This is a genomic window from Mycobacterium sp. (assembly GCF_004298145.1).
Classification (GTDB): Bacteria; Actinomycetota; Actinomycetes; order Mycobacteriales; family Mycobacteriaceae; genus Mycobacterium.
Window position 1 is genome coordinate 56,828 of sequence record NZ_SCRH01000013.1, and the last position, 56,497, is coordinate 113,324.

Annotated in this window: 55 protein-coding genes, 1 tRNA gene and 2 pseudogenes (2 of these 58 cut by a window edge); 23 read left to right on the forward strand and 35 right to left on the reverse strand. The window is 66.9% G+C overall.

Features of this window, described 5'->3' with window-relative positions; translation table 11 throughout:
- Window positions 1-537, reverse strand: the 5' portion of a protein-coding gene (gene ligD / locus EPN51_RS04755) for a non-homologous end-joining DNA ligase (RefSeq protein WP_293037860.1). It extends 486 nt beyond the left edge of the window; 537 of the gene's 1,023 nt are visible here — the first part of the coding sequence; its start codon is at window positions 535-537; its stop codon lies beyond the left edge, outside the window.
- 26 nt (window positions 538-563) lie between these two features.
- Here ligD and EPN51_RS04760 point away from each other — a divergent pair, with 26 nt between their 5' ends.
- A complete protein-coding gene (locus EPN51_RS04760; protein ID WP_293037863.1) occupies window positions 564-1,649 on the forward strand; it encodes an ATP-dependent DNA ligase in 1,086 nt (361 codons plus the stop codon).
- Here the strand turns inward: EPN51_RS04760 and EPN51_RS28945 are convergent.
- The 7 genes and pseudogenes from EPN51_RS28945 to EPN51_RS04790 form a co-directional block, all read right to left on the reverse strand.
- Window positions 1,646-2,629 (reverse strand): DUF222 domain-containing protein, encoded by a 984-nt coding sequence (locus EPN51_RS28945; protein WP_366509380.1) that lies wholly within the window; start codon window positions 2,627-2,629, stop codon window positions 1,646-1,648. The genes EPN51_RS04760 and EPN51_RS28945 overlap by 4 nt on opposite strands.
- Window positions 2,565-3,181: pseudogene (locus EPN51_RS28950) on the reverse strand (DUF222 domain-containing protein); the annotation flags it as partial. The pseudogene EPN51_RS28950 and the gene EPN51_RS28945, both read right to left, overlap by 65 nt.
- A gap of 157 nt (window positions 3,182-3,338) precedes the next feature.
- Window positions 3,339-4,607: a cytochrome P450 gene (locus tag EPN51_RS04770; RefSeq protein ID WP_293037866.1), complete on the reverse strand. Its 1,269-nt coding sequence runs from the start codon at window positions 4,605-4,607 to the stop codon at window positions 3,339-3,341.
- Window positions 4,608-4,643: 36 nt separating this feature from the next.
- Window positions 4,644-5,549, reverse strand: coding sequence for a haloalkane dehalogenase (locus EPN51_RS04775; protein WP_293037869.1), 906 nt, complete (start codon window positions 5,547-5,549; stop codon window positions 4,644-4,646).
- A gap of 1 nt (window position 5,550) precedes the next feature.
- Window positions 5,551-6,036, reverse strand: coding sequence for an NUDIX domain-containing protein (locus tag EPN51_RS04780; protein WP_293037872.1), 486 nt, complete (start codon window positions 6,034-6,036; stop codon window positions 5,551-5,553).
- A 6-nt stretch (window positions 6,037-6,042) separates the two neighbouring features.
- The gene (locus EPN51_RS04785; protein WP_293037875.1) at window positions 6,043-7,398 is read right to left on the reverse strand and encodes a wax ester/triacylglycerol synthase family O-acyltransferase; all 1,356 of its coding nucleotides are present in this window, start codon (window positions 7,396-7,398) and stop codon (window positions 6,043-6,045) included.
- 179 nt (window positions 7,399-7,577) lie between these two features.
- The gene (locus tag EPN51_RS04790) at window positions 7,578-8,435 is read right to left on the reverse strand and encodes an SDR family oxidoreductase (protein ID WP_293037878.1); all 858 of its coding nucleotides are present in this window, start codon (window positions 8,433-8,435) and stop codon (window positions 7,578-7,580) included.
- Between the two features lie 115 nt (window positions 8,436-8,550).
- Here EPN51_RS04790 and EPN51_RS04795 point away from each other — a divergent pair, with 115 nt between their 5' ends.
- From EPN51_RS04795 to EPN51_RS04805, 3 genes are read left to right on the forward strand one after another with little or no spacing between them, the layout of a single operon-like run.
- Window positions 8,551-9,636, forward strand: a complete 1,086-nt coding sequence (locus tag EPN51_RS04795; protein ID WP_293037881.1) for a dihydrodipicolinate reductase — start codon at window positions 8,551-8,553, stop codon at window positions 9,634-9,636.
- A gap of 46 nt (window positions 9,637-9,682) precedes the next feature.
- Entirely contained in the window at window positions 9,683-10,456 is a 774-nt protein-coding gene (locus EPN51_RS04800; protein ID WP_293037883.1) for an SDR family oxidoreductase, read from the forward strand.
- A complete protein-coding gene (locus tag EPN51_RS04805; RefSeq protein WP_293037886.1) occupies window positions 10,453-11,061 on the forward strand; it encodes a TetR/AcrR family transcriptional regulator in 609 nt (202 codons plus the stop codon). Before EPN51_RS04800 ends, EPN51_RS04805 begins: the two co-directional genes overlap by 4 nt.
- Before the next feature lie 4 nt (window positions 11,062-11,065).
- On the opposite strand, the gene EPN51_RS04810 is transcribed toward EPN51_RS04805, so the two are convergent.
- Both EPN51_RS04810 and EPN51_RS04815 read right to left on the reverse strand, forming a co-directional pair.
- A complete protein-coding gene (locus tag EPN51_RS04810; protein WP_293037888.1) occupies window positions 11,066-12,055 on the reverse strand; it encodes a D-2-hydroxyacid dehydrogenase family protein in 990 nt (329 codons plus the stop codon).
- Window positions 12,056-12,068: 13 nt separating this feature from the next.
- Window positions 12,069-13,502 carry a short-chain fatty acyl-CoA regulator family protein gene (locus tag EPN51_RS04815; RefSeq protein ID WP_293037891.1) on the reverse strand — a complete coding sequence of 478 codons (1,434 nt, stop codon included), beginning with the start codon at window positions 13,500-13,502 and terminating at the stop codon, window positions 12,069-12,071.
- A 110-nt stretch (window positions 13,503-13,612) separates the two neighbouring features.
- Between EPN51_RS04815 and prpD the strand changes: the two genes are divergently transcribed.
- Genes prpD through EPN51_RS04835 form a run of 4 tightly spaced genes read left to right on the forward strand, consistent with a single transcriptional unit; the run spans window position 13,613 to window position 20,566 of the window.
- Entirely contained in the window at window positions 13,613-15,118 is a 1,506-nt protein-coding gene (gene prpD, locus EPN51_RS04820) for a 2-methylcitrate dehydratase PrpD (RefSeq protein ID WP_293037894.1), read from the forward strand.
- Window positions 15,118-16,053, forward strand: a complete 936-nt coding sequence (gene prpB / locus EPN51_RS04825) for a methylisocitrate lyase (protein ID WP_293037896.1) — start codon at window positions 15,118-15,120, stop codon at window positions 16,051-16,053. The genes prpD and prpB overlap by 1 nt, the downstream gene beginning before the upstream one ends.
- On the forward strand, window positions 16,050-17,177 hold the full coding sequence (locus EPN51_RS04830; RefSeq protein ID WP_293037899.1) for a bifunctional 2-methylcitrate synthase/citrate synthase: 1,128 nt from the start codon (window positions 16,050-16,052) through the stop codon (window positions 17,175-17,177). Before prpB ends, EPN51_RS04830 begins: the two co-directional genes overlap by 4 nt.
- 5 nt (window positions 17,178-17,182) lie before the next feature.
- Window positions 17,183-20,566, forward strand: a complete 3,384-nt coding sequence (locus EPN51_RS04835) for a pyruvate carboxylase (protein WP_293037902.1) — start codon at window positions 17,183-17,185, stop codon at window positions 20,564-20,566.
- A gap of 106 nt (window positions 20,567-20,672) precedes the next feature.
- Here the strand turns inward: EPN51_RS04835 and EPN51_RS04840 are convergent, their stop codons facing one another.
- The 3 genes from EPN51_RS04840 to EPN51_RS04850 are packed head-to-tail and all read right to left on the reverse strand — an operon-like array spanning window position 20,673 to window position 24,158.
- On the reverse strand, window positions 20,673-21,599 hold the full coding sequence (locus tag EPN51_RS04840; RefSeq protein WP_293037905.1) for a CoA ester lyase: 927 nt from the start codon (window positions 21,597-21,599) through the stop codon (window positions 20,673-20,675).
- 17 nt (window positions 21,600-21,616) lie between these two features.
- Entirely contained in the window at window positions 21,617-22,801 is a 1,185-nt protein-coding gene (locus EPN51_RS04845; protein WP_293038138.1) for a CoA transferase, read from the reverse strand.
- Window positions 22,794-24,158 carry an LLM class flavin-dependent oxidoreductase gene (locus tag EPN51_RS04850; protein ID WP_293037908.1) on the reverse strand — a complete coding sequence of 455 codons (1,365 nt, stop codon included), beginning with the start codon at window positions 24,156-24,158 and terminating at the stop codon, window positions 22,794-22,796. The genes EPN51_RS04845 and EPN51_RS04850 overlap by 8 nt, the downstream gene beginning before the upstream one ends.
- 67 nt (window positions 24,159-24,225) lie before the next feature.
- Between EPN51_RS04850 and EPN51_RS04855 the strand changes: the two genes are divergently transcribed.
- Window positions 24,226-24,876 carry a GntR family transcriptional regulator gene (locus EPN51_RS04855; protein WP_293037911.1) on the forward strand — a complete coding sequence of 217 codons (651 nt, stop codon included), beginning with the start codon at window positions 24,226-24,228 and terminating at the stop codon, window positions 24,874-24,876.
- Between the two features lie 3 nt (window positions 24,877-24,879).
- On the opposite strand, the gene EPN51_RS04860 is transcribed toward EPN51_RS04855, so the two are convergent.
- The 5 genes from EPN51_RS04860 to EPN51_RS04880 all read right to left on the reverse strand — a co-directional run bounded on the left by EPN51_RS04860 (window position 24,880) and on the right by EPN51_RS04880 (window position 29,371).
- The gene (locus tag EPN51_RS04860; protein ID WP_293037914.1) at window positions 24,880-25,851 is read right to left on the reverse strand and encodes an LLM class flavin-dependent oxidoreductase; all 972 of its coding nucleotides are present in this window, start codon (window positions 25,849-25,851) and stop codon (window positions 24,880-24,882) included.
- Window positions 25,852-25,860: 9 nt separating this feature from the next.
- Window positions 25,861-26,352, reverse strand: a complete 492-nt coding sequence (locus EPN51_RS04865; RefSeq protein ID WP_293037917.1) for a VOC family protein — start codon at window positions 26,350-26,352, stop codon at window positions 25,861-25,863.
- Window positions 26,349-27,587 (reverse strand): MBL fold metallo-hydrolase, encoded by a 1,239-nt coding sequence (locus EPN51_RS04870; RefSeq protein ID WP_293037920.1) that lies wholly within the window; start codon window positions 27,585-27,587, stop codon window positions 26,349-26,351. Before EPN51_RS04870 ends, EPN51_RS04865 begins: the two co-directional genes overlap by 4 nt.
- 14 nt (window positions 27,588-27,601) lie before the next feature.
- On the reverse strand, window positions 27,602-28,873 hold the full coding sequence (locus tag EPN51_RS04875) for a sulfotransferase (protein ID WP_293037923.1): 1,272 nt from the start codon (window positions 28,871-28,873) through the stop codon (window positions 27,602-27,604).
- A gap of 111 nt (window positions 28,874-28,984) precedes the next feature.
- Window positions 28,985-29,371 (reverse strand): DUF2237 domain-containing protein, encoded by a 387-nt coding sequence (locus EPN51_RS04880; RefSeq protein ID WP_293037926.1) that lies wholly within the window; start codon window positions 29,369-29,371, stop codon window positions 28,985-28,987.
- A 129-nt stretch (window positions 29,372-29,500) separates the two neighbouring features.
- Between EPN51_RS04880 and EPN51_RS04885 the strand changes: the two are divergent.
- The 4 genes and pseudogenes from EPN51_RS04885 (at window position 29,501) to EPN51_RS04900 (ending at window position 33,884) form a co-directional block, all read left to right on the forward strand.
- A pseudogene (locus EPN51_RS04885) lies at window positions 29,501-29,834 on the forward strand (NINE protein).
- A 256-nt stretch (window positions 29,835-30,090) separates the two neighbouring features.
- The gene (locus EPN51_RS04890; RefSeq protein WP_293037932.1) at window positions 30,091-31,224 is read left to right on the forward strand and encodes a cellulase family glycosylhydrolase; all 1,134 of its coding nucleotides are present in this window, start codon (window positions 30,091-30,093) and stop codon (window positions 31,222-31,224) included.
- A gap of 151 nt (window positions 31,225-31,375) precedes the next feature.
- Entirely contained in the window at window positions 31,376-33,322 is a 1,947-nt protein-coding gene (locus tag EPN51_RS04895) for an alpha/beta hydrolase (RefSeq protein ID WP_293037935.1), read from the forward strand.
- The gene (locus EPN51_RS04900) at window positions 33,303-33,884 is read left to right on the forward strand and encodes a hypothetical protein (RefSeq protein WP_293037937.1); all 582 of its coding nucleotides are present in this window, start codon (window positions 33,303-33,305) and stop codon (window positions 33,882-33,884) included. The genes EPN51_RS04895 and EPN51_RS04900 overlap by 20 nt, the downstream gene beginning before the upstream one ends.
- A 316-nt stretch (window positions 33,885-34,200) precedes the next feature.
- On the opposite strand, the gene EPN51_RS04910 is transcribed toward EPN51_RS04900, so the two are convergent.
- Window positions 34,201-34,803 carry a TetR/AcrR family transcriptional regulator gene (locus EPN51_RS04910; protein WP_293037939.1) on the reverse strand — a complete coding sequence of 201 codons (603 nt, stop codon included), beginning with the start codon at window positions 34,801-34,803 and terminating at the stop codon, window positions 34,201-34,203.
- A 53-nt stretch (window positions 34,804-34,856) separates the two neighbouring features.
- Here EPN51_RS04910 and EPN51_RS04915 point away from each other — a divergent pair, with 53 nt between their 5' ends.
- Entirely contained in the window at window positions 34,857-35,594 is a 738-nt protein-coding gene (locus EPN51_RS04915) for a hypothetical protein (protein ID WP_293037941.1), read from the forward strand.
- A gap of 122 nt (window positions 35,595-35,716) precedes the next feature.
- On the opposite strand, the gene EPN51_RS04920 is transcribed toward EPN51_RS04915, so the two are convergent.
- The 6 genes from EPN51_RS04920 to EPN51_RS04945 form a co-directional block, all read right to left on the reverse strand.
- Window positions 35,717-36,193: a CAP domain-containing protein gene (locus EPN51_RS04920; RefSeq protein WP_293038141.1), complete on the reverse strand. Its 477-nt coding sequence runs from the start codon at window positions 36,191-36,193 to the stop codon at window positions 35,717-35,719.
- Window positions 36,194-36,323: 130 nt separating this feature from the next.
- Window positions 36,324-37,328 (reverse strand): glycoside hydrolase family 6 protein, encoded by a 1,005-nt coding sequence (locus EPN51_RS04925; RefSeq protein ID WP_293037944.1) that lies wholly within the window; start codon window positions 37,326-37,328, stop codon window positions 36,324-36,326.
- A gap of 118 nt (window positions 37,329-37,446) precedes the next feature.
- Window positions 37,447-38,163, reverse strand: coding sequence for a cutinase family protein (locus tag EPN51_RS04930; RefSeq protein WP_293038143.1), 717 nt, complete (start codon window positions 38,161-38,163; stop codon window positions 37,447-37,449).
- 162 nt (window positions 38,164-38,325) lie between these two features.
- Window positions 38,326-38,415, reverse strand: a tRNA-Ser gene (locus EPN51_RS04935).
- Window positions 38,416-38,444: 29 nt separating this feature from the next.
- Entirely contained in the window at window positions 38,445-38,900 is a 456-nt protein-coding gene (locus EPN51_RS04940; protein ID WP_293037947.1) for a nucleoside deaminase, read from the reverse strand.
- Between the two features lie 11 nt (window positions 38,901-38,911).
- Window positions 38,912-39,433 carry a tRNA adenosine deaminase-associated protein gene (locus EPN51_RS04945; protein WP_293037950.1) on the reverse strand — a complete coding sequence of 174 codons (522 nt, stop codon included), beginning with the start codon at window positions 39,431-39,433 and terminating at the stop codon, window positions 38,912-38,914.
- An 84-nt stretch (window positions 39,434-39,517) separates the two neighbouring features.
- Here EPN51_RS04945 and EPN51_RS04950 point away from each other — a divergent pair, with 84 nt between their 5' ends.
- Window positions 39,518-40,507, forward strand: coding sequence for a prephenate dehydrogenase (locus EPN51_RS04950; protein WP_293037953.1), 990 nt, complete (start codon window positions 39,518-39,520; stop codon window positions 40,505-40,507).
- On the opposite strand, the gene EPN51_RS04955 is transcribed toward EPN51_RS04950, so the two are convergent.
- From EPN51_RS04955 to EPN51_RS04975, 5 genes are read right to left on the reverse strand one after another with little or no spacing between them, the layout of a single operon-like run.
- Window positions 40,470-41,069: a putative glycolipid-binding domain-containing protein gene (locus EPN51_RS04955; protein WP_293037956.1), complete on the reverse strand. Its 600-nt coding sequence runs from the start codon at window positions 41,067-41,069 to the stop codon at window positions 40,470-40,472. The genes EPN51_RS04950 and EPN51_RS04955 overlap by 38 nt on opposite strands.
- A complete protein-coding gene (locus EPN51_RS04960) occupies window positions 41,070-41,786 on the reverse strand; it encodes an ABC transporter permease (RefSeq protein ID WP_293037959.1) in 717 nt (238 codons plus the stop codon).
- Window positions 41,783-42,469: an ABC transporter permease gene (locus tag EPN51_RS04965; RefSeq protein WP_293037962.1), complete on the reverse strand. Its 687-nt coding sequence runs from the start codon at window positions 42,467-42,469 to the stop codon at window positions 41,783-41,785. Before EPN51_RS04965 ends, EPN51_RS04960 begins: the two co-directional genes overlap by 4 nt.
- Window positions 42,470-43,564 carry an ABC transporter ATP-binding protein gene (locus tag EPN51_RS04970; protein ID WP_293037964.1) on the reverse strand — a complete coding sequence of 365 codons (1,095 nt, stop codon included), beginning with the start codon at window positions 43,562-43,564 and terminating at the stop codon, window positions 42,470-42,472.
- A gap of 1 nt (window position 43,565) precedes the next feature.
- Window positions 43,566-44,513 (reverse strand): ABC transporter substrate-binding protein, encoded by a 948-nt coding sequence (locus EPN51_RS04975; RefSeq protein ID WP_293037966.1) that lies wholly within the window; start codon window positions 44,511-44,513, stop codon window positions 43,566-43,568.
- Between the two features lie 99 nt (window positions 44,514-44,612).
- Between EPN51_RS04975 and EPN51_RS04980 the strand changes: the two genes are divergently transcribed.
- Entirely contained in the window at window positions 44,613-44,963 is a 351-nt protein-coding gene (locus EPN51_RS04980; RefSeq protein WP_293037969.1) for a lipopolysaccharide assembly protein LapA domain-containing protein, read from the forward strand.
- Here the strand turns inward: EPN51_RS04980 and EPN51_RS04985 are convergent.
- Together EPN51_RS04985 and EPN51_RS04990 are read right to left on the reverse strand one after the other, a co-directional pair.
- Window positions 44,960-46,012, reverse strand: coding sequence for a phosphotransferase family protein (locus EPN51_RS04985; RefSeq protein ID WP_293037972.1), 1,053 nt, complete (start codon window positions 46,010-46,012; stop codon window positions 44,960-44,962). The genes EPN51_RS04980 and EPN51_RS04985 overlap by 4 nt on opposite strands.
- Before the next feature lie 63 nt (window positions 46,013-46,075).
- Window positions 46,076-46,714, reverse strand: coding sequence for a histidine phosphatase family protein (locus tag EPN51_RS04990; RefSeq protein ID WP_293037975.1), 639 nt, complete (start codon window positions 46,712-46,714; stop codon window positions 46,076-46,078).
- A 121-nt stretch (window positions 46,715-46,835) separates the two neighbouring features.
- Between EPN51_RS04990 and EPN51_RS04995 the strand changes: the two genes are divergently transcribed.
- The 6 genes from EPN51_RS04995 to EPN51_RS05020 all read left to right on the forward strand — a co-directional run bounded on the left by EPN51_RS04995 (window position 46,836) and on the right by EPN51_RS05020 (window position 52,279).
- A complete protein-coding gene (locus tag EPN51_RS04995; protein ID WP_293037978.1) occupies window positions 46,836-47,507 on the forward strand; it encodes a class I SAM-dependent methyltransferase in 672 nt (223 codons plus the stop codon).
- Window positions 47,508-47,575: 68 nt separating this feature from the next.
- Window positions 47,576-48,634, forward strand: coding sequence for a phosphotransferase family protein (locus EPN51_RS05000; RefSeq protein WP_293037981.1), 1,059 nt, complete (start codon window positions 47,576-47,578; stop codon window positions 48,632-48,634).
- An 11-nt stretch (window positions 48,635-48,645) separates the two neighbouring features.
- Complete coding sequence (locus tag EPN51_RS05005) at window positions 48,646-49,410, forward strand: SDR family oxidoreductase (RefSeq protein WP_293037984.1); 765 nt, start codon at window positions 48,646-48,648, stop codon at window positions 49,408-49,410.
- Between the two features lie 13 nt (window positions 49,411-49,423).
- Entirely contained in the window at window positions 49,424-50,707 is a 1,284-nt protein-coding gene (locus tag EPN51_RS05010) for an acyl-CoA dehydrogenase family protein (protein WP_293037987.1), read from the forward strand.
- Window positions 50,688-51,311 carry a TetR/AcrR family transcriptional regulator gene (locus EPN51_RS05015; protein ID WP_293037989.1) on the forward strand — a complete coding sequence of 208 codons (624 nt, stop codon included), beginning with the start codon at window positions 50,688-50,690 and terminating at the stop codon, window positions 51,309-51,311. Before EPN51_RS05010 ends, EPN51_RS05015 begins: the two co-directional genes overlap by 20 nt.
- Window positions 51,311-52,279: an NADPH:quinone oxidoreductase family protein gene (locus EPN51_RS05020; RefSeq protein ID WP_293037992.1), complete on the forward strand. Its 969-nt coding sequence runs from the start codon at window positions 51,311-51,313 to the stop codon at window positions 52,277-52,279. Before EPN51_RS05015 ends, EPN51_RS05020 begins: the two co-directional genes overlap by 1 nt.
- Window positions 52,280-52,292: 13 nt before the next feature.
- On the opposite strand, the gene EPN51_RS05025 is transcribed toward EPN51_RS05020, so the two are convergent.
- Window positions 52,293-54,170: an alkyl sulfatase dimerization domain-containing protein gene (locus EPN51_RS05025; protein ID WP_293037995.1), complete on the reverse strand. Its 1,878-nt coding sequence runs from the start codon at window positions 54,168-54,170 to the stop codon at window positions 52,293-52,295.
- Between the two features lie 178 nt (window positions 54,171-54,348).
- Here EPN51_RS05025 and EPN51_RS05030 point away from each other — a divergent pair, with 178 nt between their 5' ends.
- Entirely contained in the window at window positions 54,349-54,834 is a 486-nt protein-coding gene (locus EPN51_RS05030) for a lipoprotein LpqH (protein WP_293037998.1), read from the forward strand.
- Window positions 54,835-54,851: 17 nt separating this feature from the next.
- On the opposite strand, the gene EPN51_RS05035 is transcribed toward EPN51_RS05030, so the two are convergent.
- Together EPN51_RS05035 and EPN51_RS05040 are read right to left on the reverse strand one after the other, a co-directional pair.
- On the reverse strand, window positions 54,852-56,354 hold the full coding sequence (locus EPN51_RS05035; RefSeq protein WP_293038001.1) for a HAMP domain-containing sensor histidine kinase: 1,503 nt from the start codon (window positions 56,352-56,354) through the stop codon (window positions 54,852-54,854).
- Window positions 56,332-56,497: the final stretch of a response regulator transcription factor gene (locus EPN51_RS05040; protein ID WP_293038146.1), read on the reverse strand. Its footprint extends 539 nt past the window's final position; 166 of the gene's 705 nt are visible here — the last part of the coding sequence; its start codon lies off the right edge, out of view; it ends in the stop codon at window positions 56,332-56,334. Before EPN51_RS05040 ends, EPN51_RS05035 begins: the two co-directional genes overlap by 23 nt.

Genomic DNA, 56,497 nt, shown 5'->3' on the forward strand with positions numbered 1-56,497 from the left:
GATCCCACGGCCCCCGGATGTTTTCGGGTATCCCACCAGACCGAGCTCGTCGAGCAGCGGCCGCAACACATCGACCGCGACGGTGCGCGCCTGCTCGAAGGCGACACCGGGCTGCGGATCCAGATCGATGCGCAACTCGTCGGGGTGGTCGGTATCCGGGCAGCGCACCTGCCACGGGTGCAAGGTGATCGTGCCCATCTGTGCCGCCCACACGATCGCCGCGGGGTGGGTGACCTGCAGCGCGTCCGCCGTCCGCCCCGACGGGAAGGCCACCTGGCATGTCTTCAGGTAGTCGGGGTGGTGTTGCGGGATCCGCTTCTGGTAGATCTCCTCACCCTCGATGCCGTCCGGGAAACGCTGCAGGTGGGTTGGCCGGTTGCGCAGTGCGTCGAGCATCGGACCGCCCGCGACGGCGCGGTAGTACTCAACCAGGTGCCGCTTGGTGCCGTTGGACCCCAGCCTGGGGAAATACGGCTTGTCGGGATTGGTCAGGCGGACCGCAATACCGTCGACGTCAAGCTCTTCTGCAGCAGCCATACCATCGATTCCAGCACAATCAGGCTATGGACCTCCCTGTCATGCCGCCGGTGTCGCCGATGCTGGCCAAATCGGTTCGCTCGATTCCCCCCGGCGCGTCCTATGAGCCCAAGTGGGACGGATTCAGGTCGATCTGTTTCCGCGATGGCGATCATGTCGAGCTGGGCAGTCGCAATGAGCGGCCGATGACGCGCTACTTCCCCGAGTTGGTGGCCGCGGTCACGGCCGAGCTGCCGGAGCGCTGCGTGATCGACGGGGAGATCGTCATATCCACTATGCGAGCCACCGGCACCAGATTGGACTTCGAGGCGCTGCAACAACGCATCCACCCGGCGGACTCGCGGGTGCGGATGCTCGCCGAGGCGACGCCGGCCTCCTTCATCGCGTTCGACCTGCTCGCCCTCGGTGACGACGACTACACCCGGCGGCCGTTCAGCGAGCGGCGCGCGGCCCTCGTCGACGCCCTGGCTCCCTCAGCGCCGGGTTCCATCCATGTCACGCCCGCCACGACCGATCTGGCCACCGCCCAGCGCTGGTTCGACGAATTCGAGGGCGCCGGCCTCGATGGCGTGATCGCCAAGCCCCTGGACATCACCTACCAGCCGGACAAGCGGGTCATGTTCAAGATCAAGCACGAACGGACCGCAGACTGTGTGGTCGCCGGCTATCGGGTGCACAAGTCCGGTGCCGACGCGATCGGGTCGCTGTTGCTGGGGCTCTACCAGGATGACGGCCGACTCGCGTCGGTCGGCGTCATCGGCGCCTTCCCGATGGCCGAGCGACGGCGGCTATTCGCCGAACTCCAGCCGCTCGTCACCGACTTCACCGACCACCCATGGAACTGGGCCGCCCATGAAGCCGGCGAGCGCACGCCCCGCAAGTACGAATTCTCGCGCTGGAACGCCGGCAAGGATCTCTCCTTCGTGCCGCTGCGACCCGAGCGCGTGGTCGAGGTGCGCTACGACCACATGGAGGGCCGACGATTTCGTCATACCGCGCAGTTCAATCGGTGGCGTCCGGACCGCGACCCGCGCTCCTGCACCTACGAACAGCTGGAACAGCCGGTGACGTTCAGCCTCGGCGAGATCGTGCCGGGCCTCGGTTCGCGCTAAAACGGCGGCGCCTGGTTGCGTTCGGCGACGCCCGCGGTGTTCAGCGAGCGTTCGGCGTCGATGCGGCGGGCGCGGTCCTGTTGTCGGGTCCGGCGACGCCTGGGCATCATGACCCCGCGATCACCGAGGGATCGGTATTGCCTTGCAACACAGACAGATTCGCCCGCGGGCAGACACAGCAACGGAAACAACAGCCGACTGCCCGGCCGGGTGGTGTAGGTCTGCCCGCTCGGTGAGGTCCACACGACGGTGCCGTCTGGCCGTTGTTCGTCGCACCACCCTGCCCAGAACGTCTTGAGGAGGTGATGTTTTCTGCACAGGCACTTGAGGTTTGACGCATGGGTCGGCCCCAGCGGGAAAGGAACGGTGTGGTCGATGTCCGCGAACTCGGCGGGTCGATCGCAGCCGGGGAAGCGACAGGTCAAGTCCCGGCACCGGATGAACCGCTCCAACTCCGCCGACGGGCGATAACCCGGTTCGGGCGCGGCATTTTCGCGATAACGGACCGGCCGGACACTCGCGCCACCCTGGATCAGCTCCGCCACCAGCGCGGGCGAAATCAGGCCGCCGCCAGTGACCACGGCGGGCGGCCTACGTTGGGCCGGCGCGTCCGCTTCAGCGTCGGGTGCCGGCGCCGCCGCCACGGTTGCAGGCGCGATCGGCCGCGGTGCCCATTCGCCGGACATGTGCGGGTCCGGTTCGGCATCCAGTGCGGACGCGTCCGCAACAACGTGAATAACGACGCTGGTTGCCCGCTCGTCCTTGCCGGCGCCGCAGGGGCAGTCAGCGTTCCCACACCCGCACGCCAGCCGGAGGGCGCCGGCGGCCAGCGCACCCAAGGCGTCGGCGCGACGCTGGGGAAGGGGTGCGCGGGTCGTCGTGGCATACCCCGTGAGCCATCTGTAGCAGGCGCCGGTCCAGTACGGCAGCGTCTGTCGCATAGAGCCGGCCCGACAGGGCGGCGGTGCCCGACTCGTCATCAGCTTGGTCGATCACGACGTCGCGGCTGCGGGGGCGGCGCGGCTGCGCCGCACCGCCCCCGGGTCGTATTGGTCCACCACCGAACCGATCGCCTGCGCGGTCTTGTTCGCCGACATCGGTTCGAAGTGCGAAGCGTCCCGAGCCAGCATGGCATCGACCAATTGCAGTGTGTCGGAGTCCTTTACAAGGTCGGTGTGCCACACGATCGTCGCGGCGAGCCGGGCGCTGATCTTGCCCTCCGCGAAGAGCGACGCCACCTGGGGTAGCCGGTTGCGCAGCGACGCTGCCAGATACATCTGTCCCGAGGCCATGGCATGGCTGATGTTTTGCGCGGCGGCGACTTCGGCGGCCATCGCATCCCAGTTGTCACACGACCAGTGGGCACAGTCGGTGGGACCCTCGGCGTGACGGTGCACCAGCTCCGCGGTGGCCGCCAGCCGGTGCGCGGCGGCCGCCGCCTCCACCCTTGCGCACTCGGCGATCGCGGCCACCACTTGCGCGTCATCGGCGCGCACCAGCGCCTCGACGGTCGGCAGCTCATGGTCGAACATGCTTGTGACTGTAGCCGCGCCCACCGACGCCGAATTCAGCGCAAAAGCCAACCTGTGGAGGAACTTCCAACTGTGGATAACTCAAACGCGGGCGGTTAACCCCGGCCGGAGCCCCACTCACAAGAAGATGGGCGGATGCCCGCCGTGGGAGCGCCGATCAGACCGCGACCATGAGCCGCGACAGTCCGCGCAGCGTGACATTGGCCTTGTACAGCGGTTCGCTGTCCAACCGCGCGTTCGGGAAACGCGCGGCCACCGCCGACAGTGCCACGCTGGCCTCCAGCCGGGCCAGCGGCGCGCCCAGGCAGTAATGTGCTCCGCGCCCGAAGCCCAAGTGCCGCATACCTTCCCGATCAGGATCGAACACATCGGGCCGGTCATATTCGGCGGGATCGCGGTGGGCGGCGGCGGTCAGCAGCATCATGATGTCGCCCGCGGGCACGTCAATGCCCCCAATTGTCATGTCGTCGGCCGCAGTTCGCGTGAGCATCTGCACCGGCGGGTCGTAACGCAGGGTCTCCTCGATGACCGCCGCGGCGCGTCCCGCGTCGGCGCCCAGGGCGGCCCACTGAAACGGTTGACGCAGCATCGCCAGGACCGCGTTGCCGACCAGGTTCACCGTCGTCTCGTGACCGGCGACCAGCAGCAGGACGCAGGTGGAGACGATTTCCTCCGCCGTCAGCTGGTCGCCCGATTCCTCCACCGCGATCAGCCCGGACATCAGATCGTCGCCCGGCCGCGAACGCCGCCGTTCGATCAGGCCGTGCAGATATTCGCGTAACCACATCCCGGCGTCCATCCGCTCCTTCAGGTTGTCCGACGGCGTTCCGGTGAACGCGACGAACGGGTCGAGCGATTGCGCCAGCAGCGCGGACACCCGGCTGAACTGCGGCTCGTCCTCGAGGGGCACACCGAGGAGGCGACAGATGACCGCCACCGGCAGCGGATAGGCGAGGTCTTCCACGACTTCGAACCGGCCCTTTTCCTCGATCCGGTCGAGCAACCCGTTGATCAGCGCGGTGATATCGGGCTGCAGGGCGTTGACCACCTTCGGCACGAACGCCTTGCTGACCAGCTTGCGCAGCCGCGTGTGATCCGGTGGGTCGAGGAACAAAAAGCCCGGCGCGGTTTGCGGCGGCGCCTCGGCACCGGCCTCGATCAGCTGCTGGGTCTGCGCCTCGATCTGGGCTCGGGCGGCCGTCGACTTGAGCCGGTCATTGCTCGACGACGGGTGCCGCAGCGCCTCGTCGCACTCGCGGTAGGTGGAAAACACGGCGAGGTTGCCCTCGGGCAGATGGAACGATCCGGCGTCGCGAAACCGCGCAAAAAGCGGGTAGGGGTCGGCGCGGACGCCCGGGTCCAACAGCCGCACCAGCAGTTCGTCAGGTTTAACGGATTTGGTGGACTGCGTCGGCGCGGTCGTCATCCTGACATTGTGCCCGCAGCTCGATCCACGCCCCGCTCAGCGGCGCAGGAATGCCACGATGTGGCCGGCCAGTTCTGCTCCGGCGTCCTCTTGCACGAAGTGCCCGGCGCCGCGGATCACCGGGTGGTCGATCCCCTGCGCGCCGCGCATCTCGCGCGCGAAGATGGCGGCCATCGGCCCGGTGATGGGGTCGCTATCGCTGAAGGCGACCAACATGGGCGTCGGGCTCACCGAGAGCTCGGCCCACGCCGCCTTGTTGGCCGCCGCGGCCGGATCGTCCGGTGACGTGGGCACCAGCCCGGGCATGGCCCGCGGGCCGGCGCAGTACTCGTCGGCGGGAAATGGCGCGTCGTAGCCCGCGCGCTCCGCGTCGCTCATCTGCCGCCGACAACCGCCCTGCACAAACGCGCCGATGTCCAGCGCCGGCGTCGACGTGATGGCCTCCCGGAAGCGCCACCAGATGCCGGCCATCGGCTGCTCCCCGTTCGGCAGCCCGGTGTTGGCGACCACCACCCGGGCAAACCGTTCGGGATGCTCTGCGGCGAGCCGCAATCCGATCAGCCCGCCCCAGTCCTGACCAACCAGGGTGACGTCGTGAAGGTCCAGGACATCGAACGCCAGTGCGCGCATCCATTCGACGTGGCGTGCATAGCTGTGGTCTTCGAGCCGGGTCGGCTTGTCCGACCGGCCGAACCCGACCAGGTCCGGGCAGACGACACGGTGACCGGCCGCGACCAGTACCGGAATCATCTTGCGGTACAGATAGGACCACGACGGCTCGCCGTGCAGCATGAGAATCGGATCGGCGCTTTGGGGACCGTCTTCGATCCAGGCCACCCGCAGCACACCGCCGTCATCGTCCGGTAGTTCGCAATACCTTGGCGGGTAAGGGAAATCGGGAACCGCGTCGAACCGGTAGTCGGGGGTTCGCAACGTCTGCACGTCAACTCCTTTCGGATAGTCCGGCCAAGCCCGGCTGTGCCATCAAGCGATCGAGAAAACCGTGCTGGCCCTTCAACAACTTGGTGCGCGCGGTCGCCACCGCGAACCAGCCCACCCGATCGACCTCGGGGAACTCCCGCAGCGTGCCCGAGCCCTTCGGCCACTCCAACTGGAAAGTGTTGCTGCGCGCGTCGGTGATGTCGAGGTCGCTCTGCACGGCGAAGGCGGTCACCACCTTGCCGCCGGATTGTTTCAGCGCCCCGAGGTCGATACGCGGGCCGGCCGGCACCGGGAGCCCGAGCTCCTCGGCGAACTCGCGCGCAGCGGCCGCCCAGGGGTCCTCCCCGTCGCCGTACTCCCCTTTGGGGATCGACCACGCCCCGTCGTCTTTGCGGGCCCAGAACGGGCCACCCGGGTGCGCGATCAAGACCTCGACGGCGCCGTCGCAGGTCCGGTACAGCAACACACCCGCGCTGAGCTTGGCCATCGAGTCCTATTCTCCCACAGCTCGTTCCAGATCGGTGAGCGCGGACTCCAGATGCGCGAGCAGGCGTTGCAGGTGCGGCACACTGCGCCGGCACCCCACCAGACCGAAGTCGAGGTTTCCGGCGTTGCCGGCCAGGGTGATGTTCAGCGCTTGGCCGTCCAGCGCGATGGACAGCGGGTAGTTGCCGTCGAGCCGGGCCCCCCCGTAGTAGATCGGCTGCGTGGGTCCCGGCACATTCGAAATGATGATGTTGAACGGGGGCGACGTCGACCTCACCCAGCCCGGGACCGCCGCCAACGCCAATGCTGACGTATTGACGGCGGACAGCGCCAGCGCCTGCAACCGCGGCAACTGCGAGAACACCATCTTGTTGCTGCGCATCGATTCGCTGATCATCAGCAGACGCCGCGCGGGATCATCGGCGTCGGTCGCCAGGTTGCACAGGATGGCTCCGACCAGGTTGCCGCCGGCGTCCGCCTCGTCCTCGGTGCGCAGGCTCACCGGGACCATCGCGATCAGCGCCGTGTCCGGCAACGCGTTCTGTTCGAGTAGGTAATAGCGCAGGGCACCCGAGCACATCGCCAAGACGACGTCGTTGACCGTGACCCCCGCGGCGTTCTTGACGCTTTTGATCCGGTCCAGCGACCAGGACTGCGCGGCGCAGCGGCGGGCACCGCCGATCTTGACGTTCAACATGGTCTTCGGCGCCCCGAAAGGCAACGTCAGTTGCTGCTCGAACAGCGCCGCACGCACCAGCCCTACCGTCGAAGGAGCAAGTGCCGCAAGAGACCCCGCCGTACGAGCCAATGAACTCAACGCAGACGACGGGCTGGGTTTGCGCTGGGGTTTGCGCAGACTCCACGGCGCGCGGATCTCGGCGTCGTCGGGGTCGGTGGACAGCGCGCGCTGCATCAGCTTCTGCGCGGACACGCCGTCGATCAACGCGTGGTGAACCTTGGTGTAGATGGCGAACCGGCCATCCTTGAGACCCTCGACGACATGCGTCTCCCACAACGGGCGGTGACGATCCAGCAGGCTGCTGTGCCACCGCGACGTCAGCTCGAGCAATTCGCGGACCCGTTTCGGTGACGGCAGCGCCGAACGCCGGACGTGGTAGTCGATATCGACGTCGTCGTCGTACGACCAGCCCAGGTTTGCGATTCCACCGACAAAGCTCGCGGGATGCTTACGAAACGTGGGCTGGAAATCCCGCTGCGCGGCCAGACTCTTGTAGAGCTCACGAACGAAGCCGCGGCCGGCGCCCGGTGGGGGCTCGAACAACTGCAAGCCTCCGACGTGCATGGGATGTTCGCGAGATTCTCCCAGCAGGAAGATCGCGTCGGTGGGCATCATCAGTTCCATCCACCCATTACACCGCGACTGACGTCGACGCGCCGATCTCGTCTGCGCGGCCTAGGCCTGCGGCGTCAGGAATCGACATGCGCTGCTCATGTGAATCTCCTTGCGCTAGTGAGGTTGCGCGGCCGCGGCTGTGGCGAATCACGATGGGATCACAGCAGCGGCCAGGTTTCCTGTTCGTGCTACAGCAGATCGGTGATCGTCTTCAGGCCGGCGTCGTACAGCACCCCGGGCAGCATCCCGCCGTCGCATTCGATGGTGGTGCCGTTGACGAAGTCGGCCTGTCCGCCGGCGAGGAAAACGCAGACCCGCCCGACCTCCGCGGGCTCGCCGGCGCGGCGCAACGGAACGGCCGCGAAATACTTCTCTCCGGTCGGGTCGTCCTTGGGCAACACAAACGACCGGAAGTTTTCGGTCATCGTCGGGCCCAACGCCACGCAGTTGACGCGGACCTTCGGCCCCCACTCCTCGGCCAGTGACCGGGTCAGATGGTTGAGACCGCTTTTGGCCGCACCGTAGGAGACCAGCGTTGGCGATCCGGCCGGATGTCCCGCGCCGCTGGAGATGTTGATGATGCAGCCGGCGCCGTCCTGGGTCTGCATCTGCCGATAGGCGCGGATGGCGAACCACAGTGGGCTGATGAGGTTCATCTGCACCGCGAACGCATGGAACAGCGCCGTGCGCGCGTACTCGTCGTCGCTGGCGGGCGCGCCCTGAATGCGTTGCACCAGTTCGGGAATGCTCTCGACGTGCGGCGCCGGAACCGTGCCGCCGGCGTTGTTCACCAGGATGTCGATTCGGCCGTGGGTGGCCACGACGTCCGCGACGAACGCGTCGATCGAACGGTAATCACCCTGATCGCAGACCTTTTGAGAAGCGCGCGCCGCCCAGTCCGCTTCGACGCCGGGCATGGCGTCCAGCGGCGAACGCGAACAACCGATGACCGTCGCACCGGCCCGCAACAGTTCATGGGCGATGCCGACACCCACGCCTCGGCTGGTGCCGGTCACGATCGCGATCTTGCCCTCGAGGACGCTCATGCAACAGACCCTCTCCCGAACCATCGATCGTTGACAGTAACTGCCAGCGAGTCATAGCCTGCCATTTCGTTCGCCGATGTGTAAAGGCCGCGCACTGCCGTCCGGGAGGTCGATGATGAGTAACCCGTCCAAGCTTCGTGTCATCCAGTGGGCCACCGGCGGCGTGGGTAAGGCGGCGATCGAGTGCGTGCTCAATCACCCGCGGCTGGAACTCGTCGGGTGCTGGGTGCACAGCGCGGCCAAGGACGGGGTCGACGTCGGACGGATCATCGGCACGAAGGACCTCGGTGTCACCGCCACCACCAGCGTCGACGAGGTGCTGGCGCTCGACGCCGACTGCGTCATGTACAGCCCGCTGATACCCAACGACGACGAGGTCATCGCGATCCTGCGGTCCGGCAAGAACGTGGTCACACCGGTCGGCTGGGTCTACCCCGATCCGGGCAACCCACGCCATCAGGCCGTCGCCGCCGCCGCGGTGGAAAGTGGTGTGACACTGCATGGTTCGGGAATCCACCCCGGGGGAATCACGGAGCGATTCCCGCTCATGGTGTCCTCGCTGTCGTCGGCGATCACGCACGTGCGCGCCGAGGAGTTCTCCGACATCCGCACCTACAACGCACCGGACGTGGTGCGGCACATCATGGGTTTCGGCGGCTCCCCCGAGGAAGCCACCCAAGGACCGATGGCCGGCCTGCTCGACGCGGGCTTCAAACAGTCGGTGCGGATGATCGCCGATCACATGGGATTTCGCATCGATCCCAACATCAGAACCATCCAGGACGTCGCCGTGGCGACCGCCGACATCGACTACGACCCCTTCCCGATCACCACCGGCACCGTGGCCGCACGCCAGTTCCGCTGGCAGGCGCTCGTCGACGGCGAGCCGGTGATCACGGCGGCAGTCAACTGGCTGATGGGCGAGGAAAACCTGGACCCCGCCTGGAATTTCGGTGGGCGCGGCGAACGCTTCGAGGTCGAGATCACCGGCGACCCCGACGTGAGCCTGACGTTCAAGGGGCTGCAGCCGGAGACCATCGCCGAGGGGCTCGTCAAGAATCCGGGCGTCGTGGTCACCGCCAACCACTGCATCAACGCCGTCCCCGACGTCTGCGCCGCCGAGCCGGGCATCAAGACCTACCTCGATCTGCCGCTGTTCGCCGGGCGCCCGGCCCCGAATCTCGCGGCGGGCACCGCGTGATCCTCGAGATGCACCGGGGCATAAGGCCGCCGATGGGACCCGTCAGATGAGCTACAGCCACCCCGATTCGATGCGCGGGCACGTCGCGATCGTCACCGGCGCCGCCCAGGGCGTCGGCAAGGGCGTGGCCGCCGCGTTGCTCGAACGCGGTGCGGAAGTGCTGTTGGTCGACATCCAAGAGGAAGCCCTGGAGGCGGCCGCCGCCGAACTCCAGACGATCGGACGGGTGGAACAGCTGGTCGCGGATCTGCGCGACCCGGACAGCGCCCGGCGGATCGCCGCGGCCGCGGTCGAGGCATTCGGGACAGTGCACGGCCTGGTCAACAACGCCATCGCCACCAACGAACCCAAGGCATTCGTCGACATCACCACCGAGGACCTGGCGCTCGGGTACGAGGTCGGTCCCCGAGCGACTTTCCTGCTCATGCAGGCCGTGCACCCGCTGATGGTCAGGCAGGGCGGCGGGTCGATCGTCAACCTGGGCTCCGGGACGGGCACGGGCGGCGAGCCCAAGTGGGGCGGGTACGCGGCCGCCAAGGAAGGCATCCGCGGGCTGTCCAAGGTCGCGGCGCTGGAATGGGGACGCGACAACATCCGCGTCAACGTCATCTGCCCGTTCGCCGAGTCCGACGGCGTCAAATACTGGAAGTCCTTCGCCCCCAAGGAGTACGAAAAGGCGGTGGGGCGGGTTCCGATGAAGCGCATCGGCGACGTCCGCACCGATGTGGGCGCGCTGGTGGCGTTCCTGCTCGGTGGTGACGCCACCTTCATCACCGGGCAGACCATCCACGTCGACGGCGGGATCGGCTGCTTCCGGTGACCGTTCCCACCAGACCGGAGTCGCTGCGCGATCGGCAGCGCGCACAGATCCGCGCCGACATTCGGCGCGCGGCGTTCCGGTTGTTCGTCGAGCGCGGGTACGACGCGGTGACCACGGAGGAAATCGCCGCCGCCGCGGGTGTTTCCCCGCGCACCTTCTTCCGGCACGTGCCGGCGAAGGAGGAGCTTCTCCTCGCGCCCGTGCGCTACGGCGGCGCCGCGATCGTCACTCTCCTCGAAGGGCGCCCGGCCGGCGAATCACCCGACATCGCGCTGATCAACGCGATCATCACCCGAACCCGCTCGTTCGAGCAGGCCGACACCGAAGAATGGCGCCAAGCCTTACTGGTCGTCCCCGACCTGCTCGACAAGGTCACGGTGCACCGGCCCGCCGACAAGGAGCGGGCAACCAAGCTCATCGCCGAACGGATGGGCGCTAACCCCGACACCGATATCCGTCCCGGCTTGCTGGTCCAACTCGCGTTCGCGGCGGCGGATTTCGCGTTCCAGCAATGGGTACGGCAATCCGGGCGGCCGCGGCCCCTGGACCGCTACGTCACCGAGGCCCTCGACGCGGTCAAAAGCTCGCACTGGAAACGGAAGTGAGCGTTCAGCGCCGCTGCGACGCCTCGGGGTTGGCGATCCGAATCGGGGTCCCGTCCAGCCAGGCCGCCACCGACTCCACGGTGTCGGAGTAGAAGGCGCCGAGCATCTCGCGAGTGACGTACCCCAGGTGGGGAGACAGGGTGACATTCCGGAGCAGCCGCAACCGGTGATCGCCCGGCAGCGGTTCGATGTCATAGACGTCCAGCCCGGCACCGGCGATACGCCCGGATTCCAGCGCGGCGAGCAGGGCCACCTCGTCGACGATCGGGCCCCTGGACGTGTTGATCAGGTAGGCGTGTGGCTTCATCAGTGCCAGCTCGGATGCGCCGACCAGGCCTCGGGTGCGCTCTGAGAGCACCAAATGGATGGACACCACGTCGGAGGCTTCGAACAGGGCGGTCTTCTCCACCCGGCGAGCGCCGACGCTCGCGGCGGCTTCCTCGGTGAGATTCTGGCTCCACGCAACGACTTCCATGCCAAACGCCGTGGCGTATTCGGCCATCCGTTTGCCGACCCGGCCCAGGCCGAGGAGGCCGAGTGTCTTGCCCGACAGCGTCATACCCGCGGTGCTCTGCCACCCGCCGTCGCGCATGTTTCGATTCTCCTCGGCCAGATTGCGCACCGTCGCGATCATCAATCCCCAGGCGAGCTCCGGCGTCGCATCGCGCACAGACCTGAAACGGGGATGCGCGAAATCGGAATGGGCGACCAGGATCCCGTGCTCGGAAGCCGCGGCAAGGTCCAGGTTGGGCAGGCTCTTCCCGACGATAGTGATCAGCTTCAGGTTCGGCAGGCGTTCGATCAGGGTTCGCGGAAATGCCATCCGCTCACGCAGGGTGCACACCACATCGAACGGGCGCAGCGCTTCGGCGGCCGCTTCCTCGGAGAGGTGACGGTCGAAAACGGTGACGTCGGAACGGTTCCGCACGGTCGCCCAGTCGGCGACCCGCAGGGCCACCCCGGCGTAGTCATCGAGTATCGCTACCTTGGGCATGTGCACTCTCCATTCAGGGCGTGATCGCGGGCGGATACGGCAGATCGGTGCTGCTGTGGGGGTCGACGGATATCGGGTGACCGAGGTACGGGAAGGCACGTTGCGGGCACGCGGGCCGGTCGCAGATCTTGCAGCCGGCACCGATCGGGACGATCGACTCGGCGTCGGCCAAATCGATGCCGACCGAGTAGATCAACTTCTCCGCGTGCGCAACGTCGCATCCCAGTCCGATGGCGAAGCTCTTGTCAGGGCCGAGGTATCGGCTCGGCTCCGTCGTGGTGGTCCGCGCGATCCAGAAGTAGGTGCGCTCGTCGGGCATCTGCGCCACTTGGGTGAGAAACTGGCCGGGCCGGGAAAACGCGCGGTGAACCACCCACAGCGGGCAGTTACCCCCGACGCGGGAGAAGTGAAATGCGGTGGCGGACTGGCGTTTAGAGATGTTCCCGGCGCTGTCGGTACGCACGAAAATAAACGGCACCCCCCGCGCGTTCGGGCGCTGCAGGGTGGACAGCCGGTGACAGATGGTTTCGAACCCGACCTCGAATCGCCTTGCCAGCTGGTCGATATCGTAGCGGACGCCCTCGGCGGCGTCGAGGAATCTGCGGTAGGGCAACAGCAGGGCGCCGGCGAAATAGTTGGCCAGCCCGATACGCGCCACGCCGCGGGAGTCGTCGCTGAGCTGATCGTCGCCGGCGATGATCCCGGTGATCAATCCGGCATGGGTGAGCAGGGCGATCTGGGTGGCGAGCTGAAAGGCGCGCTGGCCGGGATGCAGCCACCGGGCCAGGTACAAGGTTTTCGATTCGGGTGCGAACAGGCGTTTGGAGTTGGGATCCAACATCTGGCCGTCGTCGATCACCACCGTGACGCCGAGTTCGTCGGCGAGCAGCTCGGCGAGCTGGCCATCGAGTCCGCCGATTCGCAAGTGGCTCTTGTGGAATAGATCTTCGGCCGCGGTGTCCAGTTCACCGATGTAGTTCTTGCGGTCGTAGAAGAAATCCCGAACCTCTTCGAACGGCATCGGCTGCTGGGACAGCGCCGACGTGTCCGAGATTTCCAGGTTGGCGCGACTGTGCAGGGCTTCCAGGTCGGCGGTCGTGTCGTGCAGCCGCCGATGCAGGTTGACCAGAGTCTGACCGATCGCGGGCATGCGGGCGACGAGCTCCTCGACTTGCGCGGCCGTGGCGGGCCCCTCGGCGAGCACCTCCCGAAGGTCGGAAATCAATCGGGCGTCGGACTCCGGCGCAAAGTACTGGCTCGGCAGATCGAATCGTTCGGTAATGGCGAGGAGTACCGGAACGGTGATCGGGCGCTGGTCATTTTCCAGCTGATTGACGTAGCTGGTCGACAAACCCAGGACGCGCGCCAGCGCCACCTGGGTCAGCCCCTGCTCCTCGCGCAATCGCCGCAGCCGCGCCCCGGCGAACGTCTTCGCCACGGATCCCACCGTACGCCCGACACCTTTCACAACATTCGCAAAATCATGCGGATAAGGACACAAATTTACGCCTTTACAGGGGATTTACCCAGCAGCTGGTCGTGCGTACTGTGCGTCTTATGCGCGTACACGACGTTCGTACTCGGCGGAGCGCCGACGATTTCCCCCGAGAAGAGCATCTGGCGTGGAAGATCGCCGAGGTGGCCGCGGATCCGGTGGCGGTGCCCGTGGAGGTCGTGGCGATGGTGGTCAATCGGGTCATCGACAACGCCGCGGTGTCGGCGGCGTCGGTGGTTCGTCGTCCGGTGACGGTCGCGCGGGCTCAGGCGCGGGCGCACCCTTACTCACCCAGGGGGGCGAGGGTTTTCGGTGTCGTGGGCAATTATTCGCCGGAGTGGGCGGCGTGGGCCAACGGTGTGGCGGTGCGCGAGTTGGATTTTCATGACACGTTTTTGGCCGCGGAGTATTCGCATCCGGGGGACAACATTCCCCCGCTCGTTGCCGTGGCCCAGCACCTGGGGATCGGCGGGGCGGATCTGATCCGGGGCATCGCGACGGGCTATGAGATCCAGATCGATCTGGTCAAGGGAATCTGCTTGCACGAGCACAAGATTGACCATGTCGCACATCTGGGCCCGTCGGTGGCTGCCGGGTTGGGCGCGATGTTGGGCCTGGACACCGAGATCATTTATCAGGCGATCGGGCAGGCGCTGCATTTGACGACGTCGACCCGGCAGTCGCGCAAGGGCCTGATCTCGAGCTGGAAGGCCTACGCGCCGGCCTGGGCCGGCAAGGTGGCCATCGAGGCGGTCGACCGCGCCATGCGCGGCGAGGGCGCGCCGGCCCCGATCTGGGAGGGCGAGGACGGGGTGATCGCCTGGCTGCTTTCGGGTCCTGAGCACACCTATCGGGTTCCGCTGCCCGAGCCCGGGGAGCCCAAGCGGGCCATCCTGGACAGTTACACCAAGGAGTACTCCGCGGAGTATCAGAGTCAGGCGCTGATCGATTTGGCGCGCCGGATGCGTGAGCGGATCGGGGATCTGGGCCAGGTCGCCACGATCGTGCTGCACACCAGCCATCACACCCACTACGTGATCGGCACCGGCTCGGGTGATCCGCACAAGTTCGACCCGGACGCTTCGCGGGAGACGCTGGATCACTCGGTGATGTACATCTTCGCGGTCGCGTTGCAGGACGGCAGCTGGCATCACGAGCGCTCTTATGCGCCGGCGCGGGCGCATCGGCCCGACACCGTCGCGCTGTGGCGCAAGATCTCCACGGTCGAGGATCCCGAATGGACCCGGCGCTACCACTGCGCCGATCCGGCCGAGAAGGCGTTCGGTGCCCGCGCGGAGGTCACCCTCGAAAGCGGTGAGGTCATCGTCGACGAGATCGCCGTCGCCGATGCTCACCCGTTGGGGGCCCGCCCGTTTGGGCGCAATCAGTACATCGGGAAGTTCACCGAGCTGGCCGAGGGGGTGGTCAGCGACGTCGAGCAGCAGCGGTTCCTGGCGGCGGCCCAAGACCTGGCCGGCCTGCGGCCCGGCGCTCTGGGCGCGCTCAACATCACCGTCGACCCGCGGGTATTGGATCGGGCGCCCGCGATTGCCGGTGGGATCTTCTGATGGGCGGGCTGATCGGCGCTGAGGTGCCCGCGGCGGACAAGCGAGCTCACTTGCGTGCCGCGCTGGAAAGCGGCCGCTTGCAACGGTTCCCGGGGGCGTTTTCACCGCTGGTGGCCAAGCTGATCGCCGAGCTCGGGTTCGACGGGGTGTATGTGTCCGGGGCGGTCCTCGCGGCCGATTTGGGCCTGCCCGACATCGGCCTGACCACCCTGACCGAGGTCGGCGGACGCGGCGCGCAGATCGCGTCGGTCACCGATTTGCCCACCCTGATCGACGCCGACACCGGCTTCGGTGAACCGATGAGCGCCGCGCGCACCGTGACCGTGCTCGAGGACGCCGGGCTGGCCGGCTGCCATTTGGAGGACCAGGAAAACCCGAAACGCTGCGGGCATCTCGACGGCAAATCCGTGGTGCCGGCCGGAGAGATGATCAAACGGCTGCGCGCGGCCGTGTCCGCGCGCCGCGACCCGAATTTCATCATCTGCGCCCGCACCGATGCCGCCGCCGTCGAGGGGATCCCCGCGGCGATCGAGCGGGCCAAGGCCTACGCCGACGCGGGTGCTGACCTGATCTTCACCGAAGCCTTGGGCACCGCAGCCGAATTCGAGCGGTTCCGCGCCGCCGTGGACACGCCGCTGCTGGCCAACATGACCGAGTTCGGCAAGTCGGAGCTGCTGAGCGCCGGGCAGCTGTCCGACATCGGCTACAACGTGGTGATCTACCCGGTCACCACGCTGCGGCTGGCCATGCACGCCGTCGAGGCCGGCCTTCGTGACATCGCCGAGACCGGAACACAATCGGGGCTAATCGACCGGATGCAGCACCGCAGCCGGCTCTACGAGTTGCTGCGCTACGCCGAGTACACCCAATTCGATGCCGACATCGACAACATCGACAACTTCGCCACTGAAGCCAGTGAAGGAGTCGCACAATGAACACCGTCGAAGACAACCAACCCCGCATCTACAAGGGTCTGGCCGGTGTTGTCGTAGACACGACCGCCATCTCCAAAGTCGTCCCCGAGACCAACTCCTTGACCTACCGCGGCTACGCCGTCCAAGACCTCGCGGCCCAGTGCAGCTTCGAGCAGGTCGCCTACCTGCTCTGGCACGGTGAGCTCCCCGACGACCAGCAGCTGGCGCTGTTCACCGCGCGGGAACGCGCGGCGCGCCGGCTCAACCGATCCCAGCTCTCGCTGCTGGCCAAGTTGCCCGAGACCTGTCACCCGATGGACGTGGTGCGCACCTTCATCAGCTCGATGGGCGCCGAAGACCCCGACGAGGACGACAGCGGCCCGCAGGCCAACTACGCCAAGGCGCTGCGGATGTTCGCGGTGCTGCCCACCGTTGTGGCCGCCGACATGCGCCGCCGGCGCGGCCTGGACCCCATCGCCCCGCACCCCCACCTGAGCTACGCCCAGAATTTCTTGCACATGTGCTTCGGCGATGTCCCCGAGCAGGTGATCGTCGACGCCTTCGAACAGTCGATGGTGCTCTACGCCGAGCACAGCTTCAACGCCTCGACCTTCGCCGCGCGCGTGGTCACCTCCACCCAGTCCGACATCTACAGCGCGGTCACGGCCGCCATCGGCGCGCTGAAGGGCCCGCTGCACGGCGGAGCCAACGAGGCCGTCATGCACGACATGATCGAAATCGGCAGCGCCGACAAGGCCTCAGAATGGCTACGGGACAAGCTGGATCGCAGAGACAAGATCATGGGCTTCGGCCACCGCGTCTACAAGAACGGCGACTCCCGGGTGCCCACCATGAAACAGGCGCTGGCGCGCGTCGCCGCCAACCGCGACGGTCAGAAGTGGCTCGACATCTACGACACCCTGGAAAAGGGCATGGCCGCCGCCAACGGCATCAAACCCAACCTCGACTTCCCGACCGGACCCGCCTACCACCTGATGGGCTTCGACATCGGAACCTTCACCCCGATCTTCGTGATGAGCCGCATCACCGGCTGGACCGCACACATCATCGAACAAACCGCATCCAACGCGCTGATCCGCCCCCTCAGCGAATACGTCGGACCGCCCCAACGCGCCCTATCGTAAGTACCGTGTTGACGAAAGTCCTGGTCGCCAATCGAGGCGAGATCGCGATCCGTGCATTCCGCGCCGCCTACGAATTGGAAATGGCCACCGTGGCGGTCTATCCCTACGAGGACCGTAATTCGGTGCATCGGCTCAAGGCCGACGAGTCGTACCAGATCGGTGCGGAGGGCCACCCGGTCCGCGCCTACCTGTCGGTCGATGACATCGTCGCCACAGCGCTGGCGTGCGGGGCGGACGCGATCTACCCCGGCTATGGCTTCCTGTCGGAGAATCCGGACCTGGCGGCGGCGTGCGCGGCGGCGGGCATCACCTTCGTCGGCCCGAGTGCGGAGGTGCTGGAGCTCACCGGCAACAAGTCGCGGGCGATCGCGGCGGCGCGGGCCGCGGGGCTTCCGGTGCTGGCCTCCTCGGCGCCCTCCACGTCGGTGGACGAGTTGGTGACGGCCGCCGAGGCGATGACGTTTCCGCTGTTCGTCAAGGCGGTCGCCGGCGGCGGCGGACGCGGGATGCGCCGGGTCACCGACCCGGCGGCACTTCCGGAGGCGATCGAGGCGGCCAGCCGTGAGGCCGAATCCGCCTTCGGGGATGCCTCGGTGTTCCTCGAGCAGGCGGTGATCAATCCGCGCCACATCGAGGTCCAGATTCTGGCCGACAACCACGGCAACGTGATTCATCTCTACGAACGGGATTGCAGTGTGCAGCGGCGGCACCAGAAGGTGATCGAAATCGCACCGGCGCCCAACCTGGATCCGCGGCTGCGCGAACGTATTTGCGCGGATGCGGTGGCGTTCGCGCAACGTATCGGCTACACCTGTGCGGGCACGGTGGAATTCCTGCTCGACGAACGCGGCAATCACGTGTTCATCGAGATGAATCCGCGCATCCAGGTAGAGCACACGGTGACCGAGGAGATCACCGACGTCGACCTGGTCTCCGCTCAGTTGCGGATCGCGTCTGGACAAACGCTGGAAGAGATTGGCTTACGCCAGGATTCGGTCGTCCCGCACGGCGCGGCGCTGCAATGCCGCATCACCACCGAGGATCCGGCGAACGGCTTCCGTCCGGATACCGGTCGCATCACCGCCTACCGCACCCCGGGCGGCGCGGGAATCCGGCTGGACGGCGGCACGACGCTGGGCGCGGAGATCAGCGCGCATTTCGACTCGATGCTGATCAAGCTGACGTGCCGGGGTCGCGACTTCCCCACGGCCGTGCGCCGGGCCCGGCGGGCGGTCGCGGAATTCCGCATTCGTGGTGTCTCTACCAACATCCCGTTCCTGCAAGCGGTCCTCGATGACGCGGACTTCCAGGCCGGACACATCACCACCTCATTCATCGAGGAGCGCCCGCAGCTGCTCACGGCGCGCAGCTCAGCCGACCGCGGCACCAGGATTCTCAGCTACCTGGCCGACGTCACCGTCAACAAGCCGCACGGTGAGCGGCCGTCGACGGTGTACCCGCACGACAAGTTGCCCGACATCGACCTGTCGATCGCCCCGCCCGCGGGGTCCAAGCAGCGTTTGACCGAACTCGGGCCGCAGCGATTCGCGGCCTGGCTCCGCGAGTCGCCCGGCGTCGCCGTCACGGACACCACGTTCCGCGACGCGCACCAATCGCTGCTGGCGACCCGGGTCCGCACCACCGGCCTGATCAAGGTGGCGCCCTACCTCGCGCGAACCACGCCGCAGCTGTTGTCGGTGGAGTGCTGGGGCGGGGCGACTTACGATGTGGCGCTGCGGTTCTTGAAGGAGGACCCGTGGGAGCGCCTGGCGGTGCTGCGGGAGGCGATGCCCAACATCTGTCTGCAGATGCTGCTGCGCGGGCGCAACACCGTCGGCTACACGCCCTACCCGGAGACGGTGACGACGGCGTTCGTCGAGGAGGCGACGGCGACCGGCATCGACATCTTCCGGATCTTCGATGCGTTGAACAACGTTGACTCGATGCGGCCGGCGATCGACGCGGTGCGGGACACCGGCGCGGCGGTGGCCGAGGTGGCGATGTCCTACACCGGTGATCTGTCCGATCCGGCCGAAAAGCTTTACACGCTGGACTATTACCTCAAGTTGGCCGAACAGATCGTCGAAGCGGGCGCGCACGTGCTGGCGATCAAGGACATGGCCGGCTTGTTGCGCGCACCGGCCGCCGCGACACTGGTCTCGGCGCTCAAATCCCGGTTCGACCTGCCCGTGCACGTGCATACCCACGACACCCCGGGCGGACAGCTGGCGAGCTACGTGGCGGCCTGGCACGCGGGGGCCGACGCCGTCGACGGGGCCGCGGCACCGCTGGCGGGGACCACCAGCCAGCCCGCGCTGTCGTCGATCGTGGCCGCTGCGGCCAACACCCCCTACGACACCGGGTTGTCGCTGCCGGCGGTATGCGACCTGGAGCCGTACTGGGAGGCCCTGCGAAAGGTCTACGCGCCGTTCGAATCCGGGCTTCCATCCCCGACGGGGCGCGTCTACCATCACGAGATCCCCGGCGGCCAATTGTCGAACCTGCGTCAGCAGGCCATCGCGCTGGGCCTCGGCGACCGGTTCGAGAACATCGAAGACGCCTACGCCGGCGCCGACGGGATCCTCGGGCGTCTCGTCAAGGTCACACCGTCGAGCAAGGTGGTCGGCGACCTGGCGCTGGCTCTGGTCGGGGCGGGTGTCAGCGCGCAGGACTTCGCCGACAACCCGGCGCGCTATGACATCCCGGACTCGGTCATCGGCTTCCTGCGCGGCGAACTCGGTGACCCACCCGGCGGCTGGCCGGAGCCGTTGCGCACCAAGGCATTAGACGGTCGCGGGCCGGCGAAGCCCGAGCAGCCGCTGACGGCCGACCATGAAAAGGCACTGGCCGCGCCCGGCACCGGCCGCCAGGCGGCGCTGAATCGGCTGCTGTTTCCCGGGCCGGCCAAAGAACTCGAGGACCACCGCGAGACCTACGGCGACACCTCCGGACTCAGCGCCAACCAGTTCTTCTACGGCTTGCGCCAGGGGGACGAACACCGCGTGCAGCTGGAGCGCGGTGTGGAGCTGCTGATCGGCCTGGAGGCCATCTCCGATCCCGACGAACGCGGCATGCGCACCGTGATGTGCATCCTCAACGGTCAGCTCCGCCCCATCGTGGTGCGCGACCGCAGCATCGCCAGCGACGTGCCGGCGGCCGAGAAGGCCGATCGCACCAATCCCGACCACGTCGCCGCCCCGTTCGCCGGGGTCGTCACGGTCACCGTCGAGGTCGGGGCCCAGGTGGAGGCCGGCCAGACGATCGCGACGATCGAGGCGATGAAGATGGAGGCCGCCGTCACCACCGGCAAGGCCGGCAAGGTCGCGCGAATCGCGTTGTCGCACACCGCACAAGTCGAGGGCGGCGACCTCTTGGTGGTGATCGACTAGCGGCGATCGCGAGCGCGGCGAAGCCGGGCGAAGCGGGTCGCCGCCATCAGGCTAGCGGCGATCGCGAGCGCGGCGAAGCCGGGCGAAGCGGGTCGCCGCCATCAGGCTAGCGGCGATCGCGAGCGCGGCTGCTCTTGATCAGGGCGGCGCGCGCCAGCGTCTGCTCCGCCTGCTTCACGTGGGCGGCGTCGACCAGCACTCCGTTCACCCCGACGGCGCCGCGCCCGTTGGCTTCGGCTTCCCGGTAGGCGGCGACGTTGGCTTCGGCGCGGGCGATCTCGCCGGCGGTCGGGGCGTAGACCCCGTTGGCGACGGGCACCTGGTCGGGGTGGATCGCCCACTTGCCGGTGTAGCCGAGCAGCGACGCGCGCCGCGCGTCGCGCTCATACCCCGAGAGGTCCCGGTAGTCGGGGTACGGCGCGTCGATCGCGTCGATGCCGGCGATGCGCGCGGCGACGATCACCTTGTTGCGCGCGTAGGCCCAGAATTCGCCGGGATATTCGCCCAGCGGGACGAAGTTGGTATCCACCCGCGCGCCCTGGGAGAGTGAGAAATCGCCCACCCCGAAGATCAGGGCGTCGAGGCGAGGACTGGCCGCCGCGATCTCCTCGGCGTTGGCCAAGCCCTCCACCTCTTCGATCAGCACCTCGAGCCGAATTCGCCTGCCCAGGTTCAGTTTCGATTCGAGTTGCGTGAGCAGAACGTCCACCCACCACACGTCGCGGGCGCTGCGCGCCTTGGGGATGATGATGGTGTCGAGGTTGCGGCCGGCCCTGCTCACCACGTCGATGACGTCGTCGTGGCACCACCGGGTGTCCAGGCCGTTGATCCGCACCGCCCGAGCGGTGCGGCCCCAGTCCAGGTCGTTGAGCGCGCTGATCGCCTTGCCGCGCGATTCCTCCTTGTACGCCGGCGGCACGGCATCCTCGAGATCGAGGAACACCAGGTCGGCACCGCATCCGGCGGCCTTGTCGAACATGTTGTCATTGCTTGCGGGCACCGCGAGCTCGGAGCGGCGGAGAAGATTCGTCATCGATCAGTTCCCTTCTGTCACAACACGCCCCGGGCGCGTAGGTCGTCGATTTCGTCAGGGGTCATGCCGAGCAACCCCCCGTACACCTCGGTGTTGTGCTCGCCCAGGCGCGGCCCCAGATGCGCTACCGTGCCGGACGCCGACGAGAAACGCGGGACGGGGGCCTGCACCGTCATGGGTCCGAGTTGTTGGTCGTCGACGGAGATGAACACCTCGCGATGCGCCAGCTGCTCGTCGGCGACCAGGTCGCCGATGTCGTAGACCGGGGCCGCGGCCACCTCGTGCGCTTCGAAGGCGGCCATCGCCTCCGAAAGTGTCTTGGTGACAACCCAATCGGCGACCACCGCGTCGACTTCGCGGGCCCGCGCCAGCCGTCGCTGCGGGTCGGAGAAATCGGCGTCTTCCAGCAGATCGTGCCTGCCGATCGCCCGGAACACCCGCAGCGCCAGCGCCGGCGAACTGCCGGACATGGCCAGCCACTTGCCGTCCGCCGTGCGATAGGTGTTGCGGGGTGCGGAAATGTCCCACCGGTTGCCGGCCCGCTCGGGCACCAGGCCCAACTGGTCATAGCCCAACAGCGTCTGTTCCAGCAGCCGGGCCAGCGGGTCGATCAGGTTGACGTCGATCAGCTGCCCCGGCCCGCCGTGCACGTCGCGGTGATACAGCGCCATCATCACCGCGTAGGCCGCGTTCAGCGATGCGACGCCGTCGGCCAACATGAACGGCGGCAGGGTGGGCGGCGCGCCGGCCGGCCCGGTGATGTGCGCGAATCCGCTCATCGCCTCGCCCAGCGTGCCGAAGCCGGGGCGCTCACTCTTCGGCCCGCTCAGGCCGTAGCCGGTGATGTGCAGCATCACGATGCGGTCGTTGACCGCGCGCAGGCTCTCATAGTCCAGGCCCCACTTGCGCAGGGTCTGGGGGCGGGTGTTGAAGATGGCGACGTCGGCGTGCTCCACCAGACGGCGCACCAGCGCCTGGCCTTCGGCGCAGCGCAAGTCCAGCGTGATCGATCGCTTGTTGCGCGCAATCGACTTCCACATCAGGCCGACACCCTCGCGCTGATTGCCCCAGCCCCGGATCGGGTCACCGCGGCGCGGTTCTTCGACCTTGATCACGTCGGCGCCGAACTCACCGAGATAGGTCGCCACCAGCGGCGCGGCGGCCAGCGTGGCGAGGTCGAGCACGCGGAGCCCGTCAAGCATGGGCACCGGCGGCCACCCGGGTGTTGGACGGACGCTGCAGCCCGAGATGTCCGCGCAGCGTGGACGATTCGTATTCGGTGCGGAACAGCCCGCGGCGTTGCAGTTCCGGGACCACCATGCGGACGACGTCTTCGAACGCGCCGGGCAGATGCGTTGCGGCCAGCACGAATCCGTCGCACGCGCCGCTTTCGAACCAGTCCGCCATCTGATCGGCGACCTGTTCACCGGTGCCGACGAAGCGGGGTCCCTGCAGCAGGGTGGCGCGATGGTTGGCCAGGTCACGCAACGTGACTGTATCCCCGCCGATATGGGTGCGCAGGTTCTGCACCAGCCCGCGGATACCGGAGACCGAAGCGAGCAGTTCGTCGGTCACCGGGTCGTCGAGATCATGCTGCGCGAAGTCGTAATTCATCAGCTCCGACAACAGCGTCAGCGATGCCATCGGGTGCACCAGATCGTTGAGGAACATCGCTTCGCGATCCTTGGCGTGGGATTCGGATTCGCCCACCACCGCGTAGGCCATGGGGCAGATGCGAACGGCGGCGGGGTCGCGGCCGGCGTCGGCGATGCGATCCTTTTGATCGGCGTAGTGGCTGCGCGCCACCTCGATGCCCGGATCGCCGGTGAAGATCAATTCGGCCCAGCGGGAAGCGAATTCGCGGCCGCGTCCCGACGATCCGGCCTGGATGATGACCGGCCGGCCCTGCGGGGTGCGCGGCACCGTCAGCGGGCCGCGGGCGGAGAAGAACTGGCCGACGTGTCCCAGCTCGTGCACCTTGGCAGGGTCGGCGAACTGACCGGACACCCGGTCGTGCAGGACGGCCTCATCCTCCCAGGTGTCCCACAGGCCGGTCACCACGTCCATGAATTCGTCGGCGCGGTCGTACCGTTCGTCGTGGCCGAGGTGGGCGTCGACACCGAAGTTCTGCGCCTCGCTGTCGTTGACCGACGTGACGACGTTCCAGGCCGCGCGGCCGCCCGAAAGGTGGTCCAGCGAGGCGAATGTGCGCGCCACATGGAAGGGCGCGTAATACGTCGTCGAGTAGGTCGCGCCCAGGCCGATCGTCGAGGTGGCCTGCGCCAGCACGCCGAGAATCACGCCGAGGTCCAGCTTGACCGGTCGGGCGCCGTAGTGCACGGCCTCGTCCACCGATCCGCCGTAGACGCCGGGCATGGCCAGGCGATCGTCGAAGAACATCAGATCGAAACAGCCCTCTTCGAGCTGACGGCCGATCTTCGCGTAGTAGGAGGCATCCAGGTACCGGTGCTCGGTCGCGGGGTGCCGCCACGAGCCCGCGTAGACAGAGGTGCTGCCGGCCTGCATAAAGGCGACGAGGGCCATCTTGTCGGTTCGCATGCTTGAAACGTAACATCTGATATTTCAGATTTCAAATGCTAGACCTGCCGTTTGGTATTATGCCCACGTGGCCGCGATCGACATCTCCGGGACGGTCCGGGAGCGCGCCGCCCGCGAGCTTCGGGACCGCATCCTCACCGGCGTCCTGCCCGCCGGTTCACGGGTCGACCTCGACGCCATCACCGCGGAATTCGCGACCAGCCGCACCCCGGTGCGGGAGGCGCTGCTGGAGCTGTCGTTCGAGGGCCTGGTTCAAGTCGCCCCGCGCAGTGGCGTGACGGTGCTCGGGATCAGCCCGGACGACGTCCTGGACAGCTTCACCATTCTCGGTGTGTTGACCGGACAGGCCGCGGCGTGGGCCGCCGAGCGGATCGAGCCCGCAGAGCTCGAGACCCTGCGAGAACTCGCGGCCGACGTCGTGGCGCGATCCGGTGACGACAGCATCGGAGAGGCCAACTGGCATTTCCATCAAATGATCCACCGCGCCGCGCACTCACCCCGCCTGCTGAACCAGATCAAGCAGGTCGCCCGCGTGGTGCCGAGCAACTTCCTCACGCTGTTCCCCGAGCACGAAAAGCATTCGCTCGACGAACACCAACAGCTTCTCGACGCGCTCGCCGACAAGGACGCCGAGCGGGCCCGCGCGATCGCCGAACGACACGTCCTGGACGCCGGACGCTCGCTGGCCGACTGGCTCGAGCAGCGCCGCGACGGTTAGCGGTCAGGCCAGCGCCGGCAGCACCTTGTCCGTGAGCAACTGGACCGACTTCCACGCTTCGTCCACCGGCATGCCACCGACCAGGGGGTGCATGACGAGCGGCCCGTAATTCTCGGCGTCACGCACCTCCGCGATCAGCTGATCCGGAGTCAGGAAACGGTAACGGCCCGATGCCCGGACCTGATCCAGGGTCGCAACACCCGGCAGGTGCATGAGCGAACGCTGATCCGTCGACCATCCGCCGTAAGTGACCGCCTCCCACAGGATGTGGTCACCAAGCTCCGCCCACGCCCGCTCGGGATCCTCGTGCAGGTAGATCATGCCGCGATTGATCGGGCCCGGCATCAGAACGAAGGGCGTCAGATCGGCCTCGGCGCACAGCCGGCGGTAGTAATCGGCGATTTCGGGCAGGTGATCGGCCAGGCTGAGCGGCAGCCGGAACCGGGCAGCGCGGCGAGCCGTGGCGCGCGCACCGCCACCGACGTACAGCGGCGGATGCGGCCGAGTCCACGTCCCGGTGCAGACTCCCACACCCGAACCTTCACCGGACCAGACCGCCAGCATCCGCTCCAGCAGGCTGTCCATCAACGCCCCACGCCGGCCGAAATCGCCTCCCAGCGCGTCATATTCGACGGTGCGATACCCCAGACCCACCGTGGTGTGCAGGCGGCCGCGGCTCATGTTGTCGACGAGCGCGATGTCCTCGGCGAGCCGCACCGGGTTCCACAACGGCCCCAGCGCGCAATCGACACTCGCGATCAGCGTCGAGGTCCGGGCCAAGAACATCGCCGCGGCCATGATCGGATTGCAGCTCCACCCGTGCCCGGTCGCGTGATGCTCGTCGACGCTGATGGACGTGATGCCGTGGGACTCCCCCCACTGCCCCAGCTCGAGCGCCGCGGAAAGGAGGTCGCCCTGCGTGCGTGGATCACCGTGCGGGGACGCGAAGTTGAAGCGCAGCACCGTCAATATCATATCCGGCCTTTACGCGCCCGGTCCGGCCGCCGCCTGCAGGAACGCTGGAAAGTCCGGGAACAACGCGCGGTCGACGATCTCGATGCGGGTTCCCGCGGCGTCGACGTAGTAGGCAAACAGTGCCAACCCCGGTTTCGACGACGGCCCGGCGGTGTCCGCGGTCGCTTCGAAGGCGAAGCCGTTGTCTTCCAATATCTTCGCGCTCGCGGCCAGGTCGTCGGTCCAGTAGCCGAGGTGGTGAATCGCGTTGCCGGGTGCCGCCGTCCACGCGGTCCCCGGCACCTCCTTGATCAGTTCGACGTGCGGCGCCTGCAACGAATAGACGAAAGTCGAAGTCACCTCTTGGGTTCCGCTCGTGGTGCGAAACGGCAGGGTGTAGCTCACCGGGGTGATCCACCGGTAGCCGGCCAGCGCGCTCAGCCGGGCCATCGCCGCGTCCAGGTCGGCCACGATGATGCCGGTGTGGTAGAAATCCTCGGGCCGCAGTGCGAATTCCGTCATGAATTCCTCGCTATCTCGTTGCGCAGCCAGGCACTTTCCCAGAAGTTCGTGCTGTCGGCGAGAAGCTTTTCATGGGCTTGGCGCAGCAGGTCGCGCGACCCCGGATGCTCGGCGGGAACAAGCTGGGCGAGGTGGATCGCGTGCAGTGCACGGTCGGCGGCCAGGTGTGCACGCGCGCGATCCAGCAGCGCATCGGCGCCGGCCAGCTCGACCACGTCGGCGGCGACGGCGTCGAATCCGACGGGGTACAGCTCGGTGGTCGATTCGTGGTGGAACCAGCCTGAGTAGTTCTCCCAGACCGCCCGCACGTCCCAGGCGACCTTCCCGTAGCCCTGGCCCACTTCGTATTCCGCGGGCAGGGTGATCTCGCGCATCAAGGTGCGGACGTCTTGGCCGGCGTTCATTCCGGCGACGGTCTGATCGTGGATGTAGGCGATGGCGTCGCGCAGCCGGGTCAGTTCGGCGTCGATGCGCTCGGCACCCGCGACGGGCTCGAAGTGACCGGTCACCAGCAGGTCGGCCTGCAGGGCGCGTACCCGCTCCACCGAGGCGATGGCCGTCAACGCATCGCGGTAGCGATCACCGCGCATGGTGACGAGGTTGGGGATGTGGCCGATCAGCGGGCCGAACGTGTTTCCGCACAAGCAAATTCGTTCCTCCGGCAGCCAGACCACCAGCGAGTCGGTGGTCTCCCCGCCGGGCACCGAGATCAGTTCCATCCGTCGGCCGCCGAGCTCCAACGTCAGCGTGTCCTCGAAGTCGAGGTCGACGACGGGCACGCTCTGGCTCGCTAGCCGCGTGGTCCCCAGCCGCCGTTGAATGGCTTGGATGCCCCCGGCCAGCGTGTCTTTGAACGCGAACGCGCTGCGGCTGGCCCGGTACGGAATCAACCTGTCGTTGTCGTCGCGCCACATCGTCCAGTTCGCCTGCGCGACCACGGTCGTGTCGGGGTCGCGCACGCTGTCCAGGCCGCCGACATGGTCCACGTGGCCCTGCGTGAAGATGATGTAGCGCACGGGCGACGAGTCGACGGCGTCGAAGTTGGCGCGGTGCACCGGACCCTCGAAACCCATCCCGGTGTTGACGATCACCCGGCCCTCAGCGGTGGTGAGCAGGTACGAGTTGGACAGGCCCGGCGAGCACCACAAACCCGGGGCGATCTGCTCGGCCTTCTCGGCGGAGGCCGGGCGCATCGCGACGGCGCCGGGCCTGCTGCGATAGACAGGTTCGGACATCGCTGCTGACTCCTTCAATCGGGACGCACGTCGAACTTGTCGAAATAGAAGCCGAAGCGACCGCGCAGTTCATCGGCGGAGACGCCGAAGTGCCGTTCCAGGTCGTAATGGATACGGCCGTGCTTGCCACGCGGATTGCCATCCAGGTAGCGCTGGAAGCGATCTCGCACGTGCTGCGGCAACTCGACACCGCCGCACCGGTACAGCCGCTCGAGCACCCGCATTTCGTTGCCGCCCAGCTGGTGGAAGTTGACGTCGATGCTGCGCTCGGCGGCCGCCACGTCACGGTCGCGTACGCACGCGCTGAGCAGCCGGTGCACGCGGTCGCTCCAGTAGTCCAGCAGCCACTGCGGATCGATACTGTCTCGGCGCAACCGATCCGAGTAGGCCATCATGGTGATCGCCGATTGGATCACGGCGACGGGATCGCGGTGCGTGAAAGCCACTGTCGCGTCGGGGAAGGTCGCCATCAACGGGCCGAGCTGCTCGCAGTGCTGCGGACTCTTGAGGACCCATGTCCTCGGCCCCCGCAGAAACGTCAACGCCTGCAACGCCTTCTTCATGTAGGCGTAGTGGCGGGTTTGGTCGAGGCCCAGGTAGTAGTCGCGCCAGTCAGGCACCCGCGCATGCCATTCCAAGACATAGGAGGCCATATCGAGGTCGAGGAGTTCGACCTCCTCCTCGATCGCCTCGGGGAACCGGTCATGCATGGCGGCCACCACGGGCGCGCTGGCCATCAGCGCTTCGTGTTCCGATTTGGCTCGTGTGTAGCGGGGGTCGACGCCGAAGACGTCGGGGCCCTGCCCGCGGGCGGGGATGGGATCCTGACTCTCCCAATACGGCAGCGCGCGCCGGCGGGGGTCGGAGGCAAGGAGATTCACCAGATGCGTGGTGCCCGAGCGCGGCATCCCGACGACGATGAAAGGCCCCTCGATCGGGATGGACTCGATCTCGGGATACCGCGCGATCAGCTCCGTGAGCGACAACCGGTTACGAAGCAGGCGCACGATCCGCTGCCGCAGCGAACCGCGGGTGAGCTGGCGCAGTCCCTCGTCGGCCTCGATCGCCGCGACGTGCGCGCGCAGGCGATCAGCGAAACCGTCGGTGTCGACGAGGCCGGCGGCTCCGGCTTTCAGGCCGGTCTGTTCGACGGCCTCCGCGACCATCCGGTCGATGTCGAGGTCGACGCGCTTGGCCTCGGTGAACTCGAGGATCTGACGCTGGACGTCGGTCAGCCGGGGCGCGGTCAAATCGTCGAAGTCGATGTCGTCAACCGCAGAGCCCACCGGAACCCCTCTTCGACGCGTCAGCTGAGAAATATGACACCGAGGCTAGACGCGGCGGGATCTCTTCGTTCACCCACCTCGCCGGCGGATAACCCGCCGAGGTCCGGGCTCCTACAGATTGGCCAGATCGTCGGGAACGTCGACCTTGTATTGCTGCAGCGCCTCGAGAGGCACCACCTCGAGGGTGCTCTCGTGCGTGCACGCCAGGACCACCGGCGATGCGCAACTGTCCTGGTGAGCCCGCAGCCAGTTCAGCGCGGTCACGCACCAGCGGTCGCCGGGCAGCAGGCCGGGGAACCGATACTCGGGAACCGGCGTCAACAAGTCATTGCCAATGGAACGCTGGTGCTCCAGGAATTCGGTGGTCATCACCGCGCAAATCGTGTGGCGCCCAAGGTCCTGGGGCCCGGTTGAACAACAGCCGTCGCGGTAGAAACCGGTCAGCGGGTCCGTTCCGCACGGTTCCAGCGGACCGCCCAGCACATTTCGATCAGGCACCCCTTCAGTATTGCGCTCGCAGGGGTGAAGTTTGAAGAAATTCGCCCACTGCGCCCGAAGGATTTTCCGCACCGGTGCCCTCGGCGGCCAATGTGGACGGCCGGAAATCGGGCGTGCTGACTCGAATTGATGTCGACGCCGCCCGGATACCCGGGATACGCCGACCCGCAGGCGCCGTTTGGTCGTGATCCGGGCTGCCGGGCTGCCCCGGTCGGATAAGTCGGCCACCACCGCCGGCTTACTTCAGCTGTTCCTCGGCTTGTTCGGTATCGGCCGCTTCTCCATCGACTCGACTCAGATCGCGGTGGCGCAGCTGTGTCCGGGTCTGTTCGGAATTCTCTTCAGCCTGTTCTGTTTTCTCGGAATTCCGGTCCTGCTCGGCGGCATCATCTGGGCGATCGTCGACGCGATCGTGATCTTCACCGGCAGCGTCAAAGACAACCACGGCCGCAAGCTGCGTTAGACGCTTTGGCCGGGGGTCATCGATTTCTATTGTCCGACACCATGTTTGACACACGGGCGGCATTAATTTTAACCGCGTCGGCCGTCATGACGGGGCGGGGCGCGCCGGAGCCGATGGTTACGGATTGGTCACGATGACAAGTGGGAGTCGACGGTTGGCGGCGCCGATGGAGGCCCGGTAACAATTGTTATCTGAAGCTCTCGCGACGCGCTGAGCAAATCCCAGGGAAATCGCCCCGAAAACTTATCGTCACATCGTGCAACGACGAACGGCCCTGAAACTCCCTCTGCTGCTGGCGGCGAGCGCCGCAGTTGCCCGGGTACCCTGGGCCTCCGCGGAGGAAGCGGGCCGGTGGTCCCCCGATCGCGCCAACCGGTGGTATCAAGCGCAGGGCTGGCTCATCGGAGCAAACTACATTCCCGCGAGCGCCATCAACCAGTTCGAGATGTTTCAGGCCGACACCTTCGACCCCCGCCGCATCGACACCGAGCTCGGCTGGGCTCAGTTCTACGGGCACAACACCGCACGGGTGTTCCTCCATGACCAGCTCTGGGCAGCCGATCAGCGCGGGTTCCAAACGCGGCTGGGGCAATTCGTCGATATCGCGGCCCGCCATCGGATCAAGCCGCTGTTCGTCTTCTTCGACTCGTGTTGGGATCCGCGGCCCCGAGCGGGTCGACAGCGCGCGCCGAGACCTGGGGTGCACAACTCGGGCTGGGTGCAGAGCCCGGGCGCCGAACGCCTTGGCGACCCCCGCTACGTCCCGGTCATGCGCGACTACGTCACCGCGGTGATGACCCAATTTCGCAATGACAACCGGGTTTTGGGGTGGGATCTCTGGAATGAACCCGACAACCCGGCACGCCAATACAGCAGCGTCGAAAGAAGCGACAAGGAGCAACTGGTCACCAACCTGCTCCCCCAAGTGTTTCGGTGGGCACGGGCGGTGGATCCCAGTCAGCCACTCACGAGTGGCGTGTGGCGCGGCGACTGGGGACAACCCCAGGGCCGCAGCGCAATCAGCGACATTCAGCTCGCCAACTCCGACGTGGTCACCTTCCATTCCTACGCTGAGCCCGCCGGCTTCGAGTCCCGGATCAACGAACTCACCCCGTTGGGCCGGCCGATCCTGTGCACCGAATACATGGCTCGGCCACGGGGCAGCACCGTGCAGGGGATCCTGCCCGTCGCGAAGCGTCACAACGTCGGCGCCATCAACTGGGGCCTGGTCGCCGGCAAGACCCAGACCTACTTCCCCTGGGAGTCATGGGATCACCCGTACACCACGGTTCCAAAAGTGTGGTTCCACGACTTGATCCGGCCCGAGGGGCGGCCGTTCCAAGACATCGAGGTTCTGACGGTTCGGAAGCTGGCCGGGAGCCAGGCCTGACACGTGGCTGCGGCCTTCGCGGCCGCGGTGCGCGTCGGTCATTGAACCAACGAGTGACATGAAACCGCCGCCGACCTTCCGGTAGTAGGGTTGTACCAGCTCAGAAGGGGGCGGTGGTGTTCGCCGGTATTGATCGACCGCTGACGGTGCGATGCGGCTCGTATACCTGAGCGTCGGTGAGCTGATCGCTGCTGCCGGCGGGGATCCGTGGGCGGTCGACCAGAGTTTGCAGGCCGGCAGCCCGTTTCAGATTTCCAGGCTGGCGGAGGCCTTTCACGCCGCCGGCCGATGCACCACCGAAGCCAACAACGACTTCGAGCAAGCCCGGAAGCGCTTCGATGCGGCCTGGAACCACCACAATGGCGACCACCCGATCAACGGCGCCGACGACGTGCAACGCACCGTGAAATCGCTTGGCGCACAGTCCTTACAACTGCCCAAAATCGGCGCCGATTTGGAAAGCATCGCCGCCGCCCTGGCGGAAGCCCAAAAAGCCGGGGCTCAGCAGATCGCCACCCTGGAACGCCAGTTGCAGCTGCTCGACGAAATCATCGGTGCGGCGACCAAGGATCTTGAGGACGGCAATCTCGACACGAAGAGCCGCGACGCCCTGCGGATGTTGATCAAGGACGCCAAAGCAGACGCCGCCGACGACACCCGAGACGCTCTCCACCAGCTGAACGCGATACGCGATGGCTATTCGGCCGCGTTGGAGAAGTCACTGGGCCAATTACGCGCCGAAGGCTATGACTCCGAGAACCTGGTGCGAGCAGACGCGGACCCTCAGGTACCGCCCCCCAACACCAACCCCGAGGATGTGCACCGATGGTGGACGTCGCTGACACCGGAGCAGCGGCAGCAGTTCATCGCCGAGCACCCCGATCAGGTGGGCAATCTCAACGGCGTTCCCATCCTCGCGCGCAGCACGGCCAATATGTCGGTCATGAACCAGGACCTCAACCGGGTGACCGACGCGGCCGGCCGCAGTGGGGTAACGGCCGCCGATGTGGTGCGTGATCCGGCGAAATACGGTCTGTCCGCGGTCGATATCACCCGCTATCAAAACGCCGTCGAAACCAAAAAGGGTCTCGATCACGACGCCGGCCCCGATGCGCATCACCCGAATCCGACCTACCTGTTCGCGTATGACCCGCTGGCCTTCGGCGGCAAGGGGCGCGCGGCGATCGCCATCGGCAACCCGGACACCGCGAAAAACACCGCGGTGATCGTGCCCGGCACCAGCAGCAGCGTGAAAGGGGGCTGGCTGCACGAAGGCCACAACGACGCCCTCAACCTTTTCGCCCAGGCCAACCTCGCCGACCCGAACAATCCCACGGCGGTGATCGCGTGGATGGGTTACGACGCCCCGAACGACTTCACAGACCTCCAGCGCATCTCCACGCCGATGTTGGCGCGGACCGGCGGTGAGGCGTTGGCGCAGGACGTCAACGGTCTCTGGGCCACGCACCTCGGCGCAGGCCAGCAGGTCACCGTGTTGGGCCATTCTTATGGTTCGACCACAGTCTCGGATGCATTCGCCATGCACCACATGCATGCCACCGATGCGGTGCTCATCGGTTGTCCGGGAACGGATATGGCCCACAGCGCTGCCGACTTCCACCTTGCTGGCGGACACGTCTACGTGGGTGCGGCGTCCACGGATCCGATCAGCCTGATCGGCGAATCCAACGGATTGAGCAAGTCCTTATTCGGGGGCGACCCCGGTGGCCAATGGCTGGGAACCGACCCGGGGCTGGGGGCTGACCCCGCCGCCGACGGATTCGGATCGGTCCGGTTCCGCGCCGAAGTGCCGGGCTCCGACGGCATCAATGCCCGCCACGACCACTCGCAGTACTACGTCCCGGGGAGCGAGGCCCTGCACAGCATGGCCGACATCGCCTCCGGCCACGGCGACGCCCTGCAAGCGGACGGCCTGACAGCCGGGCACCGCCATCAGCTGGGTGTCCAGGTGAACGTTCCCGGCCTGGGGCCGGTCAACATCGGTCCGCCGACACCCGCCTTCGTCGACCCGGAGTGGGACCGCTCCCCGGCGTCTGTCACCAACGATCATTACTTCGATGCCGAACATCATCACTAGGCGACCACCGCTGTTCACACGGCAAGCTCTGCTTGCCGTGCTCGCCGTCGTCGTCATGCTGTTAGGAGGATGTGCCCTGGTGATGAACAAACCACATTCCTCGGGTCCCTCAACCAACCCGTTCGATGATTCCGCCCACCCGCTCACCGACGATCAGGCCATGGCTCAGGTGATGGGGCCGGCCAAACAGCTTGTGGCCGTGGCCAATTTGCAGGGTGTCAGCGGCGGCTTTTCGTTCGCCTCGTGCAACGACCAAGGCGATCCACCCTACAGAGGCACGGCCACGGTCAGCTTCCTCATCCACGGCGACGCCGATGCCTACTTCCAGCAAGTCCGGTCCGCGATGGTTGCTCATGGGTGGAACGACGGCGCCGCAGCGGGGCAGCGTTACTTCGGCACCACGCTGAACAAGGACGGCGTCACCGCGAACATGGGTTACGTACCGTCCGACCACCGCTACGGACAGATCATGCTCTACGGCCAGTGCCGCAACACGACCGATCACCATCACGACGGCAAGACCGACAGCACCGACATCACCAACGAGCTCACCGCGCGGTGACATCCAGCGCGGCAGCACTCCGCCGTTGGCCGGCGAGGGGTTCGGGCAGGCACGTGAGCGCTTCGACGCAGCCTGGAACCACCAGATGGGTGACCACCCGATCAACGACTCCGCTCAAGTACAGCGAGCGACGAAAGCCCTTGGGGCGCAGTACGAACAGTTACCCATGGGGCATAAAGCCATGGGCGCCCTGCATACCGACGGTTACGACCCCCGACGGCCGTCGACAACCGGACGGTAAGTCCGTTGAGGCCGGATGAGGTAAGAGATCCAGGGCCGATCGCCGGTACTGGTGGCATTCCAGGCACGCCGCAGCCTAGTTCACAGGCCGGAGCCCGCCGATCGCGTGGTGAATCATCGCGCGTCGGATCTCGTCGGTCGGCGGGTGGCGGTGACCTGGGGCGAACAACCAGCCGTCGAACATCACGATGCCGAGGATCATCGCCACGACGCAGGGCACGGCGATGTCGAAGTTGGTGTGCGTGAGTTCACGTGCCTCGGCTTCGGCCGCCGAAGCGGCCGCCACGCGGGTGATCTCGTCGTAGATCCGTGTGCCGATGTCGACGCCGTCGAACCGCTCGGCGGCAACCAGCGAGAACAACACGTCTCGATGCTGCAGCGTGAAGTCGTACATGTCGGTGACGAAGAGGTCGACGAGCGGTGCATTGGCGAGTGGCTCTTCCCGCTCGGTCCAGCGCCGGATCAACTCGTCCACGAACGCATGGAAGGGCTCGACGACCGTCTGCTCGAACAGCGCCTGTTTGCTACCGAAGTGCCGGAAGATCAATGCCTCGTTGACGTCTGCGGCGACGGCGATCTCACGCAGACTGGTCCCGCGATACCCGCGCTCGGCGAACAGTCTTCGCGCCGAGTCCTCGATCGCCGCTCGTGCCTCTCCGCGCCGCCGCCGTTCGGTCATCCTCGGAGTCAACGACTTGTTATGTAAGCAGTCACCTGCTTATCGTACAAGGCGTGTACGACGCTCACGAGGTGCTCCGGACTTTCGACGACCACACGATCGCAATCGTCGCGCTGTCGGCGATAGCGTTGATCGCCAACTACGTCTGGTACGGCGAAATGATCCGCATCGCGCGCCGGGACAAGGTCGCCGCCTGCGCCCCTGCGACGACGCTGCTCTATCTCGCACACGACGGCAGCTACCTCGTGCTCTTTAACCACTGGTTCGGCGGCGAGTACGACCATTGGTTCACCAAGCTGTTCTTCGTGGGCATCATCGTGACCTTCAGCCTCGAGGTGGTGATGTTCTCCCAGACGCTGCGGTACGGGCGGGCAGAGTACGCCCCGAGGCTCACGCAACGGCACTTCGTCGCCGCGATGCTCGCCGCCCTCGCCGCCGCCGTGGCATTGTGGGCCGCCACCAAGTCGGCCCTCGGCGACGATATCTACCTCTTCAGCTTCACCGCCGCGATCGCCTGGGCCGTGCCGTTCGGCGCGGCCCAGATGCTGCGCCGAGGCGACGGCAGCGGAACCTCGGTCCTCACATGGGCGAGCTTCACCTTGATCGGTACCCCTTGGGCCATCTGCACCATCGCGTTCTTCGGACCAAACTTCCAGACCGTGCCCTGGATCGCGCTCTGCCTCCTGTGCGTCATCGGTGGGGCTGTCAATACCTGGTTTGCGACACACCTCAGGCGCCGACCGACAGCCGCGACGGCCGACGCTCCACGACCCGTTGCCGTCACCGCCTGAAACCCTAAGGACTGCCTTCCCGCACCACCTGATGACTGCCGACTGGCTCGAGGCCCACCTCGACGATTCACCTGCGCGCAGGCCGGCGCTAGTGATCCGAAAACCCTTGGCATGAAGTGGATTTACGAAGCCGCAAAGTCACCGACGGCGGTCATTTTGTTTCCGTCCCGGGCGGTGGCGAAGCCGCCAGCGGTAAATGCGCAATTCAGAATGATCGCTCGATGTGGAGGACTTTGCATCCACAAGTCGAGGGCCTCGCGGGATGTCGCGGCGGATCCGGTGCCCCAGAAGACGATCTCACCCGAGTACCTGCTCCGATAGCCCGCATCGGTGATCCGCACCTGCGGCGAAGAGCCGTCCGAACCGATGTGCCCGCTTACCCCGTTGCGCAGCATGTCGTCGGCGTGCCGCTGCGCGGCTTCGGTCAACCGCGGGTCGTCGCTGATCGCCCCGCATCCCTGGCGAAGCTGGTTGACGCCGCTGTACACCGCGGTCCCAGAATCGTCTGCATGCGCGACAAAACCGGAGAGTGTGCCGGGAGCCGTGATGAGGACGGCACAGATCGAGAAGACTGCGACGATCTCGAGTTTCGTCGTCATGTTGCCTCGTGCCGCATACTCGTTTGTCTGTTTTAGATAACGAAATGTTACCCACTTGCAACCATCGAAGGTCCAGAATCCCAAATCCGTTCCGGACCTACCGAGAGCGCGGTTAAGCGCAAGGCCCCTGCTAGTGGCCCGCGTTGTGCGCCAGATCGATGGCGTACTGGCTCACGAAGTTGCCGGCCGGCGGATCGCCTTTGCCGCACGTGCCGTCGGATTCACCGGGACGTTTGATCCATAGGTAGGCGTCGGCGTGCGCGCCCGCGGTCGCCGCGGTGGGCGGAGTGCCCAACGCTCGGCTGCTGGGGTTGCACCAGTTGAGCTCGGAGTCGGGCGCCGGTCCGGCACCGTTGCGCGATGTGTCGATCACGTAGTGCGAACCGTTCGTCAGCCCCGAAATCGCCTCCCCGTAACCGATTTCGTCCTCGGTGGTGAAGAAGTTCGCGGTGTTGACGCTGAAACCCCGCGCGTGGCCGACACCGGCCTGGTTGAGCCTGGCGGCCATGTCCTCGGGGCTATGCCAGCGCAGGTGACCCGCGTCGACGTAAACGGCCGCGTTCGGGTCGCGGGTCAGCGTGTCGACGGCGTAGCGAATCAAATCGAAGCGCTCTTGGCGTGCATCACCTGAAAGGCAGTCGGCCATGGCCAGCGCATCGGGTTCGACGACGATCGCGACCCGCGAGGCGCCCACGCCGGCTGCGATGCCGTCGATCCACGAGCGATAGTCGTCGGCCGTCGACATGCCGCCCGCGGCGAAGCTGCCACAGTCGCGGTGCGGGATTCCATAGAGCGCCAGCACCGGGATAGCGCCGGCAGCGGCCGCGTCGCTGGTGTACTTGCCGACCGTGCCCGCCGAGGAACCCGGCACGATCCAGTACGCCTGCGGGGTGTTGGCGATAGCGGTCAGCTCGGGACTCGGCGGATCGGCATGCTGCGCGGCGCGCATGGCCGCCGAAGTGGGATTGACGTAGAAGGGCGCCCCGTCCAACGGGTTGCCGTCGGCGACCAAGCGCACCGTCGGGGCGGGAAGGGTCCGCACCGGATCGCCAGGTTGACCCATAGCGGCCACGGCCGCGACCGTGAGCAAGGGGGCGATCCACCGCGCGGCTGCACCAGCAGCTGAGAACATCACCCCAGAAAATTAATGGTTCGGAAGCATCAAGCGCCAATCGGCGGCGGTGGACGATGGCGCGATCGGCGCTCGACGCGGTTGGCTCATCAGCCCGCGCGGGGCGGCCACGGCCATCCGCCTACATCGATCCTCCCCCGCCGGGACCCCCGCCAATAAGACCCGCCGCAAAGGCTGCGCCCTTGTCAATCATTGCCACGTTGGTCGAATACGTGTCATGTGCGGCGAAATTCATCCCGTCGGAGCAGATCGGGTCCTCGGCGGCGCACACCTGGATGGTCTTGGCCTGATAGAGCGGGCCGATGGTGACCGGCGGCTCGCCGAAGAAGTTCATCGCCTTTTCGCTCGGCAATGCGAAGAGCACGACCGAGGAGATGTGGTTGGCCACTTCCGGATCCATCGGTTTGGGCACGGTCGCCGGATCGATCCCGTTCGGTACGGAAGGCGAAGTGACGAAGCCCATCACGGCCGCACCCTGGGAATAACCGCCGAGCACCATCTTGGTGTTGGGGCAGTCGTGCGCCATCGAAACCACGTGCGTGCCCGCGTCTCTGACACCGGCCTCGCCCGCGCTCGTCCAGTCATGGGTAGCGGGGTAATTGACCGGATATACGTCGAGTGATTTTGTGCCGACGCGCGGGCGCAGGGAGTCGACGAATGCCTGTCCGGTCGGGCCGAGACCGGGTGGGTCGTCGGTGCCGCGGGCGAACACCACCTGAAGGTCGGGACACGGCTCAGCGGCGGCGGAGGGGATGGCGGAGGCGAGGACGGAAGCGGCGACGCCCGATGCCGCGGCCATCACAGGAGCAAGGAAACGAGCGCTATGACGTGCGAACATGCCGCATGTGTTGCCCAGACATGTGATTTCCAAATCCGCGACTTTTCGGCCACCGACCGATGGGCTTCTACGCAGACCGCGCAGATGCGGGCAAGATGCGGCCACGGAACGACCGAGCCGGCTTCCCAGCAAACCCGGAAACCACTTACGTCCGTACAGGCTTGGCGGTGGCGGAGGGATTTGAACCCTCGGACGGTTTTAGCCGTCACACGCTTTCGAGGCGTGCTCCTTAGGCCGCTCGGACACGCCACCGCCGAGCAGCTTACCGAACCGAACGCCTCTCACCCCAATCGCTGGCGGGCGAAGAAGGCCTCCAACGGCGCGGCGCACTCCTGCGCCAGCACCCCGCCGCGCACTTCCGGGCGATGATTGAGCCGCCGGTCGCGGACCACGTCCCACAGCGATCCGACCGCCCCGGTCTTGGGCTCCCAGGCGCCGAACACCAGCCGGGCGATGCGCGACAGCACCAGCGCACCCGCGCACATGGTGCAGGGTTCGACGGTGACGGCCAGCGTGGCGCCCTCGAGCCGCCACCCGTCCCCGAGCACCCCGGCCGCCGCCCGCAGCGCCAGGATCTCGGCGTGTGCCGTCGGGTCGCCCAGGGCCTCGCGGGCGTTCACCGCGCGCGCCAGCTCGGTTCCGTCGGCGCTGACCACCACCGCGCCGATCGGCACGTCGCGGGGACCCGCCGTCGCAGCAACCGACAGTGCGGAACGGATCAGATCTTCGTCAGTCACCGACCGCGCGATCACCGACCGAGGCGGTCGATCACCGCCGACAGCTGATCGGCGAAGCCCATCTCGCGGGCGATGCGGCCCAGCTGCTCGTCGGCGTACAGATCGGTCTCGTCGACGATGACCCCCAAGACCGCCTCGGGCAGCCCGATGTCGGACAGTAACCCCAGGTCACCCTCTTCGAAGGGATCCGAATCCTCGAGATCGTCCGGATCGACGTCGGCGTCGAGCTTGTCGAGCACTTCCGCGGCGATGTCGTAGTCCAGCGCGGCGGTGGCATCCGATAGCAACAGCCGCGTCCCCGACGGTGCGGGCCGCACGATGACGAAGAATTCGTCGTCCACATCCAGCAGGCCGAAGACCGCCCCGGCGCTGCGCAATTCACGCAGCTCCGTCTCCGCGGCCGCGAGGCTCATCAACGACTTACGGGCCATGGGAGCACAGCGCCACTGCCCCTCTTCGCGCACGACCGCGACGCCGAAGCCGTCCGGCGTGTCCGCGGACAGGCCCTGGGCAGAGGCCCGTTGTGCTCCCATGGCCGCTTACGGTAGTCCCTGACCAGGCCCCTGACCAGATGGAGCCTGGTAGCGGCGACATCTGACAGCGACGTTCTCGGCCAGATGTGCCAACCTTGGAATGTGGCAAGCCCTCCTTCTAAGACGCCGGTATGTGTGCTCGGGCTGGGGCTGATCGGTGGCTCGATCATGCGGGCCGCCACCGCGGCGGGCCGTGAGGTCTTCGGCTACAACCGCTCGGTGGAGGGCGCGCAGGCGGCGGCCGCCGACGGCTTCGACGCCACCACGGATCTGATCGCGACCCTGACTCGCGCCGCCGGCTCCGATGCGTTGATCGTGTTGGCCGTCCCGATGCCGGCGATGGCGGGCATGCTCGCCCACATCAGGGACACGGCCCCGGCGTGTCCGTTGACCGACGTCACCAGCGTCAAGAAGGCGGTGCTCGAAGAGGTCCTCGCGGCCGGTCTGCAGGAACGCTTCGTCGGCGGCCACCCGATGGCGGGCACCGCGCATTCGGGTTGGACCGCCGGCCACGTCGGGTTGTTCACCGGGGCCCCGTGGGTCGTGAGCGTCGACGATCACGTCGACCCGGCGGTCTGGTCGATGGTGATGACGTTGGCGCTGGACTGCGGCGCCGTGGTGGTACCGGCCAGATCCGACGAACACGACGCCGCCGCGGCCGCCATCTCGCATCTGCCCCACCTGCTCGCCGAGGCGCTGGCGATCGTCGCCGGAGAGGTCCCGTTGGCCTTCGCGCTGGCCGCCGGGTCATTCCGCGACGGGACCCGGGTTGCGGGCACCGCCCCGGATCTGGTGCGGGCGATGTGCGAGGGCAACTCCGACCAACTGGTGCACACCGCGGACCGCGTCATCGAGCTGCTGAGTCGCGCACGCGAATCGCTGGCCCACCACAACTCGGTCGCCGACCTCATCGAGGCCGGCCACGCCGCTCGAACGCGTTACGACAGCTTCCCGCGCTCCGACGTTTTCCACGTCGTCATCGGAGCGGAGAACTGGCGTGAGGAATTGGCCGCCGCGGGCCGGGCGGGCGCGGTGATCAGATCCGCTCTGCCAAGCCTGGATAGTCGACGATGAATCCTTCCCCGTCGACGCTCACCGTGGTGTCGGCGATGGGTGAGCGCACCTTGATCTGGTCGAGCCCGCCCGAGCTGGCATAGCTCACGGTGCGCGCCGCGATGGACATCTCCGGCACATTCACATAGACCACGGGCAGCGTGACCGACATCGCTTGCTCCCGCAGGCCGAGCCGCCGGATCGGCAGCGCGTTGAAGAACGGGCTGAACTCCACGTCGACGTCGAGGGCGTTGTCATAAGCCGCGCGGTGCTCGCCCTGGTGGTCGGTGACCAGCCACATGTTCTCCTCGTCGCGCGCGAAGGAGAAGACGCGCTCGCGCTCGGCCAGGGTGACGGTCATGCCCAGCCGCTTGGTGGCACCGGTTTCATCGGTCAGCAGGTCGTAGTAGGCGCCGAACGCCGGATTGGTCTCGGTGGCGGCGGCGACAATGCGGCCATTGGCCTTGATTCTCTTGCCGGACACCTGGAGTCGTACCGATTCCATCCGGGAGACGTCCTGTGCGCGCCAGGTGAGCATCACCTGCCACACGCGGCGAGACGGATCGGAGGGGGCTGTGTTCACTCATCTACCGTAAGACGTGCCCGCCAACCGTTGCGGAAGTGCCCGGTAAGCGCGTCGCAGCCGACCGGTGCCCGGCACCGAAGCCCACACCACCAACGCCAGCAGCCCGTCGAGCGCCAGCGCCACAGCGGCCACCATCAGCGCCCCGACCAGGGCCAGGTGAAACTCGCGTTCCTTGATCCCGTCGATGAGGTATCGGCCCAGACCGCCGAGGCTGGCATAGGCGGCCACCGTCGCGGTGGCGACCACCTGCAGCGTCGCGTTGCGCAACCCGCCCAGGATCAACGGCAGCGCATTCGGCACCTCGACGCGCACCAGCACCTGCGCCTCGGTCATGCCCATCGCGCGGGCGGCGTCGACGACGGTCGGCTCGACATGGGCGATCCCGGCATAGGTGCCGGCCAACAGCGCGGGCACGCCCAGCAGCATGAGCGCCACCAGCGATGGTCCCAGGCCCAGCCCGAACAGCAGCGTGCCGAACAGCAGGACGCCCAGCGTCGGCAGGGAGCGCAGCCCGTTGACGGCGCCCACCACCAAGATGGTGCCGCGCCCGGTGTGCCCGATGATGAGCCCGACGGGCACGGCGATCAGCGCCGAGGCGCCCACCGCGATGGCGGTGTATTCGAGGTGCTCGAGGATGCGTGCCGCGAGGCCGACCGGTCCGGTCCAGTTGTCGGCGGTCAACACATAGGAGATCGCCCGGGCTACGAAGTTCACCGCGCGCCACCTACGACGGGCGCGACGACCGAGCGGCGGCCGGTGCTACGTACGGCGTGGACCCAGGGTGTGGCCAGCCGGCCGGCGAACACGATGAGCAGATCGATGACGACCGCCAATACGAACAGCGCGATGATGCCCGCCAGGATCTGATCGCTCTTGTTGGTCTGATACCCCTGGGTGAACCAGCTGCCCAACCCGCCGATACCGATGACCGAACCGACCGAGACCATCGCGATATTCGTCACCACCACCACCCGCACCCCGGCGATCAGGACCGGAACCGCAAGCGGCAGATCGACTTTCAGAATCCGTGTGATCGGCGGATAGCCGACCGCCGTGGCGGCGTCGCGTGTCTGGGCGGGGACCGCGTCCAGCGCTTCGAGCACCGCCCGCACCAGCAGCGCGGCGGTATAGGCCGTCAAGGCGACGATGACGTTGGCCTCGTCGAGGATGCGCGTTCCGATGATCATCGGCAACACCACGAACAGCGCCAGCGACGGGATGGTGAACACGACGCTGGCGATAGCCGTCGTCAACTGGCGCGCGATCCGGGTGCGCTGCACCAGCATGCCCAACGGCAGCGCGATCGCCATCCCGATCAACACCGGCACCAACGACAGCCGCAGATGCACGACCACCAGCGTCCAGGCGTCGACGAGATGGGTGAGCAGATAGTGCATTTATCGGCTCCCCCGTTGGGATTCCACCGCGGCCAGTACGTCGGCGGCCAGGACACCGCCGATCACCTTGCCGCCGTCGTCGACGGCGATACCGACCCCCGACGGCGACGACAGCGCGGCGTCCAGCGCCTGGCTCAGATTGCCTCGCGGCCGAAACAGCGATCCCGCGCCGCTCATGCAGTCCGACAACGGGGTGCCGTCGCGGTGCCGACGGGCGCCGTCGGCGTCGATCCAGCCCAACGGCGCACCGTCGCCGTCGACCACCACGGCCCAGCCATCGGAAACCGCTGCCCCGGGGAGAATTTCGGCTGTGATCCGTTGGATGTCGTGCAGTGGCAGTCCGGCCGCATCGATGAGTTGCAACCAGCGGTAGCCGCGGCCCAGGCCGATGAACCTCGAGACGAAATCGTTGGCCGGTCGCGACAGCAACCGGGCCGGCTCGTCGTACTGCTGTAACACGCCGCCCTTGAACACCGCCACCCGTTCGCCGAGCCGCAGCGCCTCGTCGATGTCGTGCGTGACGAAAACGATCGTCTTGTGTAATTCGCTTTGCAGCCGCAGTATTTCGTTCTGCAGCTCGTGACGGACCACCGGATCCACGGCGGAGAACGGCTCGTCCATCAGCAAGATCGGCGGATCGGCGGCCAGGGCACGCGCCACGCCGACCCGTTGCTGCTCACCGCCGGAGAGCTGCGCGGGGTAGCGGCGGGCGAGCTTGACGTCCAGCCCCACGCGTTCGAGCACCCCGTAGGCGGCTTTGCGGGCGGCGCGACGGGGTTGCCCCCGTAAGACGGGAACCGTTGCCACATTGTCGATCACCCGCTGGTGAGGCATCAGCCCCGCGTGCTGGATGACGTAACCGATTCCGAGGCGCAGTTTCACCGGGTCGAGAGTGGAAACGTCGACTCCGTCGATCGTGATGGCGCCCGACGTCGGCTCGATCATCCGGTTGATCATGCGCAGCGCGGTGGTCTTGCCGCTGCCGGAGGACCCGACGAACACGGTCAGCTTCCCGTTGGGAACGGCCAGACTGAGCCGGTCCACGGCGGTGGTCCCGTCGTCGAAGACCTTGGTGACCTTCTCGAAGATGATCAAGTCATCCTCCGATCCGATGGTCGAAGCCGTTGTCCCGTACCCAGTTTCGTGCCGCCTCGTCGGGATCGATACCCGAGTTTCCCGACACCGCGGCGTTGAGTTCGGCGACCCCGGAGGTGGTCAGCTTCGCCGACACCGCATCCAGCACTCCTTTGAGGCGGTCCGATTTCTTCTGTGAATTGACCAGCGGCACAATGTTTCCCGCCAGGAAGTTGTGTTCCGGGTCTTCGAGAGCCACCAGGTGATGCTGCGGAATGGCCGGCGACGTGGTGAAGACGTTGGCGGCAGTCACCGTTCCGTCGAGCAAGGCGCGCACGGTGACCGCGCCGCCGCCGTCGTCGATGGCGACGAAGTTGCCCGGCCTGATATCGAGTCCGTACTTCTGCCGCAGCCCCGGCAGCCCGGCCGGCCGGGTGGCGAATGCCGAGGGCGCCCCGAACCTCACCTCGGCCGAATGTGCGGCCAGATCGGCGATTGTCTTCAGGTTCCACGCGTTCGCCGTCTGGCTGGTCACGCTGACGGTGTCGGTGTCGGTGGCGGGCGCCGGTGTCAGGATCGAGAGGTCGCCGGGGAGGCGCCGGTAGAGCTCCAGCTCGACGGCGTCGAGCGTGGTCGCCTCCGAGCGCGGCGCAAAATAGAGCAGTAGGTTGCCGATGTATTCGGGGACCAGATCGACGGAATGGTCTTTGAGCGCAGGGATATACGTCTCCCGGCTGGCTATCCCCATCCGTCTTCCGACATCGAAGCCATTGGCCTGCAACGCTTGTGCGTAGATCTCGGCGATGATCAGCGATTCCGGGAAGTCCCCGGAGCCGACGACGATGGACGTGGGACTTCGAACCTGCGCCCCCAGCGGATCGGAATTGCTGCACGCCGCAACAACGCACATCGTCATCAGCAGTGCTGCCGCGTGCGCGATCACGCCGTGCGGGCGCGGCGAAATCCTCATACCGCCGACCCTAACGCCCGCACCGGGCACACGCTGGCCTGCGAGGATCGGTTGCCCGAATCGGTTTCATTCTGGGCCGGATCGGGCAAAGATGACACTATGAGCAGCCACACACCTGCGTCGCCCGGCCAGCCGTCCCCCAAGCCCACGCCCGGGAACAAGGCCGGTGCGTCCACCCAGGAACCCGCTATCGGGTTCACCCGCGCCGGTGCGCTGTGGTCGTCGCTGATCGCCGGCTTCGTGATCCTGATTCTGTTGCTGATCTTCATCACCCAGAACACGGTGCCGACGGACTTTCGGTTCTTGGGCTGGCACTGGAGCCTGCCCCTGGGGGTGGCGATCTTGCTGGCCGCCGTTGTCGGCGGTCTGATCACGGTCGCGGTCGGCACCGCACGGATCTTGCAGCTGCGCCGCGTGGCGAAAAAGCACCACGCGGCAACCGCGCGTTAGCCGGGCAGCTTCGCCAGTTCGGCCAGACCGCGCGAAATCAGTGGCGCCACCACCTCGGGGGCGTGCTCGGCGTTGTCGCCCGTTCCGCGAGCCTGATCCGACATCCGCCGGCGGAAGTCGATGCCCGCGGCGATGATCGCGAGTTTGAAATAGGCCAGCGCCATGTAGAACTCCCAGTGCGCCAGCGGTAAACCGGCCACCAGCGAATACCGGTCGGCCAGCTCGTCGGCCGTCGGCAGCAATGGCGACGTCCACGCGGCCTGGGCGTTGACGATCAAATCCAGCGCGGGGTCACGGTACACGCACATCAGGGCCGCGTCGGACAACGGATCCCCCAGTGTCGAGAGCTCCCAGTCCACGACGGCGCGAACCTTTGTCGGGTCGTCGGCGTCCAGGATCGTGTTGTCAATCCGGTAGTCGCCGTGCACGATCGACGTGCGGCTCTGCTGCGGAATGGCCTCGCCCAGACCGGAATGCAGCCGCTCCACGTCGGCATCGCGACGGTCCTCGGGCAACCGCACCAACGCCCATTGCGAGCCCCATCGCCGCACCTGTCGCTCCAGATATCCGCTGGGCTTGCCGAAGTCGGCCAGGCCGACGGCGTCGGGATCGACATTGTGCAGGTCTACGAGCACCCGGATCAACGAGTCGACGCAGCCGCCGATGACGGTGTGACTGAACGATTCGAGTTGGGCGCGGCGGCGCACCACCTGGCCGGCAACGAATTCGACGACCTGGAACGGGGCGCCCAGCACCGAATCGTCTTGGCACAGCCCGATCGTGCGCGCCACCGGAACCGGTGTGTCCTGCAGCGCCGCAACCACCCGGTACTCGCGGGCCATGTCGTGCGCTGACGGAGTCAACCCGTGCAGCGGCGGTCGCCGCACCAGCCAGCTCGTCGCGTCGTCGTAGACGCGGAATGTCAGATTGGAGCGGCCACCGGAAATGAAGTCCGCGCGCAACTCGCCGTCGCGCCCGATCCCGAGCGAACGCAGGTAGGAGTCCAGCGAGGCCAGGTCGAGCCCCTCGAGTTGGTCAGCTGAAGTCACCGAACTTGTCTACCATCGCCGGTCTCGACCCGGTTCACCACCTGCGATTTGCGCGGTTGGCCGTCAGGCCGTCCCACGGCCCGCATCGTCGTCGAGCAGCCTCTGGTTTCGCGGCAACAGATCCCAGACGTGTTCGGTGGTGTTGACCGAGGCCACCGTCGCCTGACCGGACCGGGAGAACAACAGCCGCGTCACCGACGCGTAGTCGACGGGAAAGGACAGCAGTCGCGCCGTCCCGAGAATCTCGTGCAGCAGCACGTTGATCACCCCGCCGTGGCTGAAGACCGCGGCCGTGTCCTCGGGATCGGCGGTCGCGACGAGGTCGTCGACCGCGGCCCGCACCCGGGCACGAAACGCGTCCTCGTCGACCGCGCTGGGCAAATGCCCTTGGGCCAGGCGCGCCCACTCCTCGGGCATTTCCGCACGGATCTGCTCGATGGGGATGTACACCGGAAGGTCGCGGTCATACTCCGCGAATCGGTCGTCGATCTCGACGGTCAGCCCGCGGTCCGCCGCGACCGGTTCGGCCGTCTGGATGGCGCGGCGCTGCGGGCTGCTCACCACCCGCGAGAGGGGAAACCTCGCGAGCGCCTTGGGCAGTCGCTCGATCTGGGCCAACCCTGCCTCCGACAGGTCCGGGTCGGAACCTTCGCCGTGTTCGCTGCGCAGCGGCAGCGCGTGCCGGACCAGAAGCACTTGCATGTCTCTTCCTGTCTTTAGGTGGGGCCGGTCCGAAGTCTCTCATCGCTGGATGCATGTCGTTCAAGGCGTGCACAATCGCTCTGGGTAGCTCTGGGTCGCCCGAAGCCGAGGAGGATTCTCAATGACGGAGCCGGACAGGGATTGGGACGCCGCCTACCGGCAAGCGGCGCCACCTCCGTGGAGCATCGGCCGGCCCCAACCGGAGCTGGCGCGTCTCGTCGATCAGGGCAGGGTCCGCAGCGAGGTGCTGGACTCCGGTTGTGGGCATGCCGCGCTTTCGTTGGCCCTCGCTGCGCGCGGCTACACCGTGGTCGGCCTCGACGCCAGCGCGACCGCCATCGCCGCGGCGGCCACCGCGGCCGCCGAGCGCGGCCTCACAACCGCGAGCTTCGCGCAGGCCGACGTCACCAGCTTTCGTGGCTATGACGGCCGCTTCTCCACCATTCTGGACAGCGGACTGTTCCACGCGCTGCCGCCGGAACGGCGCCAGGATTACGTGCGGTCCATCTTTCGGGCCGCCGCGCCCGGCGCCGCCCTGTACATCCTGGCCTTCGCCGCCGGGGCATTGGACCAGGCCCATCCGGACCGGCCGGGCCCGCCGGGCTTCACCGAAACCGAGTTGCACGACGCCGTCTCGACGCTCTGGCAAGTCGACGACGTTCGCGTCGCCAAGATCTACGGCAACGACGATGCCCCCGGGTCATCGGAGGGCCCGCTCGCACATCTGGAACACGACAACGACGGCCATTTCATGGCGCCCGGGTTCCTGCTGAGCGCCCACAAGCCGGGCTGAGCCGCCAAATGCTTGCCGCGCCTAGCGTGGAGAATGATATTCTCCGTGTGGAGATTGGGGAGTGCAGGATGGTTGAGCAGGTGACAGGCGGCGCCGAATCGGGGCTGGACGCGGGCATCCTCGCCCGTTGGCTGGACACACATGGGGCACCGGGTGGCGGTGAACGGCCGCAGCTGACGCAACTGAAGGGCGGTTCGCAGAACACCCTGTATCTGGTGGAGCGCGGCGGTCAGAGGATGGTCTTGCGGATGCCCGGCGCCCGGGCCGACGCCGCGCGCATCGATGGCCTGCTGCGCGAGATCCGCCTGGTACGGGCGCTGTCCGGCACGGATGTGCCGCACGCGGCGCTGATCGCCGCCGACGACACCGGCACCGTGCTCGGCCTACCGTTCTACGTCATGCAGGCGATCGACGGGTGGAGCCCGATGGACGGCGGGTGGCCATCGCCGTTCGACACCGACTTCGGCGCCCGGCGCGGTCTGGCGTTCCAATTGGTCGAGGGCGCCGCCAAACTCGGCCGGGTGGATTGGCGCACACAAGGGCTCGACGGCTTCGGTCGCCCCGACGGCTTCCACGAGCGGCAGGTCGATCGCTGGCTGGCGTTTCTCGATGCCTACCAGGTCCGCGAGCTGCCGGGCCTGGACGAAGCCTCGGACTGGTTGCGTCGCAACCGCCCGGCGCATTACCGGGCGGGCATCATGCACGGCGACTATCAGTTCGCCAACGTGATGTTCGCGCACGGGGAGCCGGCGCGCTTGGCGGCGATCGTGGACTGGGAGATGACGACGGTCGGCGATCCGCTGCTGGACCTGGCCTGGTGCCTGCTCGGTTATGACGGCGAAAAGCCGCGCGAGGACGGGTTTTATCTCGACATGCGCGGCATGCCCACGCGCAGCGAGCTGTTGGAGCACTACGAAACGGTCAGCGGGTTGTCGACGGAGAACATCGACTATTACCTCGTGTTGGCCAACTGGAAGCTCGGCATCGTGCTAGAGAAGACGTATGCCGCCGGCGTGCGCACCGGGAAAGTCGACCCCAAGATCAAGGACGCATTCGGGCCGATGATTCTTCAGCTCATCGCCACCGCGGCAGAGCTCGCTCGAGCGTTACCGTCCAAGACCGACTAGGGGCCGCTGAAATGGGTTATGCCGATCAGCTTTTCGATCTGACCGATCGGGTCATCCTGATCACCGGCGGCAGCCGCGGACTGGGGCGGGAGATGGCCTTCGGCGCGGCTCGCTGCGGCGCGGACGTCGTGATCGCCAGCCGCAACATGGACAACTGCGTCTCCACCGCCACCGAGATCGAGGCCGAGACCGGGCGTTCCGCCATGCCGTATCAGGTGCACGTGGGGCGCTGGGATCAACTCGGCGGCCTGGTCGACGCGACGTACGAGCGGTTCGGCAAGGTCGACACGCTGATCAACAACGCGGGCATGTCGCCGCTGTACGACAAGCTCACCGACGTGACGGAGAAGCTGTTCGATGCCGTCGTCAACCTCAACCTCAAGGGCCCGTTCCGGTTGTCGGCGTTGGTGGGCGAGCGCATGGTGGCGGCGGGCCGGGGCTCGATCATCAACGTGAGCACGGCCGGGTCGCTGCGTCCGACGCCGGACATCATTCCCTACGCCGCGTCCAAGGCCGGGCTCAATGCCATGACCGAAGCGCTGGCGAAGGGTTTCGGTCCGACGGTGCGGGTCAACACGCTGATGGCCGGGCCGTTTCTCACCGATGTGAGCAAGGCATGGAACCTGGACGCGGCCAAAGGCAATATGTTCAGCCATCTTTCGCTGCAGCGCGCGGGAGACCCACGTGAAATCGTCGGCGCGGCACTGTTTTTGGCGTCCGATGCGTCCAGCTTCACCACCGGCTCGATCCTGCGGGCCGACGGCGGAATCCCCTGAGAGGAGTGTTCGAATGTCCTGGGACTTTTCAACCGAGCCGGAGTTCGAGGAGAAGCTCGAGTGGATCCGCGAATTCGTTCGTGACGAGGTGCAACCGCTGGAGGTGATCTTCGGAGGCTGCGAGTTCCTGCCACTGAACGATGAGCGGCGCCGCATTGTCGACCCGCTCAAACAGCAGGTTCGCGACAAGGGTTTGTGGGCACCGCATCTGGGCCCGGAGCTGGGCGGGCAGGGTTTCGGCGCGGTCAAGCTGACGTTGATCAACGAGATCCTGGGCCGCAGCCCGTGGGCGCCGATCGTGTTCGGAACGCAAGCGCCCGACACCGGCAACGCCGAGATCATCGCCCGCTTCGGAACCCCGGAGCAGAAGGACCGCTACCTGGCTGGGCTGCTGTCCGGGGAGATCTTCTCGTGCTTCTCGATGACCGAACCGCAGGGCGGCGCCGACCCGCGGGTGTTCACCACCCGGGCCGTCCGCGACGGTGACGACTGGGTGATCACCGGCCGAAAGTACTTCTCCTCCAACGCCTCCGTCGCCTCCTTCTTCATCGTGGTCGCGATCACCGATCCCGACGTGTCCGTCCATACCGGCGCATCGACGTTCCTGATCCCGGCCGGGACCGAGGGGCTTGTCCTGGAAGCCAACCACCACCTGGTCGGCGCCGACCCGCACGAGCCCGGGCATTCCCTGGTGCACTACGACGATGTGCGCGTGCCCGCCGACGCCCTGCTCGGCGAGCCCGGTCAGGGCTTCCCGATACTGCAGACCCGGCTGGCCGGCGGGCGGCTGCATCACGCGATGCGGTCCATCGGGATGGCGCAGCGCGCCGTGGAGATCATGTCGCGGCGGGCGAAAAGCCGCTTCACCCAGGGTAGTCTGCTCGCCGACAAACAACTGGTGCAGGAGTTCGTCGCCGATTCGTACACCGAGTTGATCCCGTTCCGGCTGACCGTGTTGCACGCCGCCTGGCTGATCGACAACGGCGACGAGCGCGCCGCCCGCGCGGAGATCGCCGCCTGCAAGATCCTCGCGTCGCAGGTACTCAAATCGATTGCGCTGCGCGCCATCCAGGTGCACGGCGCGCTCGGGCTCACCGACCAGCTGCCGCTCGTCAACGTGTTGCTCGGCGGCATCGCGCTCGGCCTGGCCGACGGGCCGACCGAAGCGCACAAGGTCAACCTGGCCCGGATGCTGCTCAAGGGGTACGAGGCCGAGGAAGGCGACTGGCCCAGCGAGATGCTCGACGTGCGGCGCGCGGCCGCCCGCGCCAAATACGGTGACCTCGTTGACCTCTGACAGGGTGACTGCGGCGGTCGAGCGGGCCCTGGATGACCGCCAGCGGGAGGCCACCGAGGAGGTGGAACGCATTCTGGCCGCGGCGGTGCGCGTCATGGAACACACGGCACCCGAGCCGCCCCGGGTCAGCGACATCGTCGCCGAGGCGGGTTCGTCGAACAAGGCTTTCTACCGCTATTTCGCGGGCAAAGACGATCTCATCCTGGCCGTCATGGAACGCGGGGTGGCCATCGTCGTGTCCTACCTCGAACACCAGATGGCCAAGGAATCCGAGCCGCACGACAAGGTCGCCCGATGGATCGAGGGCACACTGGCGCAGGTGGCCGACCCGCACCTGATCAGCATGACCCGAGCGGCGGCCGGGCAGATGTCGGTCGGCACGAGTTGGCGCGCGGCCGACCAGGAGATGATGCGGCCGCTTCGCGAGCTGCTCGTCGAACCCGTTGCGGCACTGGGCAGTAGCGACGTCGAACGCGACGTCGAGGCGGTGTTCAGCTGCACGGCGGCGACGCTGCGCCGCTATGTGGGCTCGGCGGAGGAGCCCGGGCCCGACGACATCGCACACGTGGTGCGGTTCTGTTTACGTGGGTTGGGGGCCAGTTGATGCGCGCGGTGGTCTGTCGTTCCTATGGCACCCCCGAGGACCTGGTCATCGACGACGTGCCCGACCCCGTTCCCGGGCCCGGCCAGCTGCTGGTGCGGGTGCGCGCGGCCGCGGTCAACTTCCCCGACGTGCTGTTCATCGCCGGCAAGTACCAGGTGAAAATCCCGCCGCCGTTCATCCCCGGCAATGAGATCGCCGGTGAAGTCATCGCCGCCGGCGACGGCGCGCCGTTCGGTCCGGGACAGCGGGTAGCCGGGACCACCTTCGGGGCGTTCGCCGAACAGGCCCTCCTCGACGCGAGCCAGGCGGAGCTCGTGCCCGAGGACGCCGACTTCGCGTCGGCCGCCGCCTTCGGCGTGACGTACCGGACCGCCTATCACGCGCTGCGCACGACCGCCGCGGTCACAGAAGGAGATTGGGTCGTCGTGCTCGGCGCCGCGGGCGGCGTGGGGCTGGCCGCGGTCGATCTGGCGGTGGCGATGAAGGCGCGGGTGCTGGCCGCGGCGTCGAGTCCGGAAAAGCTCGAGCTGTGCCGGCAGCGCGGCGCCGAGGCGACCGTCGATTACGACCGGGAGGACCTGAAATCACGGATCCGTGAACTCACCGGCGACAGCGCGCGCGTGGTCCTGGACCCGGTCGGCGGATCGTATTCGGAGCCGGCGCTGCGCGGGCTCGCGCGTGGCGGCACGTTCGTCACGCTGGGCTATGCGGCCGGAACGATCCCGGCCATTCCGCTCAATCTCATACTGCTCAAAGACATCTGTGTGCGCGGCATGGAGATTCGCACCTTCATGACAGACCGGCCCGATGAGGCCGTGCGCGACTTGAAGGAGCTGTCGCAGATGTTCGCCGCCGGCACGGTCCGGCCGTACATCGGCGCGCGATTCCCGCTGCCGGAGACCGCCGCCGCGTTGCGGCATGTGGCCGACCGCAAGGTGCTGGGCAAGGTGGTGATCGACGTCGGGTGACGCCGACCGGGTCTCACGGCGTGACGATGTTGAAATTCGGGTCCGGCGCGTCGAGCACATCCAGTAAGGCCTGCAGCGCACCCCGGTCACCGGAGAGCTCCACACCGGGTGCGCTGAAATCACCCGATACCAGGGCGAGGAGCCGAATCTTGCCGGCCAGTCTGACCGTAACGGTTGCCGTCGCGGGATCGGGTGCGGCCTTGCGGTGGACGAGCACCCCGTTGCGCAGGGTGAGTCGGTAGTCGACCGCCGTGTCGGCAAAGATGATATCGATGGCGAGGTCGCGATCCCAGCTGCGCGGGCCGTTTACCCGGATGGCCAGGCCGTCGAAGATCTGCTCCGGCGTCAGTTGGGAAAGCATTGTGGGGGAAGCGACCTGACCCGCGGTGCCGAAGTTGCCGTCGCGCAATTCCGTCGCCCCGCTGAGGAAGAAATTGCGCCAGGTCGCGTTTTCGGCACCGTAGGCCAGTTGCTCGAGCGTGTCGGAATACAGTGCGCGGGCACCGGCATGCCCACTGTCGGTGAAAATCGCATGATCCAGTAGGGTTGCGGCCCAACGGAAGTCGCCAGAGTCGAATGCGGTCTTGGCGAGGTCGACGACTCGGTCGATGCCGCCCATCGCCTCGACATACCGGGGCGCGAGGGCCTCGGGGGGATGGGGCCACAGCCGGGCCGGGTTGCCGTCGAACCAACCCATGTAGCGCTGGTAGATGGCTTTGACGTTGTGGCTCACCGATCCGTAGTAGCCATGGGTGTGCCAGGCCTGCTCGAGTGCCGGTGGCATCCGGAACATTTCGGCGATCTCCACACCGGTGTAACCCTGGTTGAGCAATCGCAGCGTCTGGTCGTGCAAATACGCGTACATGTCGCGCTGCAGCGACAGGAACTCCACGATGCTCTCACGTCCCCAGGTCGGCCAGTGGTGGGAAGCGAACACCACGTCGGCGCGGTCGGCGAAGGTGTCGATAGCCTCGGTGAGGTAACCGGACCAGGCGTGCGGGTCACGCACCAGCGCACCGCGCAGGGTCAGCAGGTTGTGCAGATTGTGGGTGGCGTTCTCCGCCATGCACAGCGCGCGGAAACGCGGGAAATAGAAATGCATTTCGGCGGGCGCCTCGGTGCCGGGCGCCATCTGGAACTCGATCTCCACGCCGTCGATCGTGCGTTTTTCACCGGTGGTGCGGATGTCGACGGTGGGGACGATGACGGCGACCTCGCCGGTGGACGTCGCCTGGCCGAGTCCGCAGCCGACCTGATCCAGGGGTCCCCGCGGCAGCTGGGCGCCATACATGTACGTGGCCCGCCGCGTCATTGCCGGTCCGGCGTAAACGTTTTCCCGCACCGCATGCTCGACGAAGCCTTCCGGTGCCAGCACTTCCACCATGCCGGCGTCCACGTCGGCCTGCGAGGTGACGCCCAGTACGCCACCGAAGTGATCGACATGGCTGTGGGTGTAGATCACCGCGACGACGGGCCGGTCGCCGCCGCGCTGCCCGCGATAGAGCGCAAGCGCCGCCGCGGCCACTTCGGTGGACACCAGGGGATCGATGACGATGATGCCGGTGTCGGTTTCGACGAAAGTCACGTTGGAGATGTCGAAGCCGCGCACTTGATAGATACCCGGCACCACTTCGTAGAGGCCCTGTTTGGCGGCCAGCGTCGATTGCCGCCACAGGCCGGGGTGCACCGACGTCGGGGCCGCGCCGTCCAGGAAGGCGTAGGCATCGTTGTCCCACACCACTCGGCCGTCGGCCGCTCGAATCACGCACGGCGACAACGCGGCAATGAATCCGCGATCGGCGCTGCGGAAATCCGCGTGGTCCTGAAATGGCAGGAAAAATTCGCGATGGGCGGACTCGATGACGGGACTGGGGGGTTTGTGGTCCACCATTTGTACCTTGCCATTGATGCAATAGTCCGCGAAAGCCGTTCCCGGCGGCATTTCACCCGCTAAATAATGAACACAGCAACAATTTCTCGGGGTTCTGGATTCTCGGTCCAGTTAACCCGCATACTGCCCAGACGGCTCTCAATGCCGAGGGCCGCAACTTTCGGGCAAAGGAGAACAGGTGAAGCGTCAACTGACGGTCGCGGTGGCCGGAGCGGCAATTCTGGCCGCGGGCATTTCCGGCTGTTCGAGTGGTAACAAGTCGGCTACGAACAGTTCCGCGAGTAGCTCGGGTACCAGCGCGTCGGCAAGCACCGGCGGTGCCGCCGGCACGAAGGTCACCATCGACGGCAAGGACCAGAACGTCACCGGTTCGGTCGTCTGCACAAATGCGGGTGGCACCATCAACATCGCGATCGGTGGCGCGGCGACCGGCATCGCCGCCGTGCTCAGCGACGGCAACCCCCCACAGGTGAAATCCGTTGGGCTGGGCAACGTCAACGGTGTGACGCTCGGATACACCTCCGGTACCGGCCAGGGCAACGCCACCGCCAGCAAGGATGGCAACAGCTACAAGATCAGCGGCTCCGCCACCGGGGTCGACATGGCCAACCCGATGCAGCCGGTGAACAAGCCGTTCGAAATCAATGTGACCTGCACCAGCTAGGCCGATGCGGGCGGTTGTCATCCGTTGGGTGGCAACCGCACCGTGAACTCGGTATGGCCCGGCGAGCTGTTCACCGCGATCGTCCCGTTGTGCGCTTTCACCACGGCCGAGACGATCGCCAGACCGAGCCCGGTGCTGCCGCCCTTGCGCGAGCGCGAGGAATCGCCGCGGGCGAACCGTTCGAAGACCTCCGATTGCAGCGCCACCGGGATGCCGGGTCCGTTGTCGATGACCTGCAGCACGGTGTGCGACGGCTCGGTGCTCAACCGCGTCGTCACAACGGTGCCCGCGCCGGTGTGGACGCGGGCGTTGGCAAGCAGATTCGTCAGCACCTGGTGGAGCCGCGCCGCGTCACCGGTGACGACCACCGGTTCTTCGGGCAGGTCGAGTTCCCATTGATGATCCGGTCCCGCGACGTGAGCGTCGTTGACCGCATCGACCGCCAACCGTGACAGATCTACCGATTCGCGTTCCAGCGGCCGGCCGGAATCCAGTCGGGCCAGCAGCAGCAGGTCCTCGACGAGGCGCGTCATCCGCTCGGTCTCGGATGCCACCCGGCTCATCGCCTGCGCTACCGCCTCGCGGTCGTCACCCATCCGTTGCGTCAGTTCGGTGTAGCCGCGGATCGCGGCAAGAGGCGTGCGCAGTTCGTGACTGGCGTCGGCGACGAACTGGCGAACGCGCGTCTCGCTGGCCTGGCGCGCCGAAAGCGCCTCCGCGATGTGGTCGAGCATCCGGTTGAGCGCGGCGCCGAGTTGTCCCACCTCGGTGGAGGGGTTCGCGTCGGATTCGCGCACGCGCACAGGTAGTTCGACCTCGCCGCGCGACAGCGGCAGGTCGGCTACCTCGCCCGCGGTTTGCGCGACACGGCGCAACGGCGCCAGTGCCCGCCTGATGATCACGACCCCGGCGATCGTCGCGGCCGCCAGCGCGACCGCCGTGACGATGCCGAAAGTGACCAGCATGCGGATCAGGGTGGCGTCGATGTTGGACATGGAGAGGCCGGTGACGATGATGTCGCTGCCATTCCGGCTCGGGGCCGCCACGACACGGTACCGGCCAAGGCCGTCCAGGTTCAGCGTGACCGGCGCGCGGTTGCCGGCGATCTGTTCCAGTTGGGTCCGGGCGGTCGGGGTCAGGTCGTCCCGCGCGCCGCTGCTGGTCAGGTAGCCCGCGTCAACCGTTTTGCCCTGGCTGACGACCGCCGCCACCATGCCCGCCGGCTGTCCCGGGGCGTCCAGGAACCGAGGCCCGGGCCCCGGCCTCGGCCTCGGGTAGTAGGAGTGCTGGTGGTGGTGGTGCCATCCCGGGTGGTTCGGTTCGGGGTACATCAGCGCCGAGCGGAATGAGGTCCCGGCGAGTTGGCCGTCGAGCTGCTTCACCAGGTGATGGTTCAGCGCCAGCTCGGTCCCCGCGGTGATGCCGACGCACACGATTGCCAAGACGACGATCTGTCCGACCAGCAGCCGCAGCCGAAGGGACCAGACCCTCCGCGGGTCAGCGGGCCGGCTTGAGGACATAACCCGCGCCGCGCAGCGTGTGGATCATCGGATCGCGACCGTTGTCGATCTTCTTGCGCAGGTAGGAAATGTAGAGCTCGACGATGTTGGACCGGCCGCCGAAGTCGTAACTCCATACCCTGTCCAGGATTTGGGCCTTGCTC

Coding starts and splice junctions, on each gene's coding strand:
- EPN51_RS04760 (WP_293037863.1), top strand. CDS start 564: ATGGACCTCCCTGTCATGCCGCCGGTGTCGCCGATGCTGGCCAAATCG.
- EPN51_RS28945 (WP_366509380.1), bottom strand. CDS start 2,629: ATGACGAGTCGGGCACCGCCGCCCTGTCGGGCCGGCTCTATGCGACAG.
- EPN51_RS04770 (WP_293037866.1), bottom strand. CDS start 4,607: ATGACGACCGCGCCGACGCAGTCCACCAAATCCGTTAAACCTGACGAA.
- EPN51_RS04780 (WP_293037872.1), bottom strand. CDS start 6,036: ATGGCCAAGCTCAGCGCGGGTGTGTTGCTGTACCGGACCTGCGACGGC.
- EPN51_RS04785 (WP_293037875.1), bottom strand. CDS start 7,398: ATGGAACTGATGATGCCCACCGACGCGATCTTCCTGCTGGGAGAATCT.
- EPN51_RS04790 (WP_293037878.1), bottom strand. CDS start 8,435: ATGAGCGTCCTCGAGGGCAAGATCGCGATCGTGACCGGCACCAGCCGA.
- EPN51_RS04795 (WP_293037881.1), top strand. CDS start 8,551: ATGAGTAACCCGTCCAAGCTTCGTGTCATCCAGTGGGCCACCGGCGGC.
- EPN51_RS04800 (WP_293037883.1), top strand. CDS start 9,683: ATGAGCTACAGCCACCCCGATTCGATGCGCGGGCACGTCGCGATCGTC.
- EPN51_RS04810 (WP_293037888.1), bottom strand. CDS start 12,055: ATGCCCAAGGTAGCGATACTCGATGACTACGCCGGGGTGGCCCTGCGG.
- prpD (WP_293037894.1), top strand. CDS start 13,613: ATGCGCGTACACGACGTTCGTACTCGGCGGAGCGCCGACGATTTCCCC.
- prpB (WP_293037896.1), top strand. CDS start 15,118: ATGGGCGGGCTGATCGGCGCTGAGGTGCCCGCGGCGGACAAGCGAGCT.
- EPN51_RS04830 (WP_293037899.1), top strand. CDS start 16,050: ATGAACACCGTCGAAGACAACCAACCCCGCATCTACAAGGGTCTGGCC.
- EPN51_RS04840 (WP_293037905.1), bottom strand. CDS start 21,599: ATGACGAATCTTCTCCGCCGCTCCGAGCTCGCGGTGCCCGCAAGCAAT.
- EPN51_RS04845 (WP_293038138.1), bottom strand. CDS start 22,801: ATGCTTGACGGGCTCCGCGTGCTCGACCTCGCCACGCTGGCCGCCGCG.
- EPN51_RS04850 (WP_293037908.1), bottom strand. CDS start 24,158: ATGCGAACCGACAAGATGGCCCTCGTCGCCTTTATGCAGGCCGGCAGC.
- EPN51_RS04860 (WP_293037914.1), bottom strand. CDS start 25,851: ATGATATTGACGGTGCTGCGCTTCAACTTCGCGTCCCCGCACGGTGAT.
- EPN51_RS04865 (WP_293037917.1), bottom strand. CDS start 26,352: ATGACGGAATTCGCACTGCGGCCCGAGGATTTCTACCACACCGGCATC.
- EPN51_RS04870 (WP_293037920.1), bottom strand. CDS start 27,587: ATGTCCGAACCTGTCTATCGCAGCAGGCCCGGCGCCGTCGCGATGCGC.
- EPN51_RS04895 (WP_293037935.1), top strand. CDS start 31,376: ATGCGGCTCGTATACCTGAGCGTCGGTGAGCTGATCGCTGCTGCCGGC.
- EPN51_RS04900 (WP_293037937.1), top strand. CDS start 33,303: ATGCCGAACATCATCACTAGGCGACCACCGCTGTTCACACGGCAAGCT.
- EPN51_RS04910 (WP_293037939.1), bottom strand. CDS start 34,803: ATGACCGAACGGCGGCGGCGCGGAGAGGCACGAGCGGCGATCGAGGAC.
- EPN51_RS04920 (WP_293038141.1), bottom strand. CDS start 36,193: ATGACGACGAAACTCGAGATCGTCGCAGTCTTCTCGATCTGTGCCGTC.
- EPN51_RS04930 (WP_293038143.1), bottom strand. CDS start 38,163: ATGTTCGCACGTCATAGCGCTCGTTTCCTTGCTCCTGTGATGGCCGCG.
- EPN51_RS04945 (WP_293037950.1), bottom strand. CDS start 39,433: ATGGGAGCACAACGGGCCTCTGCCCAGGGCCTGTCCGCGGACACGCCG.
- EPN51_RS04950 (WP_293037953.1), top strand. CDS start 39,518: ATGTGCCAACCTTGGAATGTGGCAAGCCCTCCTTCTAAGACGCCGGTA.
- EPN51_RS04965 (WP_293037962.1), bottom strand. CDS start 42,469: ATGCACTATCTGCTCACCCATCTCGTCGACGCCTGGACGCTGGTGGTC.
- EPN51_RS04975 (WP_293037966.1), bottom strand. CDS start 44,513: ATGAGGATTTCGCCGCGCCCGCACGGCGTGATCGCGCACGCGGCAGCA.
- EPN51_RS04980 (WP_293037969.1), top strand. CDS start 44,613: ATGAGCAGCCACACACCTGCGTCGCCCGGCCAGCCGTCCCCCAAGCCC.
- EPN51_RS04990 (WP_293037975.1), bottom strand. CDS start 46,714: ATGCAAGTGCTTCTGGTCCGGCACGCGCTGCCGCTGCGCAGCGAACAC.
- EPN51_RS04995 (WP_293037978.1), top strand. CDS start 46,836: ATGACGGAGCCGGACAGGGATTGGGACGCCGCCTACCGGCAAGCGGCG.
- EPN51_RS05000 (WP_293037981.1), top strand. CDS start 47,576: ATGGTTGAGCAGGTGACAGGCGGCGCCGAATCGGGGCTGGACGCGGGC.
- EPN51_RS05005 (WP_293037984.1), top strand. CDS start 48,646: ATGGGTTATGCCGATCAGCTTTTCGATCTGACCGATCGGGTCATCCTG.
- EPN51_RS05010 (WP_293037987.1), top strand. CDS start 49,424: ATGTCCTGGGACTTTTCAACCGAGCCGGAGTTCGAGGAGAAGCTCGAG.
- EPN51_RS05020 (WP_293037992.1), top strand. CDS start 51,311: ATGCGCGCGGTGGTCTGTCGTTCCTATGGCACCCCCGAGGACCTGGTC.
- EPN51_RS05025 (WP_293037995.1), bottom strand. CDS start 54,170: ATGGTGGACCACAAACCCCCCAGTCCCGTCATCGAGTCCGCCCATCGC.
- EPN51_RS05035 (WP_293038001.1), bottom strand. CDS start 56,354: ATGTCCTCAAGCCGGCCCGCTGACCCGCGGAGGGTCTGGTCCCTTCGG.